50 protein-coding genes and 2 pseudogenes (2 of these 52 cut by a window edge) are annotated in these 55,530 nt (G+C 73.7%); 24 read left to right on the forward strand and 28 right to left on the reverse strand.

Translation table 11 applies throughout. From position 1 onward, the window contains the following. Window positions 1-1,459, reverse strand: the 5' end (the start) of a protein-coding gene (locus AB0F11_RS01505; RefSeq protein ID WP_362167009.1) for a BTAD domain-containing putative transcriptional regulator. It extends 2,057 nt beyond the left edge of the window; 1,459 of the gene's 3,516 nt are visible here — the first part of the coding sequence; it begins with the start codon at window positions 1,457-1,459; its stop codon lies beyond the left edge, outside the window. A 125-nt stretch (window positions 1,460-1,584) separates the two neighbouring features. On the opposite strand from AB0F11_RS01505, the gene AB0F11_RS01510 reads away from it, so the two are divergent. From AB0F11_RS01510 to AB0F11_RS01520, 3 genes are read left to right on the forward strand one after another with little or no spacing between them, the layout of a single operon-like run. Beyond that, window positions 1,585-2,253, forward strand: coding sequence for a hemerythrin domain-containing protein (locus AB0F11_RS01510; protein ID WP_362167011.1), 669 nt, complete (start codon window positions 1,585-1,587; stop codon window positions 2,251-2,253). Window positions 2,254-2,308: 55 nt separating this feature from the next. After that, window positions 2,309-2,749 (forward strand): DUF4267 domain-containing protein, encoded by a 441-nt coding sequence (locus AB0F11_RS01515; RefSeq protein WP_362167014.1) that lies wholly within the window; start codon window positions 2,309-2,311, stop codon window positions 2,747-2,749. A gap of 16 nt (window positions 2,750-2,765) precedes the next feature. Further along, on the forward strand, window positions 2,766-3,266 hold the full coding sequence (locus AB0F11_RS01520; protein ID WP_362167016.1) for a cupin domain-containing protein: 501 nt from the start codon (window positions 2,766-2,768) through the stop codon (window positions 3,264-3,266). Here the strand turns inward: AB0F11_RS01520 and AB0F11_RS01525 are convergent. The 4 genes from AB0F11_RS01525 to AB0F11_RS01540 are packed head-to-tail and all read right to left on the reverse strand — an operon-like array spanning window position 3,241 to window position 6,333. Continuing rightward, window positions 3,241-4,257, reverse strand: coding sequence for a hypothetical protein (locus AB0F11_RS01525; protein ID WP_362167018.1), 1,017 nt, complete (start codon window positions 4,255-4,257; stop codon window positions 3,241-3,243). The two genes, AB0F11_RS01520 and AB0F11_RS01525, sit on opposite strands and share 26 nt — an antisense overlap. Window positions 4,258-4,308: 51 nt before the next feature. Continuing rightward, window positions 4,309-4,878 carry an N-acetyltransferase gene (locus AB0F11_RS01530; RefSeq protein WP_362167021.1) on the reverse strand — a complete coding sequence of 190 codons (570 nt, stop codon included), beginning with the start codon at window positions 4,876-4,878 and terminating at the stop codon, window positions 4,309-4,311. Between the two features lie 10 nt (window positions 4,879-4,888). Next, complete coding sequence (gene thpR / locus AB0F11_RS01535) at window positions 4,889-5,563, reverse strand: RNA 2',3'-cyclic phosphodiesterase (protein WP_362167023.1); 675 nt, start codon at window positions 5,561-5,563, stop codon at window positions 4,889-4,891. A 56-nt stretch (window positions 5,564-5,619) separates the two neighbouring features. After that, window positions 5,620-6,333 (reverse strand): ScbR family autoregulator-binding transcription factor, encoded by a 714-nt coding sequence (locus AB0F11_RS01540; RefSeq protein ID WP_362167026.1) that lies wholly within the window; start codon window positions 6,331-6,333, stop codon window positions 5,620-5,622. A gap of 189 nt (window positions 6,334-6,522) precedes the next feature. Between AB0F11_RS01540 and AB0F11_RS01545 the strand changes: the two genes are divergently transcribed. The 3 genes from AB0F11_RS01545 to AB0F11_RS01555 are packed head-to-tail and all read left to right on the forward strand — an operon-like array spanning window position 6,523 to window position 8,701. Continuing rightward, window positions 6,523-7,677 (forward strand): ScbA/BarX family gamma-butyrolactone biosynthesis protein, encoded by a 1,155-nt coding sequence (locus AB0F11_RS01545; RefSeq protein WP_362167028.1) that lies wholly within the window; start codon window positions 6,523-6,525, stop codon window positions 7,675-7,677. Next, a complete protein-coding gene (locus tag AB0F11_RS01550) occupies window positions 7,677-8,000 on the forward strand; it encodes a LysR family transcriptional regulator (protein ID WP_362167030.1) in 324 nt (107 codons plus the stop codon). The genes AB0F11_RS01545 and AB0F11_RS01550 overlap by 1 nt, the downstream gene beginning before the upstream one ends. After that, window positions 7,997-8,701 (forward strand): HAD-IB family hydrolase, encoded by a 705-nt coding sequence (locus tag AB0F11_RS01555; RefSeq protein ID WP_362167032.1) that lies wholly within the window; start codon window positions 7,997-7,999, stop codon window positions 8,699-8,701. Before AB0F11_RS01550 ends, AB0F11_RS01555 begins: the two co-directional genes overlap by 4 nt. On the opposite strand, the gene AB0F11_RS01560 is transcribed toward AB0F11_RS01555, so the two are convergent. After that, a complete protein-coding gene (locus AB0F11_RS01560; protein ID WP_362167034.1) occupies window positions 8,671-9,321 on the reverse strand; it encodes a TetR family transcriptional regulator in 651 nt (216 codons plus the stop codon). The genes AB0F11_RS01555 and AB0F11_RS01560 overlap by 31 nt on opposite strands. 94 nt (window positions 9,322-9,415) lie before the next feature. Between AB0F11_RS01560 and AB0F11_RS01565 the strand changes: the two genes are divergently transcribed. Next, a complete protein-coding gene (locus AB0F11_RS01565; protein ID WP_362167036.1) occupies window positions 9,416-10,555 on the forward strand; it encodes an acyl-CoA dehydrogenase family protein in 1,140 nt (379 codons plus the stop codon). 166 nt (window positions 10,556-10,721) lie between these two features. Next, a complete protein-coding gene (locus AB0F11_RS01570) occupies window positions 10,722-11,897 on the forward strand; it encodes a transposase (RefSeq protein WP_362167038.1) in 1,176 nt (391 codons plus the stop codon). Between the two features lie 94 nt (window positions 11,898-11,991). Here the strand turns inward: AB0F11_RS01570 and AB0F11_RS01575 are convergent, their stop codons facing one another. The 8 genes and pseudogenes from AB0F11_RS01575 to AB0F11_RS01610 all read right to left on the reverse strand — a co-directional run. After that, window positions 11,992-12,324 (reverse strand): helix-turn-helix domain-containing protein, encoded by a 333-nt coding sequence (locus AB0F11_RS01575; protein ID WP_362167040.1) that lies wholly within the window; start codon window positions 12,322-12,324, stop codon window positions 11,992-11,994. A gap of 167 nt (window positions 12,325-12,491) precedes the next feature. After that, a complete protein-coding gene (locus AB0F11_RS01580; protein ID WP_362167043.1) occupies window positions 12,492-13,727 on the reverse strand; it encodes a 3-deoxy-7-phosphoheptulonate synthase in 1,236 nt (411 codons plus the stop codon). A 281-nt stretch (window positions 13,728-14,008) separates the two neighbouring features. Further along, on the reverse strand, window positions 14,009-16,288 hold the full coding sequence (locus AB0F11_RS01585) for a prenyltransferase/squalene oxidase repeat-containing protein (protein WP_362167045.1): 2,280 nt from the start codon (window positions 16,286-16,288) through the stop codon (window positions 14,009-14,011). Window positions 16,289-16,378: 90 nt separating this feature from the next. After that, on the reverse strand, window positions 16,379-17,608 hold the full coding sequence (locus AB0F11_RS01590) for an MFS transporter (protein ID WP_362167047.1): 1,230 nt from the start codon (window positions 17,606-17,608) through the stop codon (window positions 16,379-16,381). Window positions 17,609-17,805: 197 nt separating this feature from the next. Then, window positions 17,806-18,333 (reverse strand): hypothetical protein, encoded by a 528-nt coding sequence (locus tag AB0F11_RS01595; protein WP_362167050.1) that lies wholly within the window; start codon window positions 18,331-18,333, stop codon window positions 17,806-17,808. A gap of 23 nt (window positions 18,334-18,356) precedes the next feature. Further along, window positions 18,357-19,634, reverse strand: coding sequence for a hypothetical protein (locus AB0F11_RS01600; protein WP_362167053.1), 1,278 nt, complete (start codon window positions 19,632-19,634; stop codon window positions 18,357-18,359). Next, window positions 19,631-19,984: an acyltransferase gene (locus tag AB0F11_RS01605; protein WP_362167259.1), complete on the reverse strand. Its 354-nt coding sequence runs from the start codon at window positions 19,982-19,984 to the stop codon at window positions 19,631-19,633. Before AB0F11_RS01605 ends, AB0F11_RS01600 begins: the two co-directional genes overlap by 4 nt. 174 nt (window positions 19,985-20,158) lie before the next feature. Beyond that, window positions 20,159-20,314, reverse strand: a pseudogene (locus AB0F11_RS01610) (DapH/DapD/GlmU-related protein); the annotation flags it as partial. Between the two features lie 679 nt (window positions 20,315-20,993). Between AB0F11_RS01610 and rfbB the strand changes: the two are divergent. From rfbB to AB0F11_RS01630, 4 genes are all read left to right on the forward strand, one after another. After that, a complete protein-coding gene (gene rfbB / locus AB0F11_RS01615) occupies window positions 20,994-21,968 on the forward strand; it encodes a dTDP-glucose 4,6-dehydratase (RefSeq protein WP_362167055.1) in 975 nt (324 codons plus the stop codon). Window positions 21,969-22,002: 34 nt separating this feature from the next. Next, complete coding sequence (rfbA, locus tag AB0F11_RS01620) at window positions 22,003-22,875, forward strand: glucose-1-phosphate thymidylyltransferase RfbA (protein ID WP_362167057.1); 873 nt, start codon at window positions 22,003-22,005, stop codon at window positions 22,873-22,875. Then, the gene (locus tag AB0F11_RS01625; protein WP_362167059.1) at window positions 22,872-24,227 is read left to right on the forward strand and encodes an aromatic acid/H+ symport family MFS transporter; all 1,356 of its coding nucleotides are present in this window, start codon (window positions 22,872-22,874) and stop codon (window positions 24,225-24,227) included. Before rfbA ends, AB0F11_RS01625 begins: the two co-directional genes overlap by 4 nt. A gap of 622 nt (window positions 24,228-24,849) precedes the next feature. Next, window positions 24,850-25,287: a glutaredoxin domain-containing protein gene (locus tag AB0F11_RS01630; RefSeq protein WP_362167061.1), complete on the forward strand. Its 438-nt coding sequence runs from the start codon at window positions 24,850-24,852 to the stop codon at window positions 25,285-25,287. A 66-nt stretch (window positions 25,288-25,353) separates the two neighbouring features. On the opposite strand, the gene AB0F11_RS01635 is transcribed toward AB0F11_RS01630, so the two are convergent. Continuing rightward, window positions 25,354-26,049, reverse strand: a complete 696-nt coding sequence (locus AB0F11_RS01635) for a type 1 glutamine amidotransferase domain-containing protein (protein ID WP_362167063.1) — start codon at window positions 26,047-26,049, stop codon at window positions 25,354-25,356. Window positions 26,050-26,135: 86 nt separating this feature from the next. On the opposite strand from AB0F11_RS01635, the gene AB0F11_RS01640 reads away from it, so the two are divergent. From AB0F11_RS01640 to AB0F11_RS01655, 4 genes and pseudogenes are all read left to right on the forward strand, one after another. Next, on the forward strand, window positions 26,136-27,125 hold the full coding sequence (locus AB0F11_RS01640) for a LysR family transcriptional regulator (RefSeq protein WP_362167065.1): 990 nt from the start codon (window positions 26,136-26,138) through the stop codon (window positions 27,123-27,125). 48 nt (window positions 27,126-27,173) lie between these two features. Further along, a pseudogene (locus AB0F11_RS01645) lies at window positions 27,174-27,664 on the forward strand (chorismate-binding protein); the annotation flags it as partial. Window positions 27,665-27,668: 4 nt separating this feature from the next. After that, entirely contained in the window at window positions 27,669-28,466 is a 798-nt protein-coding gene (locus AB0F11_RS01650; protein WP_362167067.1) for an aminotransferase class IV, read from the forward strand. A 144-nt stretch (window positions 28,467-28,610) separates the two neighbouring features. After that, complete coding sequence (locus AB0F11_RS01655) at window positions 28,611-29,795, forward strand: FAD-dependent oxidoreductase (protein ID WP_362167070.1); 1,185 nt, start codon at window positions 28,611-28,613, stop codon at window positions 29,793-29,795. A gap of 83 nt (window positions 29,796-29,878) precedes the next feature. Here the strand turns inward: AB0F11_RS01655 and AB0F11_RS01660 are convergent, their stop codons facing one another. The 6 genes from AB0F11_RS01660 to AB0F11_RS01685 all read right to left on the reverse strand — a co-directional run bounded on the left by AB0F11_RS01660 (window position 29,879) and on the right by AB0F11_RS01685 (window position 35,083). Continuing rightward, window positions 29,879-30,055 (reverse strand): hypothetical protein, encoded by a 177-nt coding sequence (locus tag AB0F11_RS01660; RefSeq protein ID WP_362167073.1) that lies wholly within the window; start codon window positions 30,053-30,055, stop codon window positions 29,879-29,881. A gap of 223 nt (window positions 30,056-30,278) precedes the next feature. Further along, window positions 30,279-32,051 carry a carbamoyltransferase C-terminal domain-containing protein gene (locus AB0F11_RS01665; protein WP_362167075.1) on the reverse strand — a complete coding sequence of 591 codons (1,773 nt, stop codon included), beginning with the start codon at window positions 32,049-32,051 and terminating at the stop codon, window positions 30,279-30,281. 33 nt (window positions 32,052-32,084) lie between these two features. Next, the gene (locus tag AB0F11_RS01670) at window positions 32,085-32,885 is read right to left on the reverse strand and encodes a 4'-phosphopantetheinyl transferase superfamily protein (RefSeq protein WP_362167078.1); all 801 of its coding nucleotides are present in this window, start codon (window positions 32,883-32,885) and stop codon (window positions 32,085-32,087) included. A gap of 72 nt (window positions 32,886-32,957) precedes the next feature. Further along, window positions 32,958-34,097 carry an acyl-CoA dehydrogenase family protein gene (locus AB0F11_RS01675; RefSeq protein ID WP_362167080.1) on the reverse strand — a complete coding sequence of 380 codons (1,140 nt, stop codon included), beginning with the start codon at window positions 34,095-34,097 and terminating at the stop codon, window positions 32,958-32,960. Continuing rightward, a complete protein-coding gene (locus AB0F11_RS01680; protein ID WP_362167082.1) occupies window positions 34,094-34,810 on the reverse strand; it encodes a hypothetical protein in 717 nt (238 codons plus the stop codon). Before AB0F11_RS01680 ends, AB0F11_RS01675 begins: the two co-directional genes overlap by 4 nt. Window positions 34,811-34,813: 3 nt before the next feature. Continuing rightward, window positions 34,814-35,083, reverse strand: coding sequence for a phosphopantetheine-binding protein (locus AB0F11_RS01685; RefSeq protein ID WP_362167085.1), 270 nt, complete (start codon window positions 35,081-35,083; stop codon window positions 34,814-34,816). Window positions 35,084-35,305: 222 nt separating this feature from the next. Here AB0F11_RS01685 and AB0F11_RS01690 point away from each other — a divergent pair, with 222 nt between their 5' ends. The 7 genes from AB0F11_RS01690 (at window position 35,306) to malQ (ending at window position 45,233) form a co-directional block, all read left to right on the forward strand. Beyond that, complete coding sequence (locus AB0F11_RS01690; RefSeq protein WP_362167088.1) at window positions 35,306-36,628, forward strand: SidA/IucD/PvdA family monooxygenase; 1,323 nt, start codon at window positions 35,306-35,308, stop codon at window positions 36,626-36,628. Continuing rightward, a complete protein-coding gene (locus tag AB0F11_RS01695) occupies window positions 36,616-37,746 on the forward strand; it encodes an FAD-binding oxidoreductase (RefSeq protein ID WP_362167091.1) in 1,131 nt (376 codons plus the stop codon). The genes AB0F11_RS01690 and AB0F11_RS01695 overlap by 13 nt, the downstream gene beginning before the upstream one ends. Then, a complete protein-coding gene (locus AB0F11_RS01700; protein ID WP_362167093.1) occupies window positions 37,743-39,746 on the forward strand; it encodes a class I tRNA ligase family protein in 2,004 nt (667 codons plus the stop codon). Before AB0F11_RS01695 ends, AB0F11_RS01700 begins: the two co-directional genes overlap by 4 nt. Continuing rightward, entirely contained in the window at window positions 39,743-41,290 is a 1,548-nt protein-coding gene (locus tag AB0F11_RS01705) for an AMP-binding protein (protein WP_362167095.1), read from the forward strand. Before AB0F11_RS01700 ends, AB0F11_RS01705 begins: the two co-directional genes overlap by 4 nt. 63 nt (window positions 41,291-41,353) lie before the next feature. Next, the gene (locus AB0F11_RS01710) at window positions 41,354-41,968 is read left to right on the forward strand and encodes a GNAT family N-acetyltransferase (protein WP_362167097.1); all 615 of its coding nucleotides are present in this window, start codon (window positions 41,354-41,356) and stop codon (window positions 41,966-41,968) included. Window positions 41,969-41,973: 5 nt separating this feature from the next. Then, window positions 41,974-43,029 (forward strand): C45 family peptidase, encoded by a 1,056-nt coding sequence (locus AB0F11_RS01715; RefSeq protein ID WP_362167099.1) that lies wholly within the window; start codon window positions 41,974-41,976, stop codon window positions 43,027-43,029. Between the two features lie 53 nt (window positions 43,030-43,082). After that, complete coding sequence (malQ, locus tag AB0F11_RS01720) at window positions 43,083-45,233, forward strand: 4-alpha-glucanotransferase (protein ID WP_362167101.1); 2,151 nt, start codon at window positions 43,083-43,085, stop codon at window positions 45,231-45,233. Between the two features lie 25 nt (window positions 45,234-45,258). Here the strand turns inward: malQ and AB0F11_RS01725 are convergent, their stop codons facing one another. The 5 genes from AB0F11_RS01725 to AB0F11_RS01745 form a co-directional block, all read right to left on the reverse strand. Beyond that, the gene (locus AB0F11_RS01725) at window positions 45,259-47,196 is read right to left on the reverse strand and encodes a glycogen/starch synthase (RefSeq protein WP_362167103.1); all 1,938 of its coding nucleotides are present in this window, start codon (window positions 47,194-47,196) and stop codon (window positions 45,259-45,261) included. Further along, entirely contained in the window at window positions 47,193-48,389 is a 1,197-nt protein-coding gene (gene glgA, locus AB0F11_RS01730) for a glycogen synthase (RefSeq protein ID WP_362167105.1), read from the reverse strand. The genes AB0F11_RS01725 and glgA overlap by 4 nt, the downstream gene beginning before the upstream one ends. After that, window positions 48,386-49,363, reverse strand: a complete 978-nt coding sequence (locus AB0F11_RS01735) for an HAD family hydrolase (RefSeq protein WP_362167107.1) — start codon at window positions 49,361-49,363, stop codon at window positions 48,386-48,388. Before AB0F11_RS01735 ends, glgA begins: the two co-directional genes overlap by 4 nt. A gap of 78 nt (window positions 49,364-49,441) precedes the next feature. Then, window positions 49,442-50,893: a glycogen/starch synthase gene (locus tag AB0F11_RS01740; protein ID WP_362167109.1), complete on the reverse strand. Its 1,452-nt coding sequence runs from the start codon at window positions 50,891-50,893 to the stop codon at window positions 49,442-49,444. 93 nt (window positions 50,894-50,986) lie between these two features. Further along, the gene (locus tag AB0F11_RS01745; RefSeq protein WP_362167111.1) at window positions 50,987-52,054 is read right to left on the reverse strand and encodes a glucose-1-phosphate thymidylyltransferase; all 1,068 of its coding nucleotides are present in this window, start codon (window positions 52,052-52,054) and stop codon (window positions 50,987-50,989) included. Between the two features lie 213 nt (window positions 52,055-52,267). Here AB0F11_RS01745 and AB0F11_RS01750 point away from each other — a divergent pair, with 213 nt between their 5' ends. Beyond that, on the forward strand, window positions 52,268-53,281 hold the full coding sequence (locus AB0F11_RS01750) for a LacI family DNA-binding transcriptional regulator (protein WP_362167114.1): 1,014 nt from the start codon (window positions 52,268-52,270) through the stop codon (window positions 53,279-53,281). Here the strand turns inward: AB0F11_RS01750 and AB0F11_RS01755 are convergent. After that, complete coding sequence (locus AB0F11_RS01755; RefSeq protein ID WP_362167116.1) at window positions 53,244-54,770, reverse strand: DHA2 family efflux MFS transporter permease subunit; 1,527 nt, start codon at window positions 54,768-54,770, stop codon at window positions 53,244-53,246. The two genes, AB0F11_RS01750 and AB0F11_RS01755, sit on opposite strands and share 38 nt — an antisense overlap. A 48-nt stretch (window positions 54,771-54,818) precedes the next feature. Then, window positions 54,819-55,530 carry the 3' portion of an NAD-dependent epimerase/dehydratase family protein gene (locus AB0F11_RS01760; RefSeq protein WP_362167119.1) on the reverse strand. Its footprint extends 44 nt past the window's final position, so the window shows 712 of its 756 coding nt (coding positions 45-756); the start codon falls outside the window, past its right edge; it ends in the stop codon at window positions 54,819-54,821.

Below are 55,530 nucleotides of genomic sequence, written 5' to 3' on the forward strand. Positions count from 1 at the left end.
GCAGATCGTCGAGCACGATGCAGAGCGGCCGCGAGACACCCACCGTCCCGACCCACCCCCACACGGTCCGCCGCAAGAGAAACCGACCTGCAGCCACATCCCGAGCGGCACCCGCATCCCGGGCCATGCCCGCATCCCCGCACTCGGCCACGGCCGTCCCGCCGCCCCCGACGGCACCCGCTGCACCGTGCCCGGACCGGCCTGGTGCGGCCGGTACGCCGTCCCGGTGAGGGCCCGGCACGGCCGCCGCATCCTGCTCGGGCAGGCCGTCGTAGAGCAACGGCGCGAGCACGGCGGCCGCTCCCGGGCCGGGCGGGGTGACGGCGGCGACCTCCCGCAGCGCCTCCGCCCATGCCCACGCGGGCGGCGCACCCTCCGTGTCGGTGTTCCGCCCGACGGCGACGAGCCACCCCTCGTCCTGCAGCCGCTCCCGGAACCGCCCCAGCAGCGCGGTCTTCCCGACCCCCGCCTCCCCGGTGACCAGCACGACGCCCGGCCCGCCGCCGCCCACCCGCCGGGCCGCCGCCTCCAACGCCGCAAGCTCCGCATCCCGTCCCACGAACACCCCGGAGCCCGCCGGCGTGATCGCGCCCGTGGCTGTGCCCGTGGTCGTGCCCGCGCCTGCGTCTCCCACCATGCCCGCACCCGCGCCCGGGCGCCCGGCGGCGAGGGCCGGGGCCGGGTCCGTGGCCCGTTCCAGGAACTGCAGGTCCTGGGTCAGGACCGCCCGTTCCAGGGTGACCAGGGGCGTGCCCGGGTCCAGGCCCGTCTCCTGGGCCAGGACCTCCCGGGCGCGGCGGAGGGCCGCCAAGGCGTCGGCCTGGCGGCCCTCGGCCCACAGGGCCAGTGCGTGGAGCCGCCAGCCCTCCTCCCGCAGCGGCTCCTCACGGGTCAGCAGCGCCGCCTGCGCGACGACCCGGGCGCGGTCCCCGCCCCGCAGCCCGGCCGACAGCTCCCACTCCCGTGCCGAAGCGCGGAGTTCGTTCAGCCGCAGGACCTCCCCGTGGCTCCACGGCTCGTCGGCCACCTCCGCGTACGCCGCTCCCTGCCACAGCGCCAGCGCCTCCCGCAGCAGCTCCCCGGCCGCCCCCGGCTCGTCCGCGTACCGCTTCCGCGCCTCGCCGACGAGCCGCTCGAAGCGCCACGCGTCGACCGCGTCCTCGGGCAGCCGCACCGCGTACCCGGGCGGCGAGGTCACCAGCAGCCGCGCCGCCGTACGCGGGGCACGCCCCGGCTCGAGCAGCCGCCGCAGGTTCGACACGTACGCCTGGAGCGAGGCCATGGCCCGGGCGGGGGCGGCTCCCTGCCACAGGTCCTCGATCATCCGCTCGGCCGAGACGGTTCGGCCGCGGGCCGCGACCAGCAGGGCCAGCACCGACCGCTGCCGGTGGCCGCCGAGCGGGATCCGCTCGCCGTCCCGTTCGGCGGTGAAGGACCCGAGTACGCGCAGGGAGACCATGATCTGCCACCGTAGAACGGAAGAGCGGCGGGGGAACAGGCCGCGGCCTGGGGCTCGAGCTGCTTCCAAGCGGTTTCCAAGCGGACGCCACGAGGCCTCCATGAGCCGCCGGCGACGGTTCTTCCATGAGCCCGAACGCACCGGCCGCGGCCGGCCCCCGCACCCACGAGATGGTGGTCGTCCACCGCGGTCTGCGCCGCGAGGCGCGCCTGCTGGTCGAGCTGGTCGCCGCGGTCGCCCCGGGGGACACCGCCCGGGCCCGCCTCCTCGCCGACCACTTCCGCACCTACCGGCTCGGCCTGCACCACCACCACACCGCCGAGGACGCCAACCTGTGGCCGCCCCTGCTGGCCCGCGTCGACCTCGAGGCCGACGTCGTCCTGCGCATGGAGGCCCAGCACGACCGGGTGGCCGCCACCCTCGCCGCGGCCGACGCCGCCCTGCCGGCCTGGGAGGCCGCGGCCGGCGAGGCGGCGCGGGACACGCTCACGGCGCTGCTGGCCGACCACCGCGCCGTCCTGGTGGAGCACCTGGACGAGGAGGAGGCCGCCCTCCTGCCGCTCGCCGCCCGGTACCTCACGGCGGCCGAATGGAACCGCATGGGCGAGGACTTCGCCGCGCACGTCCCGAAGCCCAAGCTCCTCTCCTACCTCGGCATGGCCCTGGAGGAGGCCGACCGCACCGAGCGGAGGGCCCTGCTGGCCGCCCTGCCGCCCCCCGTACGCCTCCTCTGGCACACGATCGGCCGCCCCGCGTACGCCCGGACGACCCGAACCCTGCGCACATCCGCCTGACGACCATTCCACGCCACCCCACCCGACCCGACCACTCCCCCGAGAAGAGACGGCCATGACCCTGAAGCACCTCGCCACCGCCCTCGCCGCCGTCGGCGGGGCCTTCATCCTGTACGTCGGCCTCGCCTACCTGCTCGCACCCCAGGCCAACGCGCCCGACTTCGGCGTACCGACCTGGCCCCGGGACGAGGGCACCGCCTTCCTCGCGGTCAAGGGGGTCCGCGACATCGCGACCGGCCTGGTGATCCTGGCCCTGCTCCTGACCGGGCAGCGCCGCGCGCTCGGCTGGGCGATGGCCGCCATCGTCTGCGTACCGGCCGGCGACATGGCGATCGTGCTGGCCAGCGGCGGCCCTGCCGGCGCCGCGTACGGCATCCACGGGGCGACCGCCGCGGCCGTGGCCCTGACCGCGGCCCTCCTCCTGCGCGAGCACCGCCGCTCGGCGAAGCACCACACAGCCCCGGCCACGCCTCCGGCCCCGGCCCCCACCCACTGAACAGGAGCCCCCAGCCATGTCCCTGATCTTCGACTCCTCGGTGGTCGTGCGCTCGGCGGACGCCGAGACCCTCGGCGCCGGCCCCACCACCCTGCGCCTCCTCGCCGACAGCAGCTCCACCGGCGGCCACCTGTCCACGCAGCGCGTGACCCTGCTCGACGGCGCGAACGGCGCCGCGCCCCACCACCACTCCCGCTCCGCCGAGCTGTTCTACCTCCTCGACGGCACCGCCCAACTGCTCTCGGGCGACCAGGTGGTCACCGCCGAACGCGGCGACCTGGTCGTCGTCCCGCCGGGCCTGGACCACGCGTTCGCCGCGGCACCGGGCGAGGACGCCGACATCCTCATCGTCATCACCCCCGGCGTGGAGCGCTTCGAGTACTTCCGCCACCTGGAGCGGATCGCCTACGGCAAGGTCCCGCCGGAATCCCTCCTGGACGTCCAGGAGCTGTACGACACGTACTTCACCCGCAGCGCCCCGTGGGACGAGGTCAGGCTGCGTGCGTCCAGCGGTTGAGCGTCCCGCTCGCGGTGTCGTACGTGAGCCAGGTCCCGTCCCCGAGCGGGCGTACGCCGCCCTCGACCGGCCCCGAGGGATAGGCCACGGCCCCGCGCACCCGAAGGGTGCGGGCGTCGAGCAGCCGGTGCGGGCCTTCCTCCGCCGCGGCGATGACGGTGTCGGCATCGACGAAGCCGCACCAGTAGTCCCAGCAGGACTCGTCCTCGTCCGGTTTCCCCTGCGCGAGCACGGAGCCGTCCAGGGCGTGCAGTTCCAGGTCCGCCCCGTAGTGCTCGACGGTGAGGAACCCGTCATGGCCCCCGTGCACGTCGATCAGGATGCGGTCCATCGTCTCGTTGAGGTCCCAGGCGGTCAGCTCCGTGCCGTCCCAGCGCGCCCAGTACAGCAGGATGCCGTCCTGGCCCATGCCGATGGACAGGCCCATGTGGACCCCGTCCGGGTGGGAGAGGTGGTTCGATCCGGCGGCCGCGCTGTCCAGCGGCAGCCGGGCCAGCTCCCGCCCGTCGCGGGCGTCCAGGACGACCCAGTACTCGTCCTCCTCGATCACCACATGGGCCCAGACGAGCCGCCCGTCGTCGGAGACCCGGCAGGAGCCGTGCTCGAGCCCGCGGCAGACCTCCTGCTCGTCCCCCGTGTGCGCGTGCCCGACCTCCGGCCCCCAGCAGCCGTGCCGGTACTCCCACAGCGTCACGCCGTCCGCGTCCACGGCCCGTACCGCACGCTGGCCCGAGAACACGGCGAAGGAGCCGTCCGGGCTCACGGAGGGCACCCCGCGGTCCCACGCCCACGGCGCGGGGAAGACCGCGGCCGGCGCACGCTCCCCGGCGAACACCTCGGCCAGGTCGTGGACCTCCAGCTCCGACCCGTTGCGGAGCAGGGCGCGCTGCGACCCGCCCGCGCGGCTCTCGAAGGCGAAGCCGGTGATCAGCGCCTCCCCGCCCGGCAGGGGGACGGAGGCGCGCAACTGTGCGGTGATCGAGGTCGACATACCCGGAACCTAACGCTCCCCACTGACACCGCAGCCGGCCGGGCCGGCTGGTCAGCCGTGGTGACGCAGGTCCAGCATGTAGAAGACCTTGTCGTAACGGAGTTCGCCCACGGCGACGTAGGCGGGCAGGCGGCCGTATTCGGTGAAGCCCAGGGAGCGGTAGAGGCCCAGGGCGCGGTCGTTGTCCCCGCGGGCGTCCAGGGTGAGGACCTCGATGCCCGCGCTCCGGGCGTCGGCGACCAGGGCGCCGGTGAGCGCGCGGCCGATGCCGTGCCCCTGGGCGGCGCCGGCCACGGCGAGCTTCTCCAGATCGGCGTGCGGCCGGTGCGTCGGCCTGGCATGGCGCAGCCAGTAGCCCAGCCCGACGAGCCGGCGGTCGAGGAAGGCGGCGCGCAGGGCCCCGTCCCCGGCCCGTACGGCGCTCGTGACCCGGCCGAGGAGGGCTGCCACCTCGTGGTGCGCCGGGGGATCGACCCAGCCGAGGGCGGCGCCCGCGCGGACCAGGTCGCCCAGGATCCGGGGAGCCGCCGCGTCGAACTCGGCCGCGAGGCCAGGATCGGCGGCGAGGTCCGCCGCGCCCAGGATGGCCGGCTGCCGGTCCCGGCTCGTCGTCGTGTCCATGATCGCGACCCTACCCGGCGCCGGCTTCCGACCCCTGCGCCGACGAGACGGACGGGCTCGCCCCGCCGGTCTCCGGCCGGTCGGTCCCGGGCCCGTCGGTCTCCGGCCCGGCGCCGAATTCCCACGCCTCGATGTCGCGGTAGCGGATCGGCCCGGGCCCGCGCCCGAAGTTGCTGCCGACCAGGTGCAGCCGCTCCGCCTCCCATCCGCGGCCGGCGAAGCCGGCGAGCGAGGCCGCGGCCTCCACCACGCTGGTGGAATCGTCGCGGCGGGACCGGGCCAGCGTCAGATGCGGCCGCAGGGGCCGCTCCACGAAGGAGACGCCGCACTCCCGGACCAGGGCGCGGACCTCGGTGGCGAGCCGGTGCAGCCCGTCGAGGTCGCCCTCGATCCCGCTCCACAGCACCCGCTCGTCGAAGTGCCCGCCGCCGCGCAGCGCCAGCCGTACCGGCCGACGGGCCGCGGCGAGCTCCGCGAGCGGCGGCCGCAGCAGCGGGACGGACGCGACCGGGAGCTCGCCCAGGAACGCCAGGGTGATGTGCCAGTCCTCGATGCGGTTCCACCGCATGCGCCGGTACGCGTCGTAGGCGGGCCGCAGTTCCCGCTCCAGCTCCTCCTTGGCCTCGTCGGGCGGGGCGAGGGCGATGAACACGCGCACCGTCGCGTGCTGGTTCCGTTCGTTCACGGAGCTTTCGTACAGGGCCCCGGCCGGTCCGGTCACCTCGGGTCCCGCCGGAGTGCTCAAGGCCGGCCGGCAGCAGTGGCCGCCGCTCCCGCCAGCAGGAAGGGCCGCAGCTCCTTGTACCGGGTCATCAGGTCGGCCCGGCCGGTGAGCGTGTCCGAGATGTGCTGCATGCCGAAGACGGACGAGACGATGACATGGGCCAGGGCGGTCGGCGTGACCCCCTCGCGCAGCTCGCCGGCCGCGTCCGCCTCGGTCGCCAGCTCGGTCAGCATGGCGATCCAGCCTCGGTACGGGCGCGGCAACTCGGCCTGGATCAGGGCGCGTTCCAGCTGGAGCCGGGCGCCCGCCTGGATCAGCACGTCGTGCCGGAAGGCGTCCACCACGCGGTCCAGGACGGCGAGGATCCGCTGGAGCGGCGGGAGCTCGCGGGCGGTGGTCTCCGCGACGGTCTCCTTGACCAGGCTTCCCCAGTGGACGTAATGGGCCTCGACGACCGCGACCGCCAGGGCCTCCTTGTTCTTGTAGTGGAAGTACACCGCCCCCTTGGTCATCCCCATCCGGTCGGCCACGTCCTGGAGCGTCACGGTGGGGTAGCTGCGCACGGCGAAGATCTCCGCGGCGGCCTGGAGGATCCGGTCCCGGGTACGGCGGGCGCGCTCCTGCTTGGGCTCCTGCCGGCCGCCCTCGGACCGGCCGCCGCCTTCCGGCCGGCCGCCGACGCCGTCCAGCAGTCCGTCCAGCAGGCCGCCCTCGTACTGAAGCTCTTTCACAAGCGTTCCCTCATCGTGCTCCTGACATCGGCACCGATCGTTCTCGGCCGCCAGCGTGCTCCCCATGGGGCCCCCTCACCGTCGTTTCCCATCGTTCCCTTGATAGAAACCTTCGGAAAGGTATATTACAGCGCCGAGTGATCGATCATGGTTTCCGCATGTCGGAAGCCGCACGTACGGGGGATGATCATGCAGTCGACGTCGCTGCTCGAACGGGAGGCGGCCCCACGGCCGATGGACCGGGAGGGTGTCGTTTCGGACATGTCCGGACGGGTGGTGCGAACGGAGGGGGGGCTCAGCTTCGACCAGACGGTGCCGCGCAGCCTGGTCCACCGGGCCTCGGTGGCCGAGGTGTTCCTCACCGACGCGCGCCGCGTCGGCCCCGGCGTCTTCCGGGTCGCCGCCCAGTGGCCCCGCGGCCACGGCCTCTACCGGCCGACCGCGGAGGGCCTCCACGACCCGGTGCTGGTCGCCGAAACGATCCGCCAGGCGGGCATCTACCTCAGCCACACCTACTACGGGGTGCCGCTCGACCACCGGTTCGTCATCCGCGACCTGGCCTTCCGGATCGAGGACCCGCAGGCGCTGGTCACGCGCCCGGCGCCCCCGCGGGTGGTTCTGGACATCGCCTTCACCGAGCACAGCCGGCGCACGGAGAAGAGGTTCGGCGGGACGCTCGACGCCGTGGTGGAGGTGGAGGGCCGCCGCTGCGCCCGCGCCTCCCTCGGGTTCATGGCGGTGGACGCCGACCTGTACCTCAAGCTCCGCCACCGCGGCGGCACCCCGCCCCAGGGCGAGCCCGGGCCCGACGCCCGGCCGCTCACCGCGCCGCCGAGCCCGAGGCTTCCGCAGCACGCCGTGGGCCGGTCCGGGGGCGCCGAGAACGTGGTGCTGGCCGAGGACGCCGGCGCCGCCGACGCCGACTCCTGGCGGTTGCACGTCGACACCGGCCACGTCGGCTTCTTCGAGCACCCCTCGGACCACGTCCCCGGCATGCTGCTCGTCGAGGCGTTCCGGCAGGCGGGGCACGTCCTCCTCGACCGCCGCCCCGCCGCGCGCGGCGCCCTCGGTGCAGCCCCGGCCGGCGGGCTGGTCACCTGCGAGGTCACCTTCGACGTCTTCGGCGAACTGCACGCACCGGTCGTCATCGCCGCGACCGGCCGGCCGGAAGCGGAACCGCAGGCGCAGCCGCAGTCCCCGTACGCGCCCGGCGTCACCGAGGTGGTCCTCGCGGCCGTCCAGGACGGCCGCACCCTCGCCCGGGCCCGGGTGGGCCACCGCCCGGCGGCCCGCACCGGCGCCCCCGCCCGCGAAGCCGGCCTCCGCGAAGGCGCGGCGGCCTGATGGACCTCCAGCACCTGCGCACCTTCCGCGTCGTCGCCCGCGAGCGCAGCATCACCCGGGCCGCCGCGGTCCTGCACTGCGCGCAGTCGACCGTGACCGAGCAGATCCGCAGCCTGGAGGCCTCGTTGGGGGTGGTGCTCTTCCGCCGCCGGGGCCGCTACCCCCTGGAGCTGACCCAGGCCGGCCTGCTGCTCCAGCGCCGCGGGGAGCACATCCTGCACATGGTGGAGTCGGTGCGCAACGAGGTGCGCCAGGCGTGCGCGCCCGCGTCCGCACCCGAGCCGTCCTCCCGCCCCCGGGCGATCACGAGGAAGGCGGGATGACGGGCGCCGGGCGGGCGGTGGCCTTCTTCGACCTGGACGAGACGCTCATCCGCACCAAGAGCATGCTCGGCTACCTGGACTTCCACTGGGCGGCCGAAGGGGCCCCGCCGGAGCGCTTCCGGCGGGCCCGGCAGGAGCTGCTGGCCCGGGCCGCGGCCGGAGTGCCCCGGGAGGAGCTCAACCGCGCCTACTACCGCCACTTCCGGGGCTGTCCGCAGCAGCGGCTGGCGGAGACCGGACGGGCCTGGTTCCGCCAGGAGCTGGCGCGCGGAAGACTGTTCCACCCCCCGGCCCTGGCCGCCCTGCGCCGGCACCGCCGGGCCGGGGACACCACCGTGCTGGTGTCCGGCTCCTTCGCCGCCTGCGCCGGCCCGGTGGCCGCCGCGCTCTCGGTCGACCGCGTGCTGTGCACGGTCCCCGAAGTGGTGGACGGCGTCCTCACCGGCGAGGTTTCCACCCCGGTGATCGGTGAGGAGAAGGCCGTACGGGCCCGGGCGTTGATGCGGTCGCTGGCCGCTGACCCGCAGGACTGCCATGCGTACGGGGACCACGCCAGCGATCTGCCGCTGCTGCGCGCGGTGGGCCGGGCCGTGGTGGTCGGCGACGACCCGGTGCTGCGCGAGCACGCCCGGCGCGCGGGCTGGCAGCTCCTGCCCGGGGTGCGGGAACGTCAGCCGGGGGCGCCGGCGATGGCTCGGTGAGCCGCGGGCTGTGCGGGCTGCGCGGGGCAGTACCCGGCGCGGGGACGGGTGCGCCAGGGCGCGCTGAGCGCCTCCCACAGGGCCCGGCTGCGGTCGGGCGGGGCGGACGTGTGGCCCGTCCCCGTGCGCAGGCCGTGGAGCAGCGCGAGGGTCAGGGTGCTCAGCGTCTCGGGGGAGTGCCGCCGGCAGAGCTCGCCCGCCTGCTGGGCGTCGCGCACCAGGCGGCTCACGAGTGTCGCGAGCCGGTGGTGCGCGGCGGGCAGATCGTCGCGGACGCACGCCTCCTCGACGGCCAGCCGCATGCCGGCGCGGAACCGGACGTCGTGCTCGGTGCGCTGGGCGAGGCGCAGCATCAGGGCGTCCAGGGTGCACAGCGGGGACTGCGGGCTGTCCTCGGCGGCCGACAGCAGCCGGTGCCAGCCGTGCTCGAACTGCCGTGACAGCTCGGTGGCCAGCTCTCCCTTCGAGGAGAAGTGCCCGTAGAGGGCCCCTTTGGTCAGTCCGGTGCCGGCCGCGATGCGGTCCAGGTTGGCGCCGGCGTAACCGCGCCGGGCGAACTCGCCCGCCGCCGAGTCGAGTACGGACTCGTACGTACGCAACGCCCGTTCCTGTCGGGCCACTGGCAGCCCCCTTTCGCAAGAAACATTCTTGTATGAATTCTTTCCATTCCGCCCCTGTCCTGACAAGTCGTCGATACGGAAAGCCGAGCCCCTGATGAGCGCGATCAGCACCGCAACCTTCCTCCCGGCCTCACCCCTCACCTCGGCCGCCGCCGAGGCGGCCGAGGCCGCGGCCCGCCACGCCGCCGCCTCCGAACGCAAGCGGAATCTGCAGCCGGAGGTGGCGGACGCGATCCGACGGGCCGGATTCGCCCGGCACTTCGTCCCGCAGCGCTGGGGCGGCGCCGCCGGCACCTTCGCCGAACTGCTCGACGCGGTCGCCGCCGTCGGGGCGCACTGCACCTCCGCGGCCTGGTGCGCCGCGCTGGCCGCCGCCCACGGCCGGCTCGCCTCCTACCTCCCCGCCCGGGGGCGCGATGAGCTCTGGGCGCCGGACGGGCCGGGCCCCGACGCGCTGATCGCCGCGGCCGTGGTCCCGCCCGCCGGCGAGGTCGCCGCGGAGGGCGACGGCTGGCGGCTCTCCGGCCGCTGGAACTACGCCAGCGGCGTCGACCACGCCGACTGGGTGCTGCTGGCCTCCATGGAGGGCCCGCGCTACCGCATCTTCGCCGTGCCGCGGCGGGAGCTGCGCATCGAGGACACCTGGACCAGCGTCGGGCTGCGTGCGACCGGCAGCAACTCCGTCACCGCCGACGGCCTGTTCGTGCCCGGGCGCCGCTCGTTCCTGCGCGACGCCCTGACCGGCGCCAACGGCGATGCCGACCCGGCGCGCTGCCACCGGGTCCCGTACGCCCTGGTGGCCGCCCTGATCTTCTGCGCGCCCGCCCTGGGCGCGGCCGAGGGCGCACTGCGCTCCTGGACGGAGCTGACCGGCCGCCGCCGTACCGCCGGCGGGCAGCCCGCGGCCGAGGACCCGGCCGTCCGGCAGGTGCTCGCGCGCAGCTCCGCCGAGATCGAGGCGGCCCGGCTGCTGCTGGCGCAGGCGGCCCGCCGCGCCGACGCCGAGCCGGTCACCGAACTGCTCGTGGCGGCCAACCTGCGCGACTGCACCACTGCTGCCGACCTGCTGGTGACGGCCGTGGAACGGCTGGTCCGCCAGGGCGGGGCCCAGGCGCTCGCCGAGGACGGGGACCTCCAGCGCTTCTGGCGCGACGTCCACGCCGTCGCCGCCCACGCCGCCCTCCAGCCGGCCGCGGCGGCCGAGGCGTACGCCCGGGCGGTGCTGGGGCGGTGATCGGGTGTCGGCGGACCGGGACCCACCCGGCCCGCCCGACACCCGAAGGCCTCCGGACGTGCCGCCCGGCCCCAGCCCCTGTTATCGGAACTTTCGATGGCCAATTGAAACCTTTGCGAAGGAATGTTTTTCTGGGGTCAGTCCAGTCGATCAGGGGGAACGAACTGTGAGCACCATCAGCCTTCGGCAGACGGCGGCGGCGAACGGCGTGGCGGGCGCAGCGGCCGCACACCGGCCGGCGGACGGGCAGGACGAGCTGCGCACCGCGCTGTTCTCCTCCCTCCGCCGCCGCGACCAGCGCCGGAAGGGTGAGCTGTACCTCCGGGGCCTGCTCACCACCCGCGGCCGCAAGTCGGTCCGCAACATGGCCACCTGCCTGGGCGTCCCCGACGAGGAACAGGGTCTGCACCACTTCATCGCCTCCTCCACCTGGGACTTCGCGGCCATGCGCGCCGCCCTCGCCGGCTTCGTCGAGGCCGCCGCCCCGCCCCGGGCGGTGGTCCTGCAGTCCATGCCGATCCTCAAGGCCGGCGACAGCACCGTCGGCGTGGACCGCTGGTTCGAACCCAAGCTCGGCCAGACCGTCCACGGACAGCAGGCCTTCGGCGCCTGGTACGTGTCCGAGCACATGAGCGCCCCCGTCAACTGGCGGCTGTTCCTCCCGCCGGCCTGGCTGCGCGACGAGGACCGCCGCACCCGGGCCGACATCCCCGTCTCCGCCGCCGTGCAGACACTGCAGGACTGCGCCGCCGAAACCGTCCTGGAACCCGTACGGCGCTGGGGCACACAGCCCCGGCCCGTTCTCGCCGACCTGCGCGACACCCGCGACTGGGGCGTGATGGACCGCCTCTCCGCCGCCGGACTGCCCGTGCTCGCCCGGATCAGTGCCGACACCCGCCTCACCATCGCCGACCCGGCCCTCGTCGGGCTCGGCGCCGCGGAGCGCACCGCCGCCGGCATCCTCGAATCGGCCAAGGCCCTGCGCCAGGAAGTGGAATGGGCCGACCCGGGCGGCGACCCGCGTCCCAACACCTCGCTGGCGGCGGCCGTCCGGGTCCGTGTGCCGGGCAGCGACCCGTCCCGCGGGCGCACCTTCCTGCTGCTCGGCGAGTGGAAGTCTCCGCACCGCGGGCCCAGCCAGGTCTGGATCACCGACCTGGTACGGGTGCGCACAAGTGCCCTGCTCCGGCTGACCAAGCTGACCCGCCGGGTGGCCCGGGACTTCGCCCGCACCGGGGACCAGGTGGGCCTGCGGGACTTCGTGGGCCGCTCGTTCGTCGGCTGGCACCGGCACATGACCCTCGCCTCGGCCGCGTACACCGCCTCCCGGCTCCCCCACTGATCCCGGAAGACCCCGACCCCTCGAAAGCACGACCGGGGTGCGGCGGCGGATCCTTCACGGATCCGCCGCCGCACCCCGGTCTTCGCCGATCGGCTCAGCCGACCGCGGCTGCCTCCTCGGGCGCCGGCGCCGTCACCTGCACGGCGTCGAGCAGCATGGGGAAGCGGGCGTCGATGTCCTCGTGCCGGAGCGAGATCACCCGGGAGGTACCCCGGATCTCGGTCCGCATCAGACCGGACTCCCGCAGCACCTTCAGGTGGTGCGAGAGCGTCGACTTCGCGATGGGATAGCTGAGCTGGCCGCAGATGCGCGGACCGTCGCGGTGCATCGTACGGGCGATGTCCCGGCGGATCGGATCGCTGAGCGCATGCAGGACCTTGTCCAGGGAGATCTCTCCCCGCTCCGGGTGGAAGAGTTCACCACGCATGTTGGAGCTCCTCGTCAACTGATGGGTCTCGTCAGGGGCCGTGCCCCGTCGTGCGCGCCTGCCTCCTTTCTCCCTTCTTCTTCCTTCTCCTTCTCCTGCTCCCTCCCGGGTACGGGCCGACGGTGCCGGGCAGCCGCGCTGCCCGGCACCGTCGTGTCCGGCCCCGGTCAGGCGGCATTGAAGAGGTCCACGACCTCCTTGGCCTGCACCGGGTTCAGCCGCGGGTCGCACAGGGTGGTGTAGCGGCGGCCGAGCCCCTGCTCGTCGGCGACGTCGGCCCCCACGCACTCGGTGACCGCGTCAGCGGCCGCCTCCAGGTGCAGGCCGCCCGGCGTGAGCCCCTGGCCGCGCAGTACCCGTACGAAGGCCTGGGCCTCGGCGGCGACCTGGGCGACGTAGCGGGTCTTGGCACCGCCCGCCGTCTTCACGGTGTTGCCGTGCATCGGGTCGCTGATCCACACCACCGGGTGCCCGGCGTCCTTCACCGCCCGCACCACGGCCGGCAGCCGGTCCTCCACGGTCCGGTGGCCCATCCGGGCGATCAGGGTCAGCCGGCCCGGCTCCCGCTCGGGGTCCAGCAGCCGGCACAGCTCCAGCACCTCCTCGGGTGAGGCGGTCGGGCCGACCTTGCAGGCGAGCGGGTTGGCGAGGCTGGACAGCAGCCGGACGTGGGCGCCGCGGACGTCGCGGGTGCGCTCGCCGATCCACGGGAAGTGCGTGGAGCCCAGGAACCACTGCCCCTCGGTGTCGTGGTAGCGCACCAGCGGCACCTCGTAGTCCATCACCAGGGCCTCATGGCTGGTCCAGATCCGGTGCCCGCCGGCCGGCGCCCCGGCCGCCAGCTGCGCCGAGGCCGCTGCGGAGAGCTCGTAGGCGCGCAGCATCCGCTCGGGGGCGTTGCGGCGCTCCGCAGGCGTGGCCCCCTCGCCGTTGACCAGGTGCCCCCGGAAGACGGGCAGCCGCAGCCCCCCGACCTCCTCGAAGCTGTCCGAGCGGGGCTTGGCGAACTGGCCCGCGGTCCGGCCGATCGCCACCACGTCCAGGCCGCTGCCCTGCCCCATCCGCTCGGCCAGGGCGCCGACGGCCCCGGCCTTGGCCGCGATGTGGGCCGGGGTGTACTCCGCGAAGCTCTCCGCGCAGTCCCCGGCCTGCAGGATCCGTGCCTCGCCGCGGGCGACGCGGGCCAACTGCTCCTTGAGGGCGGACAGTTCCGCGGGGCTGACCAGGGCGGGGGCGTCGGAGAGGGTCCGGCAGGCCAGGTCGCGCTCGGCAGGGCGGCTCCAGTTGGGCTGCTGGGCGGTGGGCAGGTACTTCCACCGCTCCACGTCGTCGTGGCGGTCGGCGCGGGCGAGCATCAGCGGATCGGTGAGCATCAGAGGGGCGTGGGTGCCGGGGTGGGACATGGATTCTCCTCGTGGACCGTGCCTGCGGACGAGAGTCGCTCCGGCCGCCCCTTCGTTCGAAGTTCTACGACTCTAGAACATCGCGGAGGGTCAGGCCAAGGCCGTGCCGGTGCGGGTGGGCTGGGCGGGGCTGGGCTGGGCTGAGCGGAAGGGGGCGGTGCTGGGCGGGTCGGGGCTGGGCGGTTCGGGACTGGGCCGGCCCAAGGCACGGCGCCCGCGGCCGAAGCCGCGGGCGCCGTGACGGGGGGCGCGTGGCGCGAGGGGAGAGCGCCGGCGCAGGGTCAGGAGACCGCGATGGCGAAGTACGGGGTCAGGCCCTTGGCCAGGATGGCCAGCGACTGCACGGCCGCGAAGCCCTCGTCGATCGTGCCGGAGGTGACGCCGGGGATGTTGGAGAAGCCGCCGTCGGGGGTCTGGCAGCCGCTCAGCCACTCCTGGCACTCCAGCGGACGCAGCGGCTCGGAGCCGAGCAGGAAGAGCGCCGCCACCGCGTGGTAGGTGGCGATCAGGCTCTCGCGGCTGACCAGGTCGTGGCTGAAGCCGCCGCCGGGGCCCTGGCAGTCCTGCAGGAAGCGGACGGCCTCCTCGCGGAACGGCAGGTCCTTGCCGAGCAGGGCGAGGGTGCCGACCGCGCGGTACACGGAGTACGTGTCGGAGGGGGTGCCGACGCGCTCGCCGTAGCCGCCGTCCTCGTTGCGCGAGGCCAGGACGTAGCGGACGCAGGCCTCCGGGTCGGCCGGCGCGGAGCCGAGCGAGTCCAGCGCCACCACCGCGAGGTTGGTGTGGAACAGGTCGCTGACAAAGCCCGGGACCACGCCGAAGCCGCCGTCCTCGTTCTGGCAGCTCTGCAGGAAGCGGATGGCGCCCTCGCGGTCGCGCGGGCCGGCGTCGTGGCCGAGCAGCTGGAAGGCGTTGACGGCCAGGTAGCTGTTGAGGACGTCCGCCGGGCCGCCCGGGAACTCGGCGAAGGCGCCGTTCGGGGCCTGCGCGTACGTCAACCAGGTGGTGACCTGCTCCAGCTCCTGCGGGTCCTCGCCGAGCACCCGGAGGTTGGCCACCGAGTGGTGGGTGCCGAAGACAGACGGGGCGGAGTTGGCACCGGAGCCGAGCGGCGCGATCCGCGGGGTCCAGCCGTAGCCCTGGCCCGGGTTGAACGCGGAGCGGATGTAGTTGAGGTGGCGCTCGACGTCCATCACACCCGAGAGGTCCACGCCCTCCATCGAGTAGATGTCCTCGATCTCGGCGCTGGCCCCCCGCAGCGAGGCCGACAGGGCGGCCACGGCCTCCGCCTTGGTGGGCCCGGTCTGGGTCAGGTCGTCGGTGGGGCTGTCCTGGGTGGCGGCCAGCGCGAGCGCGGTCAGGATCTGCGGGACGGCCTGCTTGTTGTACAGGCGCAGGAAGTTGCTGGAGCCGAAGTGGAAGACGCCCGGGGTGTCGCGCGGGGGCAGCATCTGGCGGACGAAGGGGCCGACCGGCGTGCCCGGCGGGGTCCAGAAGTAGCCCTCGCCGATGAACACGCCGCCGTGCACGGTGTCCACCAGGGACTCCAGGTAACCGCGGGTGCGGGCGACGGACGCGGCGATCTTCCCGTTCTGCTCGCCGGCCTCGGCGAGCGCGGCCAGGACCCGCCCGGAGGCCAGCAGCGCCCAGGCGTTGGCGGTCGCGGTCTTGATCGGGATGGCGGAGTTCAGCAGGGTGATGAACTCGCGGTGGATGGTGATCTGCCCGTCGAGGTCGCAGTGGTTCCAGTGGCCGCCGAAGCGCCCGTCCCACAGGTGGTCGTGGTGGTACTCGGTGATCGCCACCGCCTGGGCGACCAGGTCGGCGTCGTCGAGCACCCGCCCCGTCTCCAGCAGGGCCAGCGCGGTCAGCGAGGACGCGGTGAGGTCCACCTTGGCGGTGGGGACGGGGGCGCCGTCCAGGCCGCGCCAGTCCGGGACCGAGCCGTCGGCCTCGACGAACTGCGCCACCAGGGCCTTCGCGGCGCCGGCCGCGGCCTCGCGGTCGGCCGGGTCTTCGGTGAGGCGGGCCAGGCGGCCCAGCGCCAGCAGCCGGGCGGCAGCCCCGGCCGCGGGGGAGCGGTCGTCGAGGACGGAGCTGCCGTCGCGGGCGACCGAGCCGAGGAGGCGGCCGTCGCGCTGGAACAGGCCGGTGGCGTACTCGAGCTGCGTGCGGCCGGCGGCGATGTCGGCGGCGCCGTGGACGGCGGCCTCCAGCAGGGCGGCGGCGACCAGGAACTGGCGGTGCGCGGTCTTGACGCTGGAGAGCTCGTGCGGGATCCCCGAGACCTCGAGGAACTCCAGGTACCCACCGTGGGTGCCGTCCTGGAAGGAGGCGAGGCCGCCGGTGAACTCCTCCTGCCCGGCGGTGAACCCGGTCTCGGCCGCGGCCCAGCGGGCCAGGGCGTAGGACTCGACCGTGCGGTCGGCGGTGATGGCCCGGGTGCCGTCGTAGTCGATGGCCGAGACGAAGCCGCCGTACTCGGCGTTGGCGAAGGTGGTGACGTACGCCTCCCAGAGGGCCTGCGGGGCGGTGGCGGACGAGCGTGCGTTCGTGGACAAGGCTGTCTCCAGGGTTCTGGGCGAGAGGCAAGAAGGAACAAGAAGGAGGAACTGGGAAGAACGAAGAGCGAGAGAGGCAGGTGCGACGGGTCAGGACCCGGCCGCGGCCTTCGCGGGCTTGGTGGCGACGACGTTGGCGACGATCGCGAGGAGCGTGGCCGCGGCCGCCACGACACCCACCGCGGTGAAGGAGGTGCGGGTGAACAGGGCGCCGAAGATCGCGGAGCCGAGCGTCAGACCGAGGTAGATGCAGGAGCTGTTCATCGACATGACCGTGGCGCGGGCCTCGGGGACCGAGCCGGCGGTGACGGCGGTCATCGCGGTGATCGCGAAGCCCTGGGTGAAGGCCCAGCCGATGAGCAGGAGGAGTACGGCCCAGGTGTCCAGGGCGGCGGAGGCCAGGACGATCACGACGACCGACGAGACCAGGCCGTTGACCATCACGGTCCTGCGCGGGCCGAGCTTGGCGACCACCCAGCCGGCCATGAAGCTGGCGGCGAAGTTTCCGGCGCCGTAGGCCAGCAGCAGGGAGCCGACGGTGGCGGTGGAGATGGCCAGCGAGTCGCCCAGGTAGGTGCCGAGGTAGGTGTAGACGCCGTAGAAGCCGGTCATCCAGGTGAGCGTGGTCAGCAGTGCGAAGACGGCGGTCCGGGAGCGCAGCACCTCGGCGTACGCGCCCAGGTAGGACTTCTTGGCGCCGCCGGCCGGCGGCGGGTTGTCGGCGAGGACGCAGGCGAGTACCAGCCCGGAGAGCAGGCCCAGTCCGGCGATGAAGTAGAAGCTGGACCGCCAGCCGGCCGCCTCGGCGAGGTAGGAGCCGATCGGGACGCCGACCACGATGGCCAGCGACAGCGCCGACATCACGATACCGATGATCTTGGGCAGCAGCGGGGGCCGGTAGGTGGTGGCGATCAGCGCCATCACGTTCGGGGTGACCATGGCGGCGCCGATGCCGGCCAGGCCGCGGGTGATGCAGAACGTCAGGACGTCCCAGACGAAGGCGCTGAGCACCGTCGCCACCACGAACAGGGTCATGCCGGTGAGCAGCATCCGCTTGCGGGAGATGCGGTCGGCGAGCGGGCCGAGCAGCGGGGCGCCGACCGCGTAGCAGATCGCGTAGGCCGTGACGCCGAGGCCGGCGGTGGCCAGCGAGGAGCCCAGCGCCTCGCTGATGGGCCGCAGGATCGGGGAAATGATGAACGAGTCGGCACCGATGCTGAAGACGCCGAGGAACATGCCGGCGATGGCCAGTACGTCCTTCGCGGTCAGGCGGTTCTCCACGGCGGGAGCGGCGGCCGGGGCGGATGTCTGAACAGACATGGACTGCTCCAGAGGGGGTGGGTGGGGGTCGAGCCGAGGGGCCCGGTCGAGATCGAAGTTCGAAGTCCGAGACCGGAGTTCGAGGCAAGTTCGATGTTCTACGAACTTCGAACTTCACTCGTGTTGTCTACAGCAACGAGCGGTGCTGCGCAAGCCGTTGGGCGAGCGGAAGGGGGGAGGGCGGGCCCCGGGAACGGCTAGGCCGCGAGGCCGGCTGCGGCCGGCAGGGACGTCCGCGCAGCCACGAAGGCAGGGTTGAACTTCTCGTGGACGTACAGCTGGGACTCGTCGCCGCAGGAGATGACGTACTCCTTGTACGCGCACGTCTGGTGGGCTACCTCGCCAGGCCACTCGGCCAGCCCCGAGGACAGGATCCGGCGGTGCTGGCGGGTGCCGGCCTCGCGCAGCCGCCGCCCCAGGGGCGCGTCGTCGTCCGCGGAGCCGGACCAGCCGTCCGGCGGCGCGGCGAAGACGACGACGTTGACGCTGACCACGCTGCCGTCCGGGGCCAGCAGCGCCGAGCGCCGCTCGATGGCCTCCTCGCCCCGCTTGAGCCCCAGCGCCTGCGCGGCCCGGGGATACAACTGCCCGGCGGGTACGGGCCCCTGCGTGTCCACGCGGACCGCCAGACGCTCGTCCAGCAGGGCCTCGAGCAAGGTGGTGGTGGAACCGTCGCTGGACAGCAGCATCCGGGTGGCTCCGGCGGTCGGAAGGGTGGTGTGCACGGTCTGCTCTCCTCGCATCACGGTCATGCGGCGTCGCGGTGTCGGACGGAACGCGTGGTGGCGGGCGCCTGGCGCCGGGCGGCGGACCTGCGGACCGCCTCGGCCAGCAGCGCCCCCGCCTTGGCCGTGCCGGAGCCCTCCGGGGCCACGGCGCGCGCGGCCCGCTCCATGCGCTCGGCGCCGCTGCCGGCGAGCAGCGGGGCGATGGTCTGCGCCAGCTGTTCGGCGTCCGGTTCGATCAGGGTGGGGTAGCCCAGCAGGTCGAGCCGGCGGGCCGCCTCCACCTCGTGGTACTCGCCCAGCCCGCCCAGGACGAACAGGGTGGGGATGTCCATGGCCGCCACCTCGGTGACGGTGATCCAGCCCGGCGCCGACAGCAGCAGGTCGGCCTCCTGGAGCAGCGGCATCCAGTCGGGCAGGTACGTCAGGCTCACCACGCCCTCGGGCGCCTCGATCTTCTCCCGGCCCAGCAGGACCAGTTGCAGGTCCGGGTGGGTGCGCCGGAGCTCGCGGTGCGCGGCGAGGTAGTTCTCGATGACCCGCTGCTTGTTCTCCAGGAACATGGTGGTGCCGCCGACCGAGCCCACGATCACCGGCCCGTCGCCGAGGCCGAGCGAGCGCCGCAGCTCCTGCCCGTCGCCGGGGGCGGGGAAGTCGCGGATCATGGGGCCGGTGAACACCGCACGGCCCTCGTCCAGAGCGCGGGCCACCGCCGTGCCGCGGTCCATCTCCGGCACCGGCGGCTTGTCGGTCAGGACCACCTCGGCGGTGTCCACGATCCAGGAGAACAGCGCGTGCAGGGCCTCCCGGCCGCGGCGCATGTCTTCGCGGTCCACCTCGAACCCGCCGGCCTCCAGGGTGGCGTCGTCGAGCTGGTGCAGGGTGAAGTCGTACCGCTCGGTGACCAGGGCGTGCGGGACGCCCAGGATCGCCGCGGCCATGCTGGCCGAGATGTTGTAGTCGCTCACCACCAGGTCCGGGTCGAGGTCCCGGTAGTGGGCCAGGTGGCCGAGGACCCGGTCGCCGTTGACGAACGCGGGCGCCACGTAGCCGCCGATGTACGTGGACCAGTCCATCTGCGTCTTGAGGTGGCTGGAGGTGGAGGTGTCCACGAGGGTCCCGGCCACGTCGATCACGCGCACCCCCGTCGACTCGAACAGGGGGGTGAAGGTGGGCTGCAACGAACCCAGCAGGACGGTGAGTTCGGCCTCGGGGAGCTGTGTGCGCAGCTGCCGGGCCAGGGACAGCATCCGCATGTTGTGTCCCGAACCGGTGGGGTTGGGTGCCAGGACGACCTTCATCGCGTGCCCCTTTCCAGGACTCCGAATGTGGTGTGGCCGGCGGGCACGTCGCCCACGACCAGGGCTCCCGAGGCGATGACCGCCCCGTCGCCGATGGTGCAGGGCCCGACGACCGTCGCCCCGCTCCCGATGCTGCAGTCCGCTCCGATCGAGACGGGACCGGCCTGCCAGGGCAGGGAGCGGCGGCCCATGTCGTGCCCGCTGGAGACCACCAGCACGCCGCGGCCCAGCTCGGTGCCGGCGCCGATGTCGATGCCGCTGGAGCCCTCGAGGACGCACGCGTCGCCGACGGACACCCGGTCGCCGAGGCGGACCCCGCCGCGGGGTGACGGCCCGTCCGCCCGGCCCATGGTGATGACCCCGTCCCCGAGGACGACGTCCGTCCCGCCGGCCAGATCGGCCTCCAGGACGCAGTCGGCGCCCGCGCTCCACCCACCGGGCAGGCGCGGTCCGGGCGTGGCCGGGCGGGCCAGTACGGCCGCGACGATGCGGGCGATGTCCGGCAGCCCGTCGTCCACCGGGGTGCGGGTGCGCAGCACCCGGGCGGGCCGGCCGACCACGACGGCGTCGTCGGGCACGTCCTGCGTGACCCGGGCCCCGGCGGCGACCACGGCGCCCGCGCCGACCCGGACACCCGGCTCGACGACGGCCCGCGCCCCGATCCAGGCACCGGATCCGATCCGCGTACGGGCCGCGCCGTCCCGGCCGACCTGCGCCTCCGAGGCGATCAGCGTGCCGGGCCCGATGTCGGTCTCGTGCAGCCGGCAGCGGAAGCCGGCGAAGGTTCCCTCTCCCAGGACGGAAGCCGTGACGCTGGTGCCGGTGCGGATCCAGCTGCCCGACCCGACCACGGAGTCCCGGTCCGTCTTCGCGCCGGCTTCGATCAGCGCTGCGGACATACTCCCCCCAAAGGTCTTGGCGATACGGAGCGAATGAAGTCCGATCGCTACGGAGCGGTATTTCGAACTTCTACGAATGTTGGTGACCGTAGGCGAGGTCCGAGGGGCCGTGCAAGCGTGGAACGGCCTACTTGACGGACTCATCTCCAGGGCCCCGCGGACCGGCGCCGCCCTTCCCCGCCTGTCCGGAATCCGTCGCTCGAAGCACTTTGACCTGCTGTTTTGTGTGCGTGATGGCCGGACTTGGGTAGGCGTCGCCCCAAGGCCGGCCGCATCCGCGGACGCTGCGGCCCCGGTTGTTCGGTCACCGTCGAAGTTCTACGTTGGGCCCACAAGCCTTCGCGGTCCGGGAGTCCCCCGCGCCCGCCGTTCCTCACCCTCAGTCATCTACGGCCGAAGGTCGAACCGGCGCCCGCCCCCGCCCGCCCCCTTCGAACAACGACCCAGCAGGAGACCCTCCATGCATGTCCTGGTGACCGGTGGCGCCGGATTCATCGGCAGCAACTACGTCCGCCGCAGCCTCCAAGGCCACTACGGCACCGGTGACGTCACCGTGACGGTGCTCGACAAGCTCACGTACGCCGGCAACCTCGCCAACCTCGACCCGGTCTCCGACGACCCGCGCCTGCGCTTCGTCCACGGCGACATCGGCGACGCCCGGCTGCTCGCCACGCTCCTGCCCGGCGTCGACGCGGTCGTCAACTTCGCCGCCGAGAGCCACGTCGACCGCTCCATCGGCAGCGCGGCCGAGTTCGTCACCACCAACGTGGCCGGTACGCAGATCCTGCTCCAGGCCGCCCTCGACGCCTCCGTACCGCGCTTCGTCCACGTCTCCACCGACGAGGTCTACGGATCGATCGAGACGGGCTCGTGGACCGAGGAGTGGCCGCTCGAGCCCAACTCCCCGTACGCCGCCGCCAAGGCCGGCGCCGACCTGCTGGTCCGCGCGTACGCCCGCACCCACGGCATGAACGTCAGCATCACCCGGTGCAGCAACAACTACGGGCCCTACCAGTTCCCCGAGAAGGTCATCCCGCTGTTCGTCACCACCCTCCTGCAGGGCGGCACCGTCCCCCTCTACGGCGACGGGCTCAACATCCGCGACTGGCTGCACGTCGACGACCACTGCCGCGGCATCCAGCTCGTCCTGGAGCAGGGCGCCCCCGGCGAGGTCTACAACATCGGCGGCGGCCGGGAGCTGACCAACCGGCAGCTCACCGAACTGCTGCTGGACAGCTGCGGCGCCGACTGGTCCTCCGTACGCCACGTCGCCGACCGCAAGGGCCACGACCGCCGCTACTCCCTCGACGACTCCAAGCTCCGCGCCCTCGGCTACGGGCCGCAGGTCACCTTCGAGGAGGGCCTGGCGCAGACGGTGGCCTGGTACCGCGAGAACACCGCGTGGTGGCAGCCGCTCACCGCCCCGGCCGCCTGACCCTCCACCCGTCCACGCAGAAAGGCGCCCGCCCATGCGCGGCATCATCCTCGCCGGAGGCTCCGGCACCCGGCTCCGCCCGCTGACCAGCGTCCACTCCAAGCAGCTGCTGCCGGTCTACGACAAGCCGATGATCTACTACCCCCTCTCGGTGCTGATGCAGACCGGCATCCGGGAGATCCTGATCATCTCCACCCCCGAGCACCTCGACGTCTACCGCTCCCTCCTCGGCGACGGCGGCCAGCTCGGCATCCGTCTGGAGTACGCCGTCCAGGACCAGCCCAAGGGCCTCGCCGAAGCCCTCCTGATCGGCCGCGAGTTCGTCGGCGACGAGCAGGTCTGCCTGATCCTCGGCGACAACATCTTCTACGGGCACCGGCTGCCCGACATGCTGCGCGCCGAGGCCGCCCGCCTCGACGGTTGCACCCTCTTCGGCTACCCCGTCAGCGACCCCGAGCGCTACGGCGTCGCCACCGTCGACGAGAACGGCAGCATCCTCACCCTCGAGGAGAAGCCCGCAGCCCCCCGCTCCAACATGGCCGTCACCGGCCTCTACCTCTACGACAACGACGCCCTGGACCAGGCCGCCCGCCTCGCCCCCTCCGCCCGCGGAGAACTGGAGATCACCGACCTCAACAACCGCTACGTCGAGCAGGGCCGCGCCCGCCTGGTCAACCTGGGCCGCGGCTCCGCCTGGTTCGACACCGGCACCCACGACAGCCTGCTGGAGGCCTCCCTCTTCGTGCAGCTGCTGGAGAAGCGCCAGGGCATCCGCATCTCCTGCGTGGAGGAAGTCGCCTACCACATGGGCTACATCGACACCGAGCAGCTGGCCGTCCTCGGCAAGGGCCTGTCCTCCTCCACCAGCTACGGGCGCTACGTCCTGGAACTGGCCGGCGCCGCATGACCACCGCCCCGGCCCTGCGCGGGCCGGGGGCCGCCGCCCCGGCAGCGGTCCCCGGCCCGGCCCGCCGCCGCAGCCCCTTCGCCGTGCTCGCCCTGTGCTGGCTCGTGGTCCTCTTCGACGGCATGGACGTCAACGTCTACGGGGCGGTCATGCCCCGGATGCTCGCCGACCCCGGCCTCGGCCTCACCCCCGCCACGGCCGGGACCGTCGGCAGCTGGACCACCTTCGGCATGCTCATCGGGGCCCTCGCCGCGGGCAACCTCACCGACTGGACCGGCCGCCGACCCGTGATCACCGGCTGCACCCTGCTGTTCTCGGCCGGCTCGGCGCTGTGCGCCGCCGCCCCGGGCATCGAGGCGTTCGGGCTGGGCCGGTTCGTCGCCGGGCTCGGCCTCGGCGGGGTCATGCCCACCTGCCTGAGCATGGTCATGGAGTTCGCGCCCGGCGCCCGCGCCGCACTGACCGCCGGCGCGCTGATGACCTCGTACCACGTCGGCGGCATGCTCGCCACGGTCCTCGGCCTCACCCTGGCCCCCGACAGCGGCTGGCGCCTGGTCTTCTGGGCCGGAGCCCTGCCCGCGCTGGTGGCCGTACCGCTGCTGCTGCGGCTGCTGCCCGAATCCCCGGCCGTCCTGCTCGCCAAGGGCCGCACGGCCGAGGCCGAGACCCTGGCCCGCGCCTACGGACTGCGCCCGCCGCACGCCGCCACCGCGCCGGCGACCGGGGCCCGGGCCCGCTGGCACACCGCCCTCGCCCTGCTCCGCGGACCCGGCCGCCGCAGCACCCCGCTGCTGTGGGCCGCCTCTTTCTGCGGCCTGCTGCTCGTCTACGGCGTGAGCACCTGGCTGCCCCAGTTGATGCGGGCCGCCGGCTACGGCCCCACGTCCTCGGTGAGCTTCCTGCTGGTGATCAACGCGGGAGGGATCGTCGGGATGCTCGTCGCGGGCCGGGTCGCCACCCGGTTCGGCGCCGCCCGCGTCTCGGCCGTCTGGTTCCTGCTGACCGCAGCCGGGGCCCTGCTGCTCGCCGTACGGCTGCCGCTCCCCGTCACGTACGTGATCGTGGCCGTCACCGGAGTCTGGCTGTTCAGCGCCCAGGTCATGGTGTACGCCACCGTCCCCGCCCTCTATCCGGCGCCGCAGCGCGCCGCGGGCCTGGGCTGGGCCACCGGCATCGGCCGCCTCGGCGCGGTCGTGGGCCCGGCCCTGGGCGGAGCCGTCGTCGCCCACGGCGCTCAGCAGTGGGCCTTCGCCACCTTCGCCGCGGCCGGCCTGCTCGGCGCCCTGACCATCCACCTCGCAGGAAGGACACCATGCCCCTCGGATACCTCGACTTCCTCGATCCCCCGCTGACCGCGGGCCCGTCCCGCCAGCCCCCACCCCCCGGCCTGCCATGGACACAGCCCCTGCCGGCCCAACCCCTGCCCCCAGAGCCGCCCTACCCGCCCGAACCCGAGGACCCCCGATGACCCTCCGCCGAGGCCGGCCCCGGAACACGAGGCAACACCGCCACCGGCCCGGGCCCGCCGGCGGTAGCCCCACAGGGGTGCCCGGCGCCGTCCCGCCCTGCTCCCGGAACGTGCGGAACGGTGCTGTCAGCGCGGCCCAGGCCGTCGCGTCGGCGAAGCTTCCCGTGGAGGTGTCCGTGTTGAATCCGACCTCGTCGCCCTGACCGAGGCGCTCGATGTCATCACCGGGGGCAAGGCGCCGAGCCGGCTGCCCGGCGTGCACACCGCATCGAGGCAGAGGCGCACAGCTCCGGCGGCGCCACCAGCCACGTGACGGACTGGGCGGCTGGCTGCGTCCGTAGACGTGGGAGAAAGAAGCGGTTCCCGCTGCACGCAGCGTCAGGCCGCAGCCCAGGGGTCACGTCGACCGCGAGTACGAGACGGTTGCCGACGGCCTTGGCTGCGGCCGCAGTTCGGCGCGCACCCGGTTCGAGGGGCAATTCGGCTCATCGGTAGTCTGCGTCACCATGACGCGCGCCTGGATCTTGCCCGTGCTGCTTGTGCTCTTCGGCTCTGCCGTGGCGACAGCGCTGACCGTCAAGGGCGACCCCGGCAAAGCCGCAGTGCTCCTGCTGATGTTTGTGGTGCTCGCGGGCGTGAACTCACCCCTGATCTTCCCGAGGTCGATCGGTGTGCTGGAGGCGCAACGCCGCAGCGCGGTCGACGGCCGGCCGGTCGTCTTGTGGCGGCCTGGCTGCAAGTACTGCATACAGCTGCGCATCCGGCTGGGCCGCAGCGCCCACCGATTGCACTGGGTCAACATCTGGCGCGACCCGGCAGGAGCCTCGGCAGCAAGGGAAGCCAACAACGGCAACGAGACCGTACCCACGGTCATCGTGGGCGGCCGGCCGCACACCAACCCAGATCCCGCATGGGTACGCGCACAGCTTCCCCCGCCCGCGTGACCAGAGGTCACCGGAAGGGGGAAGGTTGCCACCGAGCGGGCACGACCGTCCGCCGTGCGAGCAGGCTCAGGCCAGCTTCGTGAGGAGCTCCTGGGCGAGCGGGGCGGAGGAGGCCGGGTTCTGGCCGGTGACGAGGTTGCCGTCGACCACCACGTGCGGAGCCCACGGCTCGCACTCCTGGAACTCCGCCCCGAGCTCCACCAGCCGGTCCTGCAGCAGCCACTTCGCCCGGTCGGCCAGGCCCGCCTGGGTCTCCTCGGCGTTGGTGAAACCGGTCAGCCGGCGGCCGGCGAACGGCGAGCTGCCGTCGGCGTTCCGCGCGGCCAGCAGCGCGGCCGGGGCGTGGCAGACCACGCCGAGCGGCTTGCCGGAGGCCAGCGCCGCGGCCAGCAGCCGGCCCGAGACGGCGTCGACGGCCAGGTCCTCCATCGGGCCGTGCCCGCCGGGGTAGAAGACCGCGTCGTAGTCGCCGAGGTCGACCTCCTCCAGCTTCACCGGCTGCTGCAGGGCGGAGATCGAGGCCAGGGCGGCCGCGATCCGGTCCGCGCCCACCTGGCCGCCGTTGACCTCCGGGGCCAGGCTGGCCCGGTCCACGGTCGGCACGACGCCGCCCGGGGTCGCCACGACGACCACGTGGCCCGCAGCGGTGAACACCTCGTACGGGGCCACGGCCTCCTCGGCCCAGAAGCCCGTCGGGTGCTTGCTGCCGTCGGCCAGGGTCCAGTGGTCGACGCCGGTCACCACAAAAAGGATCTTCGCCATGTCCCACATCTCCGTTCACGCTCAATGCCATCGATCGCCTCGAACGTACGCCTGGCAACCCATCGGAATCCAATAGGCTCACCTCTATGAGGAATAGAAAACCCCATGGTTCGGGGTCGGAGCCGGGATCCGGGCCCGAGTCGGCCTCCCCCGCCCCGGCCATACCCCCGGGCCCGCCGGACCTGAACCTCCTGCGCACCTTCCTCGCCGTGCACCGCGCGGGATCGTTCACCGCCGCCGCACGCCTGCTGGGCCTGTCCCAGCCCACCGTCACCACCCAGATCCGCGCCCTGGAACGGCAGCTGGGCCGCGAGCTGTTCGAGCGGCTGCCCCGCGGGGTCGCCCCCGCCCCGTACGCCGACGAGCTCGCCGCCCGCGTCGGCGCCCCCCTCGACGAACTGGCCGTCGCCACCGCACCGGCCGGGGGCGGACACGACACCCAGCCCGACCCGGTCCACCTCGCCGGCCCCACGGAGCTCCTCTCCGCCCGGGTCCTCCCCGCCCTCGCCCCCCTGGTCGAGGCCGGGGTGCGCCTGCGCGTGGCCACGGGGCTGACCGACCCGCTCCTGGAGGAACTGCGCGCGGGCCGCCACGACCTGGTGATCTCCACCCACCGCCCGCGCGGCCGCGCCCTGACGGCCGTACCGCTGGGCGACGAGGAGTTCGTCCTGGTCGCCGCCCCGGCCTGGGCCGACCGGATCGGCGGCCCGGCCCGGATCGCCGCCGAGGGCCCGGCGGGCCTGCACGGCGTCCCGCTGATCAGCTACGCCGAGGACCTGCCCATCGCCCGTCGCTACTGGCGCCACGTCTTCGGCCGCCGCCTCACCGGCCGGGCCGCGGTCACCGTCCCGGACCTGCGCGCCGTCCTGGCCGCCGTCGCGGCGGGCGCCGGCTACAGCGTGCTGCCCCGCTACCTGTGCGAGCAGGAACTCGCCTCCGGCGCCCTGATCGCCCTCCACGACCCCGAGGACCCCCCGATCAACACGGGCTACCTGGTCCAGCGCCCCGGCTCCGCGTCCAACCCCCACGTGGCCCGCGTCCGCACCCACCTCCTCCAGGCGGCCCGCACCTGGTAGCCGCGTTGGACCCCCGGCCGCGGCGATCGGGTGACCGCATCCATGCCGACGGCCCCGCGCAGCAGCGACCCCGTCCCGGACGAGCAGCTGCGCGACGAACTCGCCGCCGGCCCCGAGACCCGGGCCGAGAACCTGGTGATCGTGGACCTGCTCCGCAACGACCTCGGCACCGTGTGCGAGGGGGCAGCGTCAGCGTCCCGCGCTTCGTGGCGACCGAGTCGTACGCGACCGTGCACCGGCTGGCCTCCACGATCCGCGGGCGGCTGCACGAGGACACCGGCCCGATCGACTGCGTCCGCACCTGCTTCCCCGGCGGCTCGATGACCGGAGCCCCTAAACTGCGCACGATGGAGATCAACGACAGCCTGGAGGACACCGCCCGCGGCGTGATCCTGCCCGACCGGATGACGGCGGGAGCGCGCGGCGCCATCGTCCTGGACTCCGACCCGCACGCGGAGCTCGACGAGATGCTCCTCAAGGCCTCCGTTCCGCTGCGGGCCCCGGAACAGGCCCCCCGGCGCCGGCCCCAGGCGATCTGACGACATGGCCACCCCGCTCGAACTGCTGGTGTGGAACGGCGAGCAGCGCGCCCTGCACCCGCACCGGGACACCGAGCCCCCCGCCGAACTCGCCGTCGCGGACTCGTGGCTGGTCGAGGACGGCCGGGCGCGCGCCCTCGACCTGCACTTCGACCGGTTCTCCCGCTCCTGCACGCAGCACGCGGGCGCCGCACCGGCCGAGGTGGCCGCGTTCCTCACCGCCGTCCGCGAGGCCCTGCCGGCCCGCGGCCGGTGGTTCCCCCGGATCGAACTCACCGGCGGGGCCGGGGCACAGCTGCAACTGGCGCTGCGGCTGCGGCCCGCCCCGCCGCCCGGGGGTCCGGCCCGGCTGTGGGTGTACGAGGGCCCGGACCCGCGGGCCCACCCGCGGATCAAGGGCCCGGACCTGCACCTGCTCGCCGCCGTACGCGAGGGGGCCGTCCGGGCGGGCTGTGACGAGGCGCTGCTGCTGGGCCCGGACGGCGAGCTCCGCGAGGGCGCGTACAGCAGCGTCCTGTGGTGGCACGGCGATGTGCTGTGCGCGCCGCCGGCCGAGGCGCAGGTGCTCCCGGGCGTCACCCGGCAGCTGCTGCTGGACCTCGCGCGGGCCGAGGGCCGTACGGTCCGCCTGGCCCCCGCCCGCCTCGGCGACCTGGACGGCGCGGAGGTCTGGATCACCAGCGCCCTGCACGGGATCCGCCCGGTCGCGGGCCGGATCGCCGCGGGCGCCGACCCGGCCCCCGCGCACCGCTTCGCCGCCTGGAACGCCCGCCTGGCCGCCCTGGCCCGGCCGGTGCGTTGATTGGACCTTTCCGGGAACGAACCCGCCACCGCCCTAGCGAGGAAGACGTACGCCGCAGCACGAGGTCGTACCCCACACCCGCCGCACCACCCCTCCCTGACCGCCGTTGCCAACCTGAGCCGGCGCCGATCGAAGAGGTGTTCCATGCAGAACAGAATGCGCGCTGTGGTGGTCGGAGCAGGGATAGGCGGTCTCACCGCAGCCCTGGCCCTGCACCACCGGGGCTGGCACGTCACCCTCTGCGAACGCGCCCCCGAAGCCCCCACCACCGGCGCCGGAATCGGCCTCGCCCCCAACGCCCTGCGCGCCCTGGACGCCATCGGCACGGACGCGGCCCGGGCCGCCGGCACGGCCGTCCCCGCCGCCATGGGCGTGCGCCGCCCGGACGGCCGCTGGCTGCTGCGCACCGCCACCGCCGACCTGGCGTCCCGCTACGGAATCCCCCCGGTCGCGGTCGCCCGCCCGGCCTTCACCGCCGCCCTGGCCGCCGCTCTGCCACCGGACACCATCCGCTTCGCCACCACGGTGACCACCGTCGAGAACGCCACGACCGACCCCGTGATCCGTACGGAGCAGGGCGCGGCCCTCTGCGCGGACCTGGTGGTGGCCGCGGACGGCATCCACAGCCCCCTGCGCCGCAGGTTCTTCCCGTCCCACCCGGGCCTGCACTACACCGGCGAAACCGCGTGGCGCACCCTCCTGGACGCCCCGGACCTGCGCGTACCGGCGATGAGCGAGACCTGGGGCCGCGGCGAGCGGTTCGGGATCACCCCGCTCTCGGACGGCCGCCTGTACCTCTACGCCACCGCGGTCCTCCCGGCCGGCACCCGCCCGTCCGATCCCCGGGCCGAACTCCTGCGCCGCTTCGGCGCGTGGCACGACCCGATCCCGGCCCTGCTGGACCGGGTCAGCCGCCTGGCCCCGACCGCCGTCCTGCAGAACGACCTCCACGACCTGGCCGCCCCGCTGCCGTCCCTCCACCACGGCCGCATCGCCTGGCTGGGCGACGCCGCCCACGCCATGGCCCCCAACCTCGGCCAGGGCGGCTGCCAGGCCATCGAGGACGCGGCGGTCCTGGCCCACGTCCTCCCGCCCGGCGACGCCCCGGACGCCGAGGACGCCGTCCCGGCAGCCCTGGCCGCATACACCGCGGCCCGCCGCACCCGCACCGACGCGATCCGGCTGCGCGCCCGCCGGGCCGGCCGCCTGGGCGCCCTGCGCAACCCGGTGGCGGCAGCCGCCCGCAACGCAGCGGTCCGCGCCGCGCCCACCGCCCTGGCCCTGCGCGGCCTGGACGACCTCTTCAACGGCTTCCGCCTCCCCACGTAGCAGAAGCCCAAGCCATCCCCGTCGGCTCGCCGTGAGTCGACGGGGATCGCTTGGGCTTCCGCTCCGCCTCGGACGCCGGCGGGTCAGTCCCAGACCATCGAGTCCTTGCCCGTGCCCTGGGGGGCGGTCGTGGCGGTGGTCGTCGCCGTGGTCGGTGCGGGCTGCTCGTCGGCCGAGGCGGGCTGCGTCAGCAGGAGCGGCGTCAGGACGGCCGTGGCGACGAGCAGGGAGGTCTTGGCGGCGGTGGTGAGCTTGGACATGGGGACTCCTCGAAGATCGGTGAGCGGTGAAGTGCAACTGCCGTGCATGCGTGGCCAGTTGCCTCGGCCGTTCGGTTGTCTCGGGCGTCCCCGGTGTGATGACGAGTTTTCCGCGCCGCGGTGCGCCCCGGAAGGGATGAGGGCAGGACGGAAACGGCACTGACCGTTTCCGTCCCCGGCGCCGGGGCCGGGACGGAAACGGTCAGCGGGGCTGCGGGAGGGCTCAGGACCTCGCGGCCTTCTGCACGATGAAGCCCTCGATGTAGAGCCGGTCGAGGGAGGTGCGCAGGAAGGTCTCCACCGCGGTGCGGGGGTCCATGATCAGGGGCTGGCCCTTGACGTTGAAGGAGGTGTTGACCACGCACCCGGTGCCGGTCTCCTCCTTGACCGCCTTCAGCAGCGACCAGAAGGGGGCGTTGTACTCGCGCCGGACCTCCTGGATGCGGGCGGAGCCGTCCGCGTGGACGATTCCGGACACGGCCGCGCGCTGCTCCTCGTGCACCTGCGCGGTGCAGAGCATGTAGCGGGTCGGGGCCAGGGCGCGGGTCTTGAAGAGCCGGTGTACGTCCTCGTCGAGGACGGCGGGAGCGAACGGACGGAAGGGCTCGCGGAACTTCACCAGGCTGTTGATGCGCTCCTTGATGCGGTCCCCCTTGGGCAGCCCCAGGATGGAGCGGTTGCCGAGGGCGCGCGGGCCGAACTCCATGCGCCCGTGGAACCAGGAGATGATCCGGTCCTGGGCCAGGTCCCGGGCGGCGGAGGCGTAGTAGTCGGCGGTCAGCCCGACGTGGGTCCACTCGACGTCGCCGGCCTCGCTGCGCTCCTCCAGGACGCGGCGGACCTCGTCGGCGGTGTACGAGGGCCCCGTGTACGGCTGGAAGCCGGTGGCGTCGGCGGCGTACGGGGCGCCGAGCTGCTGCGTCACGTACAGGGCGCTGCCGAGGGAGGTGCCGTCGTCACCGGAGGCGGGCTGGACGAAGGCGCGCTCCACGGCCGGGATGTCACAGATCCACTGGTTGGCCTTGCAGTTGAGGAAGGTGCCGCCGGCCAGGCACAGGGAGCTCTCGCCGGTCCGCTCCAGCCAGTGGGTGACGAGCGCGACGAGCATCTCGGTCAGACGGGCCTGGAGGGCGGCCGCGAAGTCGGCGTGGGCGGGGACCACGGAGCCGTCCTGCTCGGCGGTGGCCGGGAACGCGCGGGCGGAGAGGTACTCCATGGCCTTGGGGTAGCCGAGCTCCGGGTTGCGCAGGGCGCCCTGGGGCCAGTTGACGTGGATGGAGCCGGTGGCCTCGTCGAAGGTGACGAGCTCGGCGAACAGGTCGCGGAAGGGGGCGGGGTCCCCGTACGCGGCGAGGCCCATCACCTTGTACTCGTCGGAGTTGGAGGCGAAGCCCAGGAATCGGGTGCAGATGGAGTACAGGAAGCCCAGGGACTCGGAGATCGGCTGGGTGTGGATCTTCTCCAGGCGGCCCTCGGCGGCCCGGTAGACCGAGAGGGACTCGGTCTCGCCCATGCCGTCGGAGACGATGCACAGGGCGGAGTCGAAGCCGCTGGGGTAGTACGCGGAGGCGGCGTGGGCGAGGTGGTGGTCGACCGGGTGGAAGCGGTCCTTCACGTCGCTCCAGCCCGCGTTCTGCAGCGCCTCGACCATGGTGTCGCCGGTGAGGACGGCGTCGAAGTACTCCTGGGCGGCGCCGGAGAAGATGCGGCGGTGGCGGTCGTAGTTGAAGCCGTGCGCGATGGCGTCGACCTGGTCCTTGCCGATGCCGGCGGCGGCGAGGACGTAGTTGATGGCGGCCGCGGGGAAGCGGCCGGTGCCCTTGTCCCCGTTGAAGCGCTCCTCGGAGGCGGCGGCGACGATCTTTCCGTCCACCACGAGGCAGGCGGCGCTGTCCAGGCCCTGCACGTTGCGCTCGTCGAGCGGGTGCGCGGAAGCGGTGGACTTCAGGAGGTGGTCTTGGGCGTTGGGGAGACCGCTCAGGCCAAGTACGATCATCGGCTTTGTCCTTCGTGGGTGGTGGGGTGAGGTCTACGCGGTGCGGGTGACGATGCGGTACGGGTCGGTACCGGAGAGGGCGAGGGCGGCCACGGCCGCGGACGCCGCGGACGGCGGACCCGGGCCGGCGCCCGGCGGCGGGAGGTTCTGCACCGTCCAGGTGCCGTGGAGGCCGGGATGGCGGGGGCGGACCTGCGCCGGGGCGGACGTGGGGCCGGCCGCGCCGCAGACCGGCTGGCGCACACCGAGGGCCATCCGGGATCCGGCCGCCTTGACGAGGGCCTCCTTGCGGGTCCACAGCCGCAGGAACATCCGCTCCCGGTCGGCGGCCGTGGGCCCCGCGGAGAGGACGAGGTCCCGTTCCGGCGCGGGGAAGTAGCGGCGGGCGAAGGCCTCCAGCGGGAAGCCGGGGCGCGGCTGGTCGAGGTCGATGCCGACGGCGCGCCCCAGGGTCAGCGCGACCAGGGCCCGGCCATGGACGTGGCTGAGGCTGAAGCGCAGGTCCGGGGCGGCGTCGGCCGCGGCGGGGTCGAGCTCGGGCTTGCCCAACGGGCCGCGGTGGATACGCACATCGGGGGCCGGGATCCCGAGGAAGTGGCCGAGGAGCAGGCGCAGCGCCCCGTGGGCGACGGTGTAGCGGGCCCGCGCCGCAGGGGTGCGGTAGGCGGTCCGGCGGTCGCGCTCCTGCGGCCCGAGCGCCGCGGCGAAGCGGTCACGGCCGGCCCGTGGGACCCCGTCGAGGGGGACGTGCCAGACGTGCACCTCTCCCGGGCGGATCGCCCCGGCGGTGTCCCGGCCGGCGGGATCCGGGGCGGTGAGGTCGAGCGTCGTCATCCGGTTCTCCTCCTTCCGGGAGTCCTGGGACGGGTCAAGGGGTGGTGTGTACGGACCCCGCGGCGGGCCCGGTCAGCGCTGCAGCGACGGGAACACCGTCAGGGCCTGGATGTGGGCGGTGCCCTCCATCGGGTCGAACCCGTGGGCGTCACGGGCCCACTTGTCGAGGAGCGGGTGGTCGAGCCGGGCGCCGGGCCCCAGCAGCTCCAGCGCCCCGGCGGTGACCGCTTCGGCGAGCGAGGCCGCGGCGGTCTTCGCCGCGGCCGGGAGCACGGCCGTGGCGGGGTCGGCGTCCACGGCCCGGGCCGCCTCGTGGGTCAGGGCCCGGACGCGGTGGATCCGGGCGGCCAGCGGCCCCAGCCGGGCCGGTGCGACGTGCCCGGCGAGGTAGTCGTGCGTGGCGCGGGCCAGGCCGACGGCCAGGGCGGCGGCCACGCAGCGCAGCAGGTTGAAGGAGTGGAGCCAGCCCCACATGCCCCGGCGCGTGGGCGGGAGATGGCTGCCGAGCAGGTCCTCGGCCGGGACGCGCACCTGCTCGAAGGCCATGCTGCCGAGCACGCCGCGCATGCCGAGGGTGGCGAGCGGGGAGGCCGTGAACCCCGGGGCGGCGGTGTCGACGAGCGCACAGCGGATGCCGAGCGGGCCGGGGCCGGTGCGGACGGTGACGACGCCGGTGCGGGCGCGGTGCGCATTGCCGATGAACCGCTTGGTGCCGTTCAACAGGAAGCCCTCGCCGTCGGGCGCCGCTTCGAGGGTGGTCCGAAGGGCGGTCGCGTCCGAGCCGCCCTGCGGCTCCGTCATGGCCAGGAAGGTCCAGGTGGGGGAGGACTGCAGGGAGGTGAAGAAGCGCTCCTGCTGCGCACCGTCGCCGAGGGAGGCCACCAGCATGCCGGCGGTGAGGGAGCCCGGCGCGGCCAGGAGCAGGGAGGCGTCCCCGTGGGCCGCGGCCTCCTCGTGGAAGACCACCCGCTCGGTCGCGCTGAGGAGGTGGAACTCCTCCCCGTCCAGGATCAGCGGGTCGGGAGCGTACTCGCGCGGGATCTGCAGCGTCGCGAGGCGATCAAGTAGCGCAGTCTTCGGGTACAGAGTCGAACCATCGGGATGCCTGTCCAGTTCACGGGCGGCGGCGCGCAGCGCGGGGGCCTCGGCCCGTACGTACTGCTGGAGCGCGCGCAGCCGCGGGTCCGCCAGGTCGGTGCCGGTGCCGGTCATGCCGCCTCCTCGTACGGGTGGAGGGCCGGCGGAGCGTACGCATCCGCCAGTACGTGGGACACGAAGGCCGTGGCGCCCGGCCCGTCGCAGGCCAGCCCCCAGGCGCCGAGCAGCCGCACCAGCGACCGGTCGGCGGCGGTCAGCACCTCGTGGAGCTGGCGCACTGCCGAGGCGTCCGGTGCCGGGCCCGCCGTCAGGGCGCTCTCGGCCTCCAGGAGGGAGACGCCGACGGCGGCCAGCTCGGTCTTGACCACCGGCTGGCGCAGCAGCGGGGTGTCGCCGAAGGTGCGGGCGGCCAGGTGGGCCAGGACGGAGTCGACGAGGCGACGGGTCAGCCCCAGCCGCAGCCAGACCACGGCCGTGTCCCAGTCCGTGTCCCGGTCCGCGTCCCAGCCCGTGTCCCGGTCCGCGGAGTGCACCCGGGAGCCAGGGGGCACCCGCAGGGCCGCGAGCCCCAGGGCCGCCAGCAGCGGGGTGGTCAGGTCGCGCTCCCCCTCGCCGCGACGGGGCGCGAGGGCGCCGGGACGTCCGGTGCGGGTGGCGCCGGCGACGAGCACGGCGGGGGCGACCACATGCCCGGCCGGCCCGTGGACCAGGGCGTCCGGACCGGCCGACCGGTGCAGCGCGGTCAGTGCGGCGACGGCGCCGTCCTCGCGGGCGGTGTCGCGCAGCCTCGTCCTGACGCCGTCCGCCAGGGCCTCTTGCGTGTGCATGGCCTAGCCCTGCAGCGTCCGGCGGACGAAGCCCACGAGGCTGTCGACCGTCTCGAAGGCCGTGGTCCCGAAGGTGTCGGGGTCGAACTCGATGTCGAGGTCGGCCTCGATCCGCATCAGCAGCTCCAGGACGTTCGTGGAGTCGAAGTCCAGGTCCTGGTGGAAGCGGGTCCGGCCGGTGATGGTGTCCGGCGCCTGCTTGGCGATCGCGGCGACCGAGGCGATGACGTCGGCGGTGAGGTCGCGGTCCGTTGCGGTCTGCGTGGCGTCCATGGCGGAAGTGCCCTTCTTCGTCGCTGGGTGACGACCAAAAGGGTTGCCGGGCGGTGCGGCGCGCCCAAGGCGCACATGGGCGCACCTTCGGCCCTGGCGTGGCAGGCATACCCGAAGGAGGGGCTGCCCCTGCCCGGGGGCCGGGGCCAAGGATGGAGGCGAAATCTAGTTCGTCACACCTCCCGGACAACCCGGATCGGATCGGAAGGGCGCAATCCGGAAATGGCTCACGAAGCAACCGAACGAAAAGACCTGCACTACAACTGCGTCGGCATCGGTGTCGGTCCTGCCAACCTGAGCCTGGCGTCGCTGCTGCACGGGCACTCCCAGGTGAGCACCCTCTTCCTCGAGAAGAAGGCGGCCTTCGGCTGGCACGAGGGGCAGCAGATCCCCGGCGCCTCGCTGCAGGTCTCGCTGTTCAAGGACCTGGTCACGCTCGCCGATCCGACCAACCCGTTCTCGTTCCTGGCCTACCTGCACGACCAGGGGAAGATCTACCACTTCCTGAACGCCCAGTTCGACGCGCTGCCCCGGCAGGAGTTCCGCAACTACATGCGCTGGGCCAGCGAGCGCATCCCGGGACTCGCCTTCGGCGAGGAGGTGCTCTCCGTGGACTTCGACACCGAGTTCGTGGTGCGCACGGACCGGCGCACGGTACGGGCGGACAACATCGCCGTCGGCGTCGGCACCCGGCCCTGGATGCCGCCGCAGGCGGAGGCCGGCGCGGCCGACCAGTTCCACGTGAACGAGTTCGCGCTGCGCGCGGGCGCGCTCGGCGGCAAGCGGGTGTGCGTCGTGGGCGGCGGCCAGTCGGGCGCCGAGGCGGTCCTCGACCTGCTCTCGCGCACCGGCGACGAGCTGCCCCGGCGCGTGTCGTGGGTGTCCCGGCGCGCCAACTACTTCCCGATCGACGACTCGCCGTTCACCAACGACTTCTACATGCCCTGCCATTCGGAGCACTTCTTCCGCCTCGACCGCGCCACGCGCGAGGCCTTCAACAGCAAGAACGTGCTCTCCAGCGACGGCATCTCCGAGTCCACCCTGCGGGAGATCTACCAGCGGCTGTACGTCCTGCGCTTCATCGAGGGCGCCCACGACGTCTTCGCCCTCTACCCCAACCGCTCCGTGGAGCAGCTCACCGGCGCGGACGGCTCGGGCCGGGAGATCGCCCTGCAGCACAACGACCAGCCGGGCCGGCAGGAGCTCATCGACGCCGACGTCGTCATCTGGGCGACCGGATTCCGCCCGGCCGGCCCGGACTTCCTCGCCCCGATCGCGGACCGGCTGGAACGCGAGGGCGACGAACTGCGCGTGGACGAGAGCTACGCGGTGCGCTGGGACGGTCCGGCGGACCGCAACATCTTCGTGCAGAACGCCACCCGCGGCCAGCGCGGGCTCGCCGACCCGAACCTGAGCCTGAACGCCTGGCGCTCGCAGCGCATCGCGGACCGGCTGCGCGGGGTGCGCTCCGACGAGCAGCTGCCGTCGTTCATCGAATGGTCGGCGAAGCCCTCGCTCGGGACGGAGCCCACATGGGCCGCCTGAGCAGCGGGGACGGGTACGTGGACGTCGCGGTCGTCGGGGCCGGCATCGTCGGCTGCATGACGGCCCGCGAGATCCTGGCCCGCCGCCCGGGCACGTCGGTCGCCGTCATCGACCGCGAGGCCGTCGGCAGCGGCGCGAGCCGCCGCTCCGCCGGACTGCACTTCCCCCGCGGCGCGTCGGAGCGGGTCCGGCGGATGGCGCAGGCGAGCGAGCTCGGCTACCGCGCTCTGAAGGCCGAGATGCCGGGACTGCCGGTGTACGAGGTGGGCACCACCGTGGTCGCCCACGAGAGCTCCACGCCGCGCCTGCAGGAGGCGTACCTGCCGGGAGCCGGGCTGAGCCGCACCGACGCGGTCCCCGGCGTCCTCGCGGCGCTGCCCGCGGACCACCTCGCCTGGCAGGTCTCGGGCGGCCAGTACGGCGACGTACAGGGCGTCGCACAGGCCCTCGCCGCGGCGCTGCGGCCCGAGGTCCGCTTCCTGGAAGGCACCCGCGTCACCGCCATGGCGTCCGGCGCCGACGGTGTCGCACTGGAACTCGGCTCCGGCGGGACACTGCGCGCGGCCAAGGTGCTGCTCGCCCCCGGCCCGTGGCTCGCCGACCCCGCCTGGGCCCCCTGGCTGGAACCGCTCGCCCTGCGCGTCAAGAAGGTGGTGGCCCTGCACGTCGAACGGCGGCCGCTGCTCGGGGACGGCGTGGTCGTCTTCGAGGACACCGACGCGTTCCTCCTGCCCCTGCACCACCGCGGCCACTGGCTGTTCAGCTACACCTGCCGGCAGTGGGACGTCTCGCCCGACGACGTGGCGGGCCACCTGACCCCCGTGGAGATCGACGAGGCCCACACGGCCCTGGCCCGCTTCGCCCCCGAGCTGGCGCCGCTGTGCACGACCGGCCGGGTCTTCTGCGACGCGTACAGCCCCGACCGCGCCCCCGTCGTCCGGCCCGTCGACCCGCACCGCAACGTCGTCTTCGCCGGGGCGGCCAACGGCTCCGGATACCGGCTCGCCCCGGCGATGGCCGCCGAGGCCGCCGCCGCACTCCTCGGGCCGGCCCGCACTTCCTCCACCGTGGCGCCGCCGCTGCCGCCGCACACCGTCGCGTCAAGGAGCTTCACATGATCATCAGCAAGTTCGACCCGCAGGCCCTGCGCGCCGCCCTCGGCATCGAGATGTACGGGATCGAGGGAGCCGGGGTCGGCGCCGGCTGGGGCCGGGTCGCCCCGGGCCGCGCCTCCGACCCCGACCGGCACGACGAGACCGAGGCCTTCGTCATCACCGCCGGACAGGGCGAGGTGGTCGTCGACGGGCAGCGCCGAAGCGTCGGAGCCGGCTCGATGGTCGTCTTCGAGCCCTTCGAGACCCATGTGCTGGAGAACACCGGCGAGGACGACCTGGTGTTCCTGACCATGTACTGGCGCGACGCCCACCGCGCCGGAGCGGCCGCCGCACAGGGCGGCGGACGGCTCGCCGGCCGCCCCCAGTTCGTGTTCTCCACCCCGCCCACGCCCAACGGCGACCTGCACCTGGGCCACCTCTCCGGCCCCTACCTCGGAGCCGACGCGTACGTCCGCTTCCAGCGGATGAACGGCGCCGAGGCCTGGCACCTGACGGGCAGCGACGACTTCCAGAGCTACGTCCAGGCGGCCGCCCGGCGCGACGGACGCGAACCCGCCGAGACCGCGGCCCACTTCAGCGCGGAGATCGCCGCGACGCTGAAGCTGCTGGACGCGGAACCCGACCAGTACACCGTCACCAACGCCGACGACACCTACCCGCCGGCCCTCAGGGAGTTCTTCTCCCGCCTGGTCGCCTCCGGCGGCGTCGAGGCCAAGGAGGCGCCCGCCCTGTTCGACGCCGCCACCGGCCGGTACCTGTACGAGGTGGACGTCACCGGCGCCTGCCCCACCTGCTACAGCACCACCAGCGGCAACATCTGCGAGGAGTGCGGGGAGCCCAACTCCGTCGTGGACCTCATCGACCCGGTGGCCTCCGCCGACCGCACCAAGCCCCGCGAGGGCAGCACCACCCGCTACATGCTGCCGCTGCACGAGCACCGCCGGCACGTCGAGGAGCACCAGCGGGCCGGCCGCACCCCGGCCCGGCTGCGCGAACTGGCCCACCGGATCTTCCGGCGCGCCCCCTACGACGTCGCCCTCACCCACCCCTCCGACTGGGGCGTCGAGCCCGCCGAGCCGGCCGCGAAGGGCCAGGTCGTATGGGTGTGGCCGGAGATGGCCTACGGCTTCCTGCACGGCATCCAGGCCCTCGGCCGCCGGATCGGCCGCCCGTGGCAGGCCGCGGCCCCCGCCGACGACTGGAAGATCGTCCACTTCTTCGGGTACGACAACAGCTTCTACCACTCGGTGCTCTACCCGGCGCTGTACAAGCTCGCGCACCCGGGCTGGAAGGCCGACATCGACTACCACGTCAACGAGTTCTACCTGCTGGAGGGGGCCAAGTTCTCCACCAGCCGCCGCCACGCCATCTGGGGCAAGGACATCCTGACCCCCGACTCGGTCGACGCGGTGCGCTACTTCCTGGCCCGCACCCGCCCGGAGGGCCGCCGCACCAACTTCGAGACGGCCGCCTTCGGGCGCCTGCTGGACGAGGAGCTGATCGGCACCTGGCAGCGCTGGCTGCAGGACCTCGGCGAGCGCGTGCAGAAGGAGTACGGCGGGCTCGCGCCGGACGCCGGACGCTGGCGGCCGGAGCACTCGGCCTTCCTCGCCCGGCTGGAGAACCGCAGGCGCGCCCTCTCGGTCGCGCTGGGCGCCGACGCCTTCTCCCTGAACCAGGCCGCCGAGGAGCTCGGCGCACTGGTCCGCGACGCGGTCCGCTTCTCCGCCCTGGAGGCCTCCACGGCGGGCCTCGAGGACTGGAGCAGCGAATCCCGTACCGCCGTCGCCCTCGAACTCGCCGCCGCGCAGCTCCTCGCCCGGTGCGCCGCCCCGGTCATGCCGCGCTTCGCCGCCCGCCTCTCGTCCGCCCTGGGCGGCGACGCCGGCGAGCCGGCGCAGTGGCCGCAGGTGGCGGCCCTGGTGGCGCCGGGCACCGCGGTCGACCTCGCGGACCGGGTGTTCTTCACCCCCGTGACCGGGGACGGACGTGAGCGGGCATGACCCACTCGGCACTGAACCAGCTGGTCACCACGGCCCCCGCACCGGGCCACCGGATCACCTTCCGGGGGGCCGGGCCCACCGAGTCCTACCCCCTCGAAGAGCTGTACACGATGGCCGGGAACCTCGCCGCCGCCCTGCAGCGGCGCGGCCTGCGGCGCGGTGACCGCATCGGGATCGTCGCCGCCAACTGCCTGGAATGGGTCCTGCTGGACCTCGCCGCGCTGCGGCTCGGCGTCCTGACCGCGGGCTTCGAGGCCGGCAAGTTCGCCCCCGGCCGCGCGCTCATGGAGCAGTACGCGCTCACCCTGCTCTTCACCGACGAGGCGGACGCGGTCGACGCGCACGCCGGGATCCTCTCCGTCGCCGAGGCACGGACCCTGGCCGCGCAGCCGGGGCCGTCCCCGCAGCCGCTGCCGCAGATCTCGTACGCCGCCGACGAGCCCACCACCTTGAAGTTCACCTCCGGCAGCACCGGCACGCCCAAGGGACTCGCGGCCACGGCCGGCAGCATCGACAGCTCGCTGCGCGCCGTACAGGAGATGTTCGCGCACGGCCCCGGCGACGAACTGTTCGTCTTCCTGCCCCTGTCCCTGCTCCAGCAGCGCTACTGGGTGTACTCCGCGCTCTGCTTCGGCCACGACCTCACCATCAGCACCTACGGCTCGGCCTTCCCCGCGCTGCGCCGGACCGCACCGACGGTGGTGATGGGCGTACCCGCCTTCTACGAGCTGGCCAAACGGCACATCGAGACCCGGGCGGCCCGCGCCGCCGAGACGTCCGCCGACCCCGGGCAGGCCCTGCGGGACGCGGCCCGGCAGCTCTTCGGCGACCGGGTGCGCTACCTGTGGACCGGATCCGCCCCGGCCGGAGCCTCGATGCTCGCCTTCTTCGCCGCCTGCGGACTGCCCGTCTACGAGGGCTACGGCATGAACGAGACCTGCATCGTCACCAAGAACCACCCCGGCGCCCACAAGGAGGGCAGCGTCGGCCGGGTCGTCACCGGCAAGCAGGTCCTGCTCGACGAGCAGGGGAACATCAGCGTGCGCAGCGACTTCCCGGTGGGCCGCGGCTACAGCTACGCCGAACCCGGCGCCTCCGAGCGGATCTTCGCCCCGGACGGCACCGTCCGCACCGGCGACGTCGGCTACGTCGACGAGGACGGCTTCCTGTTCGTCACCGGACGCGCCGACGACGTCATCGCCCTCGGCAACGGGCGCAACATCGCGGTCCGGCCCATCGAGGAACGGATGCGCCGGTCCCCGGCGATCGAGGAGTGCGTCCTGTTCGGCTCCGACCGCTCCGAACTGGTCGCCGTCGTCTCACCGGCCGACGAGGTCCCCGACGAGGCCGCGATCGCCGCCCAGCTGGAGACCGCCAACGCACTGGGCCCGCGCCACGAACGCATCAGCCGGGTCATCGTGGCGCCGGAGCCGTTCACCATCGCGTCCGGCCTGCTGTCCTCCCAGTACAAGCCGCTCAGGCCGCGGATCCGGGCCGCCTTCGCCGCCGAGATCGAGTCCGCGCAGGCAGGCATCGTCGCCTGACCCCCTCCCCGGCCGGCTCCCGCCCCGCCGAGCCCCACCCCGAACGAGACAGGGACGCCCCACATGAACTGGACCACCGCCGCACCCGCCGTGCTGGAGAACGAGCACGTCCTGCTGCAGCCGATCACCGAGGAGCACCGCGCCTCGCTCCACGCCCTCGCCCTCGACCCGAACATCTGGGACTACTTCGTCAGCCGCGTCGACACCGACGAGGACTACACCGCGTTCTTCGACGCTTCCCTCGCCGACCAGGAGGCGGGACGGCGCGTGGTCTTCCACATCACCGACCAGCACACCGGGCGCGCCGCCGGCAGCATGAGCTTCGGCAACATGGCCGAGGCCGATCGGCGCCTGGAGATCGGCTGGTCCTGGCTCGGCCGCGACTTCCGCGGCCAGGGCGTCAACCGCTGGGCGAAGTTCCTCATGCTGCAGCACGCCTTCGAAACGCTGCAGGCCGAGCGCGTCGAGTTCAAGACCGACATCCTCAACGAGCGCGCCCGCCGCGCCCTGCGCAACATCGGCGCCGTCGAGGAGGGCACGCTGCGCAGCTTCAACTACATGCCCGGCGGCCGCCGTCGCGACGCGATCTTCTACAGCGTGCTGCGGGCCGAGTGGCCGAGCGTCAAGGAGCACCTGCTCGCGGTCCCGGACGCGGCGCACGCCGCCACGGGGGCCTGAGCCCGGTGCACGGCCCGATCCCCTTCGTACGGGCCGAGGGCGACCCCTACGCCCTCGGCCTGCACCACGGCCGCGCACGCGCCGCGGACCTGCAGGCCTTCGTCGGCGATGCGCTGTGCCGGCTGAACCTGCTGCTGCCCCGCCCCGTCGACGAGGCCGAGCTGGCGCCCGTCGTCGCCGCCTACCGGGCCGAGATCGAGGCGGCCGTACCCGACCTCGCGGCCGAGACCGAGGGCTTGGCCGCCGGAGCCGGCCTCAGCGTCGAGCAGGCCTACCTGCTGCAGCTGCGGCGGGAGATCATGGGCTACCGCAAGGTGCCGACCGCGGGCGACTGCACCACCTACGCCCGCACGGGCACGGCCTCCCCGGGACAGGAGCCCGTACTCGCGCAGACCGTCGACCTGAACGGCAACCTGGACGACCAGATCGCCGTCCTGGACCTGGCCCGCACCGGCTCGCCCCGGCGCTCGCTGCTGCTGAGCTTCGGCGGACTGCACGGCTACCTCGGCCTCAACAGCTCCGGCCTCGCCGTCGGGCTGAACCTGGTGCTCGGCGGCCGCTGGCGGCCGGGCGTCCCCCCGTACCTGGCCATCCGCCACGTACTGGACCACGCCGACGACGTCGACGGCGCGCTGGCCCTGCTGCGCACCCTCCCGCTCGCCAGTTCCCGCTCCTTGACGCTCTGTGATGCGACGCGCGCCGTCTGCGTGGAGCACCTCGACGGCGCATGGCGGCAGACCGAAGGACCCGAGACCGCCCACACCAACCACTTCCTCGACCCGGACTTCGCCCCCCGAGACGAGCTCAACGTCTTCGCCCGGCGCTCCTCGCTCAAGCGGCTCGACGCCGCCCGCGCCGCCCTGGCGGCCCTTCCCGCCGACGCCGGCGCCGAGGACCACTTCGCCGCCCTCTCGGCACGGCCCATCTGCGTCCCCGCCAACGGGGACGTGCGCCAGGAGCGCACGGTGGCCGCCGCGGTGCTGCTGCCCGCCCGCGGCGAGCTGCACCTGCGGCCCGGAGACCCCTCGAAGTCGCCGACCCGGGTCTTCCGGCTGACCTGACCGGGCGCCCCGCACGCCGCCCCCGCCCGAAACCTCCCTCCCCAGGAGCACCCATGACGCCCATGCCGCCCACGCCACCCCTGTCGGACGACCTCCTCGAACTCGCACGCCTCCACGGCGTCGACACGTCCCACACGGCGTGGGACGGCACCGAGGTCACCGTGAGCCCCGCAGCCCTCGTCGGCGTGCTCGCCGCCCTCGACGTGGACGCCTCCACCCCCGCGCTCGTCCGCTCGGCCCTCGACCGGGCGCGCGCAGCCGAGACCGACCGGCTGCTGCCGCTCTGCGTGGTCGCACGGGCCGGGCGGCCGAAGACCGTACCGGTGCCCCCCGGGGCGAGGCTGTGGATCGGCCTGGAGCAGGGCGGACGGCTGGAGGCCCCGGGCGGGGTCCTGCCCGAGCGGCTCCCGCTCGGCTACCACAGCCTGGAACTGTCCACCGCCGACGGACGCAGCGCCCGGGCCGCCCTGATCTCGACCCCCGCCCGGGTGCGGACCCCGGACGGCAGGTCGTGGGGGTTCACCGCGCAGCTGTACTCGGCGCTCTCGCAGCGCTCGTGGGGCATGGGCGACCTCGGCGACCTGGCCGACCTCGCCCAGTGGTCCGGCGGCGCCCTCGGCGCCGGATTCCTCCTGGTCAACCCGCTCCACACGATGCTGCCCGCGGCCACGGCGGGCCACTCGCCGTACTGGCCCTCCTCGCGCCGCTACCCCGACCCGGTCCACCTGCGCATCGAGGACGTCCCCGAGTACGCCTACCTGGACGCGGCCGGACGCCGCAGCGCCGAAGCGATCGCCGAACGCGCCGGCGCCCTGCGCGCCCGGGTCCTCGACGGGAACGCCCTGATCGACCGGGACGCGGTGTGGGAGGTCAAGCGGGAGGCGCTGCAGCTGCTGTTCAGGGTGGCCCGGAGCCCGGGGCTGCAGGTCGCCTTCGAGGAGTTCCTGCGGCGCGAGGGCCGCCGGCTGGACGACTTCGCCACCTACCGCGCCCTGGCCGAACGGCACGGACCGGACTGGCGGCAATGGCCGGCCGCCCTGCGCGACCCGCGCGGCGCCTCGGTCGAGCGGGCCCGCACCGAGCTGGCCGAGGAGGTGGAGTTCCACCGGTGGCTGGCCTGGACGGTGGACCGGCAGCTGCAGCACGCACAGCGGGCGGCGAAGGACGCCGGCATGGCGGTGGGTGTCGTCCACGACCTCGCGGTCGGCGTGCACCCGGGCGGCGCCGACACCTGGGCCCTGCAGGACCTCTTCGCACCCGGCATCACCGTCGGCGCCCCGCCGGACGCGTTCACCGCCCTCGGCCAGGACTGGCAGCAGCCGCCGTGGCGCCCGGACCGGCTCGCCCAGGCCGGATACGCGCCCTTCGCCGACCTGCTGCGCGGAGTGCTGCGGCACGCGGGCGCCCTGCGCATGGACCACGTACTGGGCCTGTTCCGGCTGTGGTGGGTGCCGCGCGGGCGGCCGCTCGCCGAGGGCGCCTACGTACGGTACGACCACGAGGCGATGCTCGCCGTGCTGGTGCTGGAGGCCCACCGGGCCGGCGCGATGGTGGTCGGGGAGGACCTCGGCACCGTCGAGGACGGGGTACGGGAACTCCTCGCCGACCACGGGATCCTCGGCACGTCGGTGCTGTGGTTCGAACGGGACGGGGACGGCCGGCCCCTGGCGGCCGGACAGTGGCGCGAGGGCTGCCTGGCCACCGTGACCACGCACGACCTGCCCAGCACGGCGGCCCGGCTCGGCGGCCTCCACCTGGAGCAGCTCGACCGGCACGGCATGCTGAACGGCCCGCTGGAGCAGGAACGCGAGACGGCGGCAGCAGAGGTACGGGCGTGGCGGGAGGAGCTGGAGCGCATGGGCCTGACGACCGGCCCCGAGAGCACGGCACCGGACGGACCGTCGGCCGACACCCTGGCCCTGCACCGCTACCTCGCCCGGACACCGGCCCTCCTGACCGGTGTCTGGCTGCCGGACGCGGTGGGCGACGTACGCTCGCAGAACCTGCCCGGGACCGCCGACGACGAGCACCCCAACTGGCAGCACGTGATCGCGGACGGCTCCGGGCGCCCGGTCACCCTGGAGGACCTGGCAGCCGCTCCGGGACCGCTGCGCCTGGCCGATGCCCTCACCCCCACCGGCTCCGCGGCCGCCGGCCCCCTGACGGCCGCCGCCCGCAACAACACCTTCGAACGGCTGCGGTGAACGCACGGGCACGAACCGGCGCCGGCTACACCGGAGCCACCTGCCACCGGTAGCGCCCCCGCTCCAGCGTGACCAGCAGGGCCACGCCCCCGGCCGGCGGCGAGCCGGGGAAGGCGGCGCTGAAGCCGCCGCCCGTGCGCGTGAGCGGGTGCGCGGCGACGGCCGCGCCTGCGCCGCCGACGAAGGCCGCCACGGCCAGGGCCTCCTCGCCGCGGAAGGCAAGGCTCCACCCGCCGCCGTGGCTGCGGACGACCGCCCGCCCCGCCGGGGGCGGGGCCGCCGCGGGCCCGGGAACGGGCGCGGCCCCGGCCTCCGGCGAGGGCGCCGACACCGGCGGGTACAGCGCACGGAACCGCTCCGCCCGCAGCGAGGTGCTCCGCTCCCAGGTGAACGACCGGGCCCGGTCGCGGGCGTTGCGGGACAGCCGCAGGTACTCCTGCGGCTCGTCCGCCATCAGGCCGACGGCCTCCCGGATCCGCTCGGCGAGCGCCCGCGCGAGCAGCGGATCGTCCTGCCGGAAGGAGCGGGCGACGGCGAACCCGGTGGCGTCCGGCGCACGGAAGTCGAAGGCGTGGCCGAAGTGGCGGGTGCCGTCCTGCGCGGTGGCGATGGGCACAGCCCCGCAGGCCATGGCCTCGCCCTGGGCGATCAGGAAGGTGTCCAGCTCGTACTTGGACGGGAAGAGGCAGAAGTCGGCGGCGACGGCGTGCTCGAAGAGGGTGTCCTCGCCCACCATCCGCCAGTCCAGGTGCAGCCGGCCGCGGTGCCGGTCGGCGACGGACGCGAAGTACGGGTCGGCGGCGGCGCCGCCGGCGGAGGCACACCGGATGACGAAGTTCGCCCGCACGCCCTCCTCGAGCACCTGCTCCACGGCCCGCATGAGCTCCAGCTGCCCCTTGTGGTGCACCGCGTAGCGGGCGGCGTGGTAGAAGGTCGGCAGGGCCGGGTCGAGGCCGAGGCCCCGCAGCACCCCGGCCCGGTCCACGGCCCGTTCGTCGCGGGCCAGCCAGCTGTCGGAGATGCCGCAGCCGCCCACGAAGTGCTTGTGCGCGTTGCGGGCGGTGACCGCGCTGACGGTGAGCTGCCGGTAGCGGGGCTCGAAGGGCGTCCCCGCGAAGCCGGCGTAGAACTCGCGCTGGCCCTCGCAGAGGAAGTCGACGCCGTCGCAGTGGTCGTGGACCAGGGACATGATGCTCAGGTGGTCCGGCGGCCCCGGCTCGTACAGGCGGGTACCGGGCAGGTGCGCGCGCAGGGCCGCCGCCAGCACCGTGTCCTCCTCGGGCGGGTCGGCGTACCGGTCGAGGTCGCCCCCTGCGCCCAGCTCGTCCAGCGCCGCCCGGACCTGGGGCGCGTACACCCCGGTGTTGACGGGGTGGTTGGTGGCGACGGTGGCGACCACGCTCTTCAGCAGGTCCGCGGAGAAGGCCGGCGGCACGAGGTGGGTGTGCAGCGGCTCGTGCGCCTGGATCAGCGCCGGTTCGCCGCCGAACACGCCGCGCACGAAACGGACCGCCGCCAGCTGGAAGGCGAGCGGCTTGCAGAACCGCAGCTCCCGGCCCTCGTCGGCCGGATCCGGGTAGAAGGACTCCGGGTAGGCGTCGAGGGGGTCGCCGGTGAGGAAGTACAGGTCCACCCCCTCGCGCTGCACGTGCAGGGCCCCGGTGGTGACCGGGTGCCGCGCCGATGCGGGATGGCCCGGCCACACCGCGGGGTCGAGCTCCAGCGGCAGGGCGTGTGCGTCGCGCCAGCCGGAGTCCCGGGCTCCGTGGTGCTCGCGCAGGTGTGCGGCCTGCCCGTGGGCGGGCGTGACGACACTGACCCGGTGGCCGGCCCGGGCCAGGCCCCGGGCCGAGTTCCACACCAGGGAGGCGGTGCCGCTGCGCATCAGGCGCGGGTCGAAGGCACCGCACTCGTAGGCCACCGCGATGACGTGCGCCGGGCGTTCGGGAGGCGGCGTGCTCATGCGACCGCCTCGTAGACGCGCCGGACCTGTTCGGCGACGGACTGCCAGGAGAACCGGCTGACGGCCCGGTCCCGGCCGGCCAGGCCCATGCGCCGGGCCGCGGCCCGGTCGTCGATCAGGTGGTTGACCCGGGCGGCGATCTCCTTGGCGAAGACCTCGGGCGCGGCCGGCTCGCCGGCTCCGCCGTGCGCGGTCTCGATGGGCACCAGCAGCCCCGTGCTGCCCTCGACGACGACCTCCGGAATGCCGCCGGTGGCGGTCCCCACCACGGCGGTGCCGCAGGCCATCGCCTCCAGGTTGACGATCCCCATGGGCTCGTAGATCGACGGGCAGACGAACACCTCCGCATGCGTCAGGAGCTGGCGCAGCGCCGCGCGCGGGAAGGCGCCCGCGATCCAGGTGACGCGGACGCCCTGCTCGCGCAGGCGGTCGACGGCGAGCCCGAAGCGGCGGCGCTGCTCGGGGGTGTCGGACGCCTGGGCGACGATGACGAGCTGGGCGTCGCGGGCGAAGTGCTGGGCGGCGCGCAGCAGATGGTCCAGGCCCTTCTGCCGGGTGATGCGCGCCACGCAGGCGATCAGCGGCCGGTCCAGGACTATGCCGTACTCCTGGAGGTGCCCGGTGCCGTGGTCGGGGGCGAACTCCTCGACGTCGATGCCGTTGTGGATGACCGAGATGCGGTCCGGGTCCACGCTCGGGTAGGTGCGGGCGACGTCCTCGGCCATGGCCCGGGAGACGGCGATGACGCGGTCGGCCCCGGACAGGGAGGTCTCCTCCATGAAGGAGGAGAGCCGGTACCCGCCGGAGAGCTGTTCGGCCTTCCAGGGGCGCATCGGCTCCAGGCTGTGTGCGGTGGCCACGTGCGGGACGCCGTGCAGCACCTTGGCGATGTGCCCGGCGAAGTTGGCGTACCAGGTGTGGCTGTGCACCACGGAGGTGCCCCGCACGGCGTGCGACATGGACAGGCTGACGGCCATGGCCTGGACGGCGGGGTTGGCGTCGCCGAAGCCCTGCACGGCCGGGTGGGCGTGCACCCCGTCGCGGGCCCCCTCGCCCTCGGGCGCCTCCTCGTAGCAGTGGACCCGTACGTCGACGAGCTCGCGCAGGTGCTGGGCGAGCTGGCCCACGTGGACGCCCGCGCCGCCGTAGACGAAGGGAGGGTACTCCCGGGTGAGCAGGTCCACGCGCATCATGGTCGAACTCCTTGGTCGGGGACCGGCTCGGCGTGTCCGAGGATCCGCTCGAGGACCGCTGCGACACCGTCCTCGTCGTTGGCGGGTGCGATCTCGTCTGCCACGGCCTTGAGCTCCGGATGGCCGTTGGCCATGGCCACCGCATGCCCGGCCCAGGCGAGCATCGGGATGTCGTTGGGCATGTCGCCGAAGGCCGTCACGTGCCGGGCCGTCACACCGAGGGCGCCGGCGACCCGGGCGAGGCCGGTGGCCTTGTCGAAGCCCGACGGCAGGAGCTCGACGATGCGGGGGCCCGCGTGGGTGACCGCCAGCCCCGGGCCGGCGCAGAGGGAGGCCGCCTCCGCGAGTTCGGTGTCGCCGAGGGTGCGGTGGCGCAGCAGTACCTTGTCGACGGGCAGGTCCCACAGGTTCTCCGGAGCGGCCAGCCGGTAGGGGGCGAGCGCGCGCTCGTCGCCGCGGCCGAAGCCCGCGGTGATGACGAACTCGCCGCCGGCCCCGGAGGTGACGACGGCCAGGTCCAGCGGGCCGACGAGGCCGGTCAGCCGGTCCAGGGCGGCGCGGGCCGCGCCGGGGTCGAGGCCGACGGCGGACAGCAGCCGGCCGCGCCCGGCGTCGTAGATCTGGGCGCCCTGCCCGCAGACGGCGAGCCCGGTGTAGCCGAGCGCGTCGAAGAAGGGCGCACAGCCGGAGGCGGGGCGCCCGGTGACCACGACGTGGTGGATGCCGAGGCCCGTGGTGCGCCGCAGGGCCGCCAGGGTGCGCGGGGAGAGGGTGCTGTCGCCGCGCAGCAGGGTCCCGTCGAGGTCGGTGGCGACCAGCCGGGGGAGCGGAGTCGCCGCGGCTGCCGGGCCGGATAAGGTGCCGGGCCCGCCGGTGGGCCCGCCGGCGGGCCTGCCGCCGGATCCGCTGCCGGGCCTGCTGCCGGGCACCGCTAACTCCACGGCCGAGGCCGGCCCTGGTGCGGTGTCGTGCATGGTCGAGCCTCTCTGTCGCGGGCCCGCCGTCCCGCACGGCAGGGCGGGGAATGCAAGGCCGTGCGGGGCGGCGGGGTTTCAGACGGCCGTCGGGCCGGTCAGCCGGGTGTACAGCTCGGCGTACTCGCGCGCGGTGACGGCCCAGGACCAGTCCTGCGCCATCACGCGGCGGCGTACGGCGGTCAGTTCGGCGGGCTCGTCCCGCATCCACTCCAGCGCCGCCACCACGGTGGAGCGCACGGATTCCGCGGTGTGCTCGGGGATGACGAGGCCGCCGCCGTCGGGGTCGGTGCGCAGGTCGGTGACCGTGTCGTACAGGCCGCCGACCGGGCTGGCGATCGGCAGGGTGCCGTAGCCGTAGGCGATGAGCTGGTTCAGGCCGCACGGTTCGATGCGCGAGGGCATCACGGTGAGGTCGGCGCCGGCGTACACGAGCCAGGCGGTGTCCTGGTCGAACTGCGGTACGTAGCCCACCAGGCCGGGTGCCTCGGCGCTGAGCGCGCGCAGCCGGGCGTGCAGCTCGTCGGTGCTGGGGCCGACCAGGACCAGCTGGACGCGGCGCTCGCGCAGCAGCGGGGCGAGGGCGTCGATCAGCAGGTCGCTGCCCTTCTCGGGGACGACGCGGGAGCAGACGCCGACCACGGGCAGCGTGTCGTCCTCGGTGAGTTCCAGGTGCTTCTGCAGGGCCTGCTTGTTGAGGCGCTTGCCCTCGTCCACACCGGCGGAGTCGTAGGGGACCGTGGAGCGGTCCAGGCCCGCCGGGTCCCACAGCTCGCCGTCCACGCCGAAGACGATGCCGGTGGTGTGCAGCCGCTCCAGGGCGTCGCCGACCGGGCTGCCGCGGAACTCCTCGACCAGCTCGTAGGCGTACGTGGGGCTGCAGGTGACGGCGGCGTCGGCGGCGAGCAGGCCGAGCAGGAAGAGGCTGGGGCTGCCCTGGGCGTGCTCGGTCAGGCGGGCGACCTGGGCGGCCGGCAGGCCCAGGCCCGCCGGCTCCAGCTCCTGCAGGCGCCCCTGGTAGAGCGCGTTGTGGATGGTGAGGACCTGCTTCAGGCCGGGGAAGCGGTCCCGCAGGTGGGCCAGCGCGGCGCCGGACTGCCAGTCGTTGCCGTGGATGAGGTCGTAGTCGTGGGAGGTCGCTTCCAGCCAGTCGGCGACGCACCAGCCGAAGAACGCGGCGCGGCCGCCCTCGTCGGCGAAGGCGGTGTAGTTCGCGTCGCGGTAGATGCCCCCGCGGTCGTACCAGGCGTCGGCGCGCAGCAGGAAGATCTCGCAGGTGCCCCCGTGGTCGAGGAGGCGGTGGACCTCGGCGTCCGAGCGGACCCCGGCGACCTCCCGCTCGGGGAGGGCGAGGACCACTTCGGTGCGCAGGCCGCCCCGCTCGATCAGCCAGGGGTAGTAGGGCAGGACGAGGTCGTGCGTGATGCCGCGGCGGGTCTGCAGGGTGGCGGGCAGGGCGTTGCTGGTGAGGGCGAGGCCGCCCTCGGCGAACAGCGGGGCGTACTCCTGGGTGATGTACAGGGCCTTCAAGGTCAGAAACTCCGATCCACCCGGGCAGGTGCGGGGGGTTGTGGCGGCAGTACGCGGCGGTGGCGCGCGTCTGGTGAGGGGCCGGGTGGCGGGTCAGCGCGCGAGGGTGACCCGCGTGTGGTCGCCGAGGACCAGCCGGTGGGCGGTGTCGCCGGCGGGTGCGGAGGTCACCGTGGTGTGGCGGCCGATCAGCGAGGCGGTGACGGCGGGGACCCCGCGCACGGTGGAGCCCTGCAGCACGATGGACCCGTCGATCCGGCTGTCGGTGATCTCGCAGTCGGCGGCGATCGAGGTGTGGGGCCCGATCCGGGAGCCGGTGACGACGGTGCCGGGGCCGATGACCGCGGGGCCCTCGATGTCGGAGCGGACGACGCGCGCACCGGGGGCGATCAGGACGGCGCCGGTGAGCCGGCTCTCGGCGTCGACCTCGCCGGCGATCTCGCCGGTGGCGGCGTCCAGCACGTGCCGGTTGACCTCCAGCATGTCGGAGACGTTGCCGGTGTCGCGCCAGTATCCGGAGTGCAGGCAGGAGCGCACCTCGCGGCCCTCCTCGATCAGCCACTGGAGGGCGTGCGTGATCTCCAGTTCGCCGCGCGCGGAGGGCTTGATCTCCCGGATGGCCTCGTGGATCTGGGCCGAGAAGAGGTAGACGCCCATGACGGCGAGGTTGCTGCGCGGGACCGCGGGCTTCTCCTCCAGGCAGACCACGCGGCCGTCGCCGTCGAGCTCGGCGACGCCGAAGGCGGTGGCGTCCGGGACGGGGGTCAGGAGGATCTGGGCGCCGGGGCGGGTCCGGCGGAACTCCTCCGCGAAGCCGGCGATGCCCCCTCCGACGAAGTTGTCGCCCAGGTACATCAGGAAGTCGTCGCCGCCGAGGAAGTCCTGGCTGATGAGGACGGCGTGGGCGAGGCCCAGCGGCACGTCCTGGCAGATGTACGTGACGTCGATGCCGAACGCCGACCCGTCGCCGACGGCGTCCTTGATGTCGTCGGAGCTGGGCCCCACGACGAGGGCGACCTCGGTTATCCCGGCCTGTGCAATGGCTTCCAGCGCATAGAAGAGAACGGGTTTGTTCGCCACCGGAACGAGTTGTTTCGCCCCGGTGTGTGTTACCGGGCGGAGCCGGGTTCCCGACCCTGCGGCAAGCACCAGTGCCTTCAAGACTCCCCCATTGTCGAAAATGGGCATGCGGAAGCCTGGATGGAGCCCCCGCTCGCCACGTTGATCATTTTGGTCAACGCTTATTTCTAGATCATTTTCATGACCCATGCAACCGCCGGAACATTGAAGCAGGAAGGCGTCCGTATCGGACATTTGGAGCGCTCTGCACGTTTTTCCGTTTTTCCGAGTTTCCCGAGCTGTTAACGTCGTCGCATGTCGATACGCCTTTCTGATGTAGCCGCCCGGTCGGGTGTGAGTGAAGCGACGGTCAGCCGCGTACTGAACCGCAGACCGGGCGTGTCGAAAGCGACACGGGGGTTGGTTCTTGATGCTGTCGAGGATTTGCGATATAGGACGGGAAGGAAATCGGCGCCGCCCTCCGAGCTGGTCGGGGTGATTGCCCAGGATGCGGTTTCCGGCATGGTTCCGGGCCTCGTGGACGGGGTCCTCACCGCGCTGCACAGGCGCGGCCACCTGCCCGTTCTCTGCTCGCAGGCGCACGGGGCGCCCCGCGAGGACCATGCCGCGCGCCAGCTGCTGGAGCGCGGGGTGTCGGGGCTCATCTTCCTCTTCGGCGACCATGTGGACGCCACGGCGAACCACGAGCTCTACCGCCGGCTCGCCGAATCCTCCGTCGCCCACGTCCTGGTCGGCGGATCCGCCTTCGGTACGGAGGCGGCCTGTATCTCGAACGATGACGCGGCGGCATCGGAAATCGCCGCGCGGCACCTCTTCGAACTGGGGCACGTACGCAGTGGGATGATTCTCGGATCAAGGCGCTACGTCACGACTCGCCGCAAAGCCGACGCCTTTGTGGCGACGCTCTCGGAGTACGGCATTCCGGCCGATGGGGCGAATGCGCTGATCGAGTATTCACTTGACTCGGAAGAGGCCGGATTCTGTGCGGCCGAAACCCTCCTTGACAAAGGCTGCACGGCCCTCGTGTGCGACAGCGAGGCCATGGCATTGGGTGCGGTGAAAGCCGCCCGGTCACGCCGCCTGGGCGTGCCGGACGACCTTTCCGTGGTGGTTATGGGCGATTCCGCGCTGGCCCGCCACACTCAGCCGCCGCTCACCGTGGTGAGTTCCCCGGTGGCGAAAATGGCCGAATCCGTCGCGGACGCATTGATGATGGCCGTGAACGGAACCCCGCTGTCCTCGCTGGAGCTCCACTTCCGGCCGGACCTCATCATTCGGGGATCGAGCGGCACGGCTCCTGCGTTCTGAGCCCGGCCGCCTCCCGGCGCCCGCGCACCGCGCCGCCGTGCCCCCCGCGCCCCGGCAGCCAGACCGCCGCCGCCACCAGTCCCAGGACGACGGGGACCGCGGCGGCCCAGATGGCGCTCTGGTAGCCGGCGAGGAGCGCCCCGGCCTCCTGCGCACCGCCGCCGGCCGCGGCCCGCGTACGGGCGTCCGCGAGGGCGGTCAGCACGGCCAGACCCAGCGAGGCCCCGACCTTCTGCGCCGTGGTCAGCACCCCGGAGGCCGAGCCCGAGTCGGCCTCGTCCAGCCCGCTCGTACCGCTCACGGTGAAGGTCACGAAGACCAGCCCGCCGCCCAGGCCCACCAGGCACTCGGGCAGCAGGAGTTCAGTCCAGTACGCGCCGCCGGAGATGAACCCCATCCACAGCAGCCCGGCGGCGAACAGCGAGAGCCCGGCGGCCATCACGGCGCGCTGGCTCAGCTGCCGCAGCAGCCGGCCGGCCAGGGTGGAGGACACGGTGACGGTGAGGATCACCGGCAGGATCGCCAGCCCCGCGGCCAGCGCCGAGTAGCCGAGGACCTGCTGTGTGTAGAGGCTCAGGAAGAAGATGACCGGCCCGATCGCCATGTTGACGAGCGCGGCGATCACATTGGCGCCCCGCAGCGCGCGGTGGCGGAAGATCCGCAGGGGCAGGAGCGGATCGGAGCTGGTGCGCTGGCGCAGCAGGAACAGCACGAGCGCGACGGCGGCGACGACGCCCAGGCCGACCGTGCGCACGCTCAGCCAGCCGGCGGCCGGCGCGCCGAGCAGCACGTACACCAGGAGGGTCATCCCCGCGCCGACCAGCAGGGCGCTGAGGACGTCGAAGCGCCCGCGCGCGCCGGGCCGGGCACCGCGCGGCAGCAGCCGGGGGGCGGCCAGCGCGGCCGCGGCCGCGACCGGCACGTTGACCAGGAAGGTGGACTGCCAGCCGAAGGCGTCGGTGAGCACCCCGCCGAGGAAGTAGCCGGCCGATCCGCCGGTGGCGGCCACGGCGCCGAGGGTGGCGAGGGCCTTGTTGCGCTCGGTGCGCTCGGCGGCGGTGCGATCGGGGTAGACGGCCATCAGCAGGGCCAGCGCGGTGGGCGAGATGACCGCGGCCGCGAGCCCCTGCGCCGCGCGCGCGGCGACGAGGAGGGCGGGGGAGGAGGCGAGGCCTCCGGCCAGGGAGGCGGCGGCGAAGACGGCGAGTCCGCCGATGAACACCGAGCGGCGCCCGAACAGGTCGCCCAGCCGGCCCCCGAGCAGCAGGAACCCGCCGAAGGCCAGGATGTACGCGTTGGCGACCCAAGAGAGGTCGGCGAGGGCTATGCCAAGATCATTTTTGATCGAGGGTAACGCCACTTCGACGATCGCCGAGTCCAGGTTGAGCAGGAAATGGCTGGCCACCAGCAGCGCGAGGGCCGCGCCGCGGCGGGCGGCAGGCGCCGCACCGGCCGGCAGCGCCCCCACACGGTCGTCAATGAGAGTCACAGTAATCCTCGGCCGGGGCGCACGGCCGCTGTCGGAACGGACAGGAGATCAGTGCGGCCGTACGCCAGATGCCGTGGCCCGCGCACTGTAGAGGAGGGCGTAACGGTCGAGCGTGGCTCGATAGTCGGCACTCGTCCCCCAAGGCAGAATCCAGCGCAGCTTGCGGACCGAGACGTGGTGGTCGCCGCCGAGGTTCACGTACTCTCGCCGCGGCTCACATCCCAGCAGAGCTGCCAGGTGCGTCACGACATCGGCCACGGGCACGGCGGAGCCGGACGCGAGATTGATCATCTCACCGGTCACCCCCAAATCCAAGAGATGATCTAGGACTTGGACGAACTCGCGGACGTCCACCAAGTCCCGGCGGACCCCGCGGAAGACCCGTACGTGCCCGCTCTCGACCTGCCGCACCAACGCCGGAACCAGCTGGTGGGGCGCCTGCCCCGGCCCCACGAGATGACTGAGCCGCAGGATCAGGAACGCGCACCCGGAGCCGCGCACCAGCTCCTCCAGCGCCAGCTTGTGGTGCCCGTACGGGGTGCTGGGATGCGGGCAGTCCTCGCGCCCGGTGCACCCCGGAGCCCCGTACATCCCGGCCGAGGCCGTCGAGAAGAACACCAGCGTCCGGCCGGTCTCACGGCACCGCCGGGCGGTCCGGCGCACCAGGGCGGTCTCGCGGGCGAAAGCCGCCGGATCGGTGAGCCCCACCTGGGAGACTCCCGCGGCCAGCACCACCGCGTGCGGGTGCCGGTGTGCGATC

The organism is Streptomyces sp. NPDC032472 (genome assembly GCF_040636955.1).
GTDB lineage: Bacteria > Actinomycetota > Actinomycetes > Streptomycetales > Streptomycetaceae > Streptomyces.

Excerpts from the sequence above, each read along its gene's own strand:
- AB0F11_RS01510 (WP_362167011.1), top strand. The coding sequence starts at position 1,585 with ATGAGCCCGAACGCACCGGCCGCGGCCGGCCCCCGCACCCACGAGATG.
- AB0F11_RS01515 (WP_362167014.1), top strand. The coding sequence starts at position 2,309 with ATGACCCTGAAGCACCTCGCCACCGCCCTCGCCGCCGTCGGCGGGGCC.
- AB0F11_RS01520 (WP_362167016.1), top strand. The coding sequence starts at position 2,766 with ATGTCCCTGATCTTCGACTCCTCGGTGGTCGTGCGCTCGGCGGACGCC.
- AB0F11_RS01525 (WP_362167018.1), bottom strand. The coding sequence starts at position 4,257 with ATGTCGACCTCGATCACCGCACAGTTGCGCGCCTCCGTCCCCCTGCCG.
- AB0F11_RS01530 (WP_362167021.1), bottom strand. The coding sequence starts at position 4,878 with ATGGACACGACGACGAGCCGGGACCGGCAGCCGGCCATCCTGGGCGCG.
- AB0F11_RS01545 (WP_362167028.1), top strand. The coding sequence starts at position 6,523 with ATGCAGTCGACGTCGCTGCTCGAACGGGAGGCGGCCCCACGGCCGATG.
- AB0F11_RS01550 (WP_362167030.1), top strand. The coding sequence starts at position 7,677 with ATGGACCTCCAGCACCTGCGCACCTTCCGCGTCGTCGCCCGCGAGCGC.
- AB0F11_RS01555 (WP_362167032.1), top strand. The coding sequence starts at position 7,997 with ATGACGGGCGCCGGGCGGGCGGTGGCCTTCTTCGACCTGGACGAGACG.
- AB0F11_RS01565 (WP_362167036.1), top strand. The coding sequence starts at position 9,416 with ATGAGCGCGATCAGCACCGCAACCTTCCTCCCGGCCTCACCCCTCACC.
- AB0F11_RS01575 (WP_362167040.1), bottom strand. The coding sequence starts at position 12,324 with ATGCGTGGTGAACTCTTCCACCCGGAGCGGGGAGAGATCTCCCTGGAC.
- AB0F11_RS01580 (WP_362167043.1), bottom strand. The coding sequence starts at position 13,727 with ATGTCCCACCCCGGCACCCACGCCCCTCTGATGCTCACCGATCCGCTG.
- AB0F11_RS01590 (WP_362167047.1), bottom strand. The coding sequence starts at position 17,608 with ATGTCTGTTCAGACATCCGCCCCGGCCGCCGCTCCCGCCGTGGAGAAC.
- AB0F11_RS01600 (WP_362167053.1), bottom strand. The coding sequence starts at position 19,634 with ATGAAGGTCGTCCTGGCACCCAACCCCACCGGTTCGGGACACAACATG.
- AB0F11_RS01605 (WP_362167259.1), bottom strand. The coding sequence starts at position 19,984 with ATGGGCCGGGCGGACGGGCCGTCACCCCGCGGCGGGGTCCGCCTCGGC.
- rfbB (WP_362167055.1), top strand. The coding sequence starts at position 20,994 with ATGCATGTCCTGGTGACCGGTGGCGCCGGATTCATCGGCAGCAACTAC.
- rfbA (WP_362167057.1), top strand. The coding sequence starts at position 22,003 with ATGCGCGGCATCATCCTCGCCGGAGGCTCCGGCACCCGGCTCCGCCCG.
- AB0F11_RS01625 (WP_362167059.1), top strand. The coding sequence starts at position 22,872 with ATGACCACCGCCCCGGCCCTGCGCGGGCCGGGGGCCGCCGCCCCGGCA.
- AB0F11_RS01630 (WP_362167061.1), top strand. The coding sequence starts at position 24,850 with ATGACGCGCGCCTGGATCTTGCCCGTGCTGCTTGTGCTCTTCGGCTCT.
- AB0F11_RS01635 (WP_362167063.1), bottom strand. The coding sequence starts at position 26,049 with ATGGCGAAGATCCTTTTTGTGGTGACCGGCGTCGACCACTGGACCCTG.
- AB0F11_RS01640 (WP_362167065.1), top strand. The coding sequence starts at position 26,136 with ATGAGGAATAGAAAACCCCATGGTTCGGGGTCGGAGCCGGGATCCGGG.
- AB0F11_RS01650 (WP_362167067.1), top strand. The coding sequence starts at position 27,669 with ATGGCCACCCCGCTCGAACTGCTGGTGTGGAACGGCGAGCAGCGCGCC.
- AB0F11_RS01655 (WP_362167070.1), top strand. The coding sequence starts at position 28,611 with ATGCAGAACAGAATGCGCGCTGTGGTGGTCGGAGCAGGGATAGGCGGT.
- AB0F11_RS01660 (WP_362167073.1), bottom strand. The coding sequence starts at position 30,055 with ATGTCCAAGCTCACCACCGCCGCCAAGACCTCCCTGCTCGTCGCCACG.
- AB0F11_RS01665 (WP_362167075.1), bottom strand. The coding sequence starts at position 32,051 with ATGATCGTACTTGGCCTGAGCGGTCTCCCCAACGCCCAAGACCACCTC.
- AB0F11_RS01670 (WP_362167078.1), bottom strand. The coding sequence starts at position 32,885 with ATGACGACGCTCGACCTCACCGCCCCGGATCCCGCCGGCCGGGACACC.
- AB0F11_RS01675 (WP_362167080.1), bottom strand. The coding sequence starts at position 34,097 with ATGACCGGCACCGGCACCGACCTGGCGGACCCGCGGCTGCGCGCGCTC.
- AB0F11_RS01680 (WP_362167082.1), bottom strand. The coding sequence starts at position 34,810 with ATGCACACGCAAGAGGCCCTGGCGGACGGCGTCAGGACGAGGCTGCGC.
- AB0F11_RS01685 (WP_362167085.1), bottom strand. The coding sequence starts at position 35,083 with ATGGACGCCACGCAGACCGCAACGGACCGCGACCTCACCGCCGACGTC.
- AB0F11_RS01690 (WP_362167088.1), top strand. The coding sequence starts at position 35,306 with ATGGCTCACGAAGCAACCGAACGAAAAGACCTGCACTACAACTGCGTC.
- AB0F11_RS01695 (WP_362167091.1), top strand. The coding sequence starts at position 36,616 with ATGGGCCGCCTGAGCAGCGGGGACGGGTACGTGGACGTCGCGGTCGTC.
- AB0F11_RS01700 (WP_362167093.1), top strand. The coding sequence starts at position 37,743 with ATGATCATCAGCAAGTTCGACCCGCAGGCCCTGCGCGCCGCCCTCGGC.
- AB0F11_RS01705 (WP_362167095.1), top strand. The coding sequence starts at position 39,743 with ATGACCCACTCGGCACTGAACCAGCTGGTCACCACGGCCCCCGCACCG.
- AB0F11_RS01710 (WP_362167097.1), top strand. The coding sequence starts at position 41,354 with ATGAACTGGACCACCGCCGCACCCGCCGTGCTGGAGAACGAGCACGTC.
- malQ (WP_362167101.1), top strand. The coding sequence starts at position 43,083 with ATGACGCCCATGCCGCCCACGCCACCCCTGTCGGACGACCTCCTCGAA.
- AB0F11_RS01725 (WP_362167103.1), bottom strand. The coding sequence starts at position 47,196 with ATGAGCACGCCGCCTCCCGAACGCCCGGCGCACGTCATCGCGGTGGCC.
- glgA (WP_362167105.1), bottom strand. The coding sequence starts at position 48,389 with ATGATGCGCGTGGACCTGCTCACCCGGGAGTACCCTCCCTTCGTCTAC.
- AB0F11_RS01735 (WP_362167107.1), bottom strand. The coding sequence starts at position 49,363 with ATGCACGACACCGCACCAGGGCCGGCCTCGGCCGTGGAGTTAGCGGTG.
- AB0F11_RS01750 (WP_362167114.1), top strand. The coding sequence starts at position 52,268 with ATGTCGATACGCCTTTCTGATGTAGCCGCCCGGTCGGGTGTGAGTGAA.